The following is a 56,207-nucleotide window of genomic DNA, read 5'->3' on the forward strand; positions in this document are numbered from 1 at the left end:
GGAAATGCGTGCTCCAGGGACGTGTGCGAAGTCGTCGAGAATCGTGCGGGCAATGCGGCCGGTGCCCGCGATTCCCCAACCAATGGTGGCCGTGATGTCCCTAACACAACTGTAAAAGGTCGGTGTCAGTTGCCACGATCTGAACCGGCAAGTAGTCGTTTTGCAGCGCCGCCCCTTGTCAAAAGCCATCTAATCCGCGTACGGTGAGACTCGTGGGGAGCAACGAAGCTGACGATTGGACACTTTTGGCGAATTGCCGCGGAATGGCAGATGCCCTCTTCCCGGACGGGAAAGAGCAGCGCCGCGCCAGGCGTATCTGCGCCGACTGCCGCGTTCGCCCCGAGTGTCTTGCCGAGGCCCTGGACAACCGCCTTGAGTGGGGAGTCTGGGGAGGAATGACCGAGCGCGAAAGGCGACGACTGCTGCGCGAGCGTCCTGATGTGACGAGCTGGCGTGACGTGCTGCTAGCCGACCAGGCCTCGCAATCGAAATCGGCTAGGGTGAAGTCATGACCCGATGGGAGTACTTCACGGCACCGATCTTGGTGCATGCCTCGCAGCAGATACTTAACAACTTCGGAGCCGAGGGTTGGGAACTGGTCCAGATCGTTGCCGGACCCAACCCGGAGTCGCTGGTGGGCTATTTCAAGCGCCCGCTTCCTAACCAGGAGCAGTCTCGATGAGTGCCACAGCCAAATGCGCTGGACTGGGAATTACCCTTCCCCCAGTCGCCGCTCCGGTGGCTGACTATGTGCCGGCTATCCAGAGTGGGTCACAGATTTTGACCTCGGGCCAGTTGCCCTTCGTCGACGGCGAGCTGACCGCCGTCGGCAAGGTGGGGGATACTGTCTCTGCTGAGCAGGCCGCCGAGGCGGCACGGATCGCGGCCCTCAACGCGGTTGCGGCTGCCGCTGACGTTGCGGGCAGCCTCGACGCCATCACGCGTGTTGTCCGGGTCGTTGTCTTCGTCAACTCGGCTCCGGACTTCACCGGCCAGGCTGGGGTTGCCAATGGTGCTTCTCAGCTGCTCGGACAGATTTTCGGGGAACAAGGCCGTCACGCCCGTAGTGCGGTCGGGGTGGCGACCCTGCCGCTCGGGTCGCCAGTCGAGGTTGAGCTGACTGTCGAAGTCTGATCTTTCGCAACAGTTCGGGGCCAGGTCGAGAACCTGGCCCCGAACTGTGCTGGGTACCGATATGTGTTGGTTACCGATCGCTGGAACAACGAGTCGGATTCTTAACCTCAGCGGACTCAGGCGGGTGGATTCAGCTAGCTCGGGCTGCCAGCTTCTCCGGCTCCATGATCGTGACAATCTTGGGACGAGCGGCTATCCATCCGCGTTTCGTGAAGTCAGTGAGAGCCTTGTTGACGGTTTCCCGAGAGGACCCGACGGTCTGGGCAAGTTCGTTCTGAGTGAGGTCATGACGGACGACGATGTGACCGGTCGACCGATTTTTCTTACCAAACCGATGTGCCAGGTCGAGCAGGGTGTAAGCCAGACGGCTGGGAACGTCACCGGAGACGAAGTGAGCAGTCTTGTCGTCGGAGCGGCGCAGGCGTTCAGACAGCCGATCCAGCATGGCCAGCGCAACATCGTGGCGGGTTTCGACGAGTTCGCGGACCTGAATACCCGGTGCCTTGAGCAAACTGCAACGGGTCAGGGTGGTCGCTGTGGTGGAACGTGTCCCACCGTCAACCAGGGACAACTCTCCGAACATATCGTCAGGACCCATGAGCCACAACAAGGACTCCCGCAGGGTGAGGTCTTCGGCAGGGGTAGAACGAGCAAGCTTCACTTTGCCCTCAACAACCAAGTAAAGGTTGTTAGCCGGGTCTCCAGCTTCGAAGATCACCGTGTTTCGCGGGCAGACCATGGTTTCACACACAGCCATGATCTGAGCGGCCGAGGCAGGGCCGAGAGCAGCAAAGAACGGTTGGGTCGCCGCCGCTGCCATCACAGTTGTCATTCGAGTACCCCTCCTTCGTGAGCACCTGCATCGTCGAACCATTGGCGGTCGAGTCTGTGCCCGTGTACTTCTACATTGTGGCAGGCATCACATTTTGTGATGGCATGGGGGGTCACTTTCTCCTTCTATGCTTGAAACCATGGCAGCCGCACCTACCACGTCAATACGTCGAGAGCAGTGCACAAAACGTGCTGACGAGGTGGCCAAGCTGTTGGCCGAGGCCTACCCGGACGCGCATTGCGAATTAAACCATGATGGCCCCTACCAGCTGCTCGTTGCCACGATGCTGTCGGCCCAGACCACCGATCGACGAGTGAATACTGTCACTCCGACTCTGTTTTCCCGCTGGCCCGACCCGCAGGCTCTGGCAAGCGCCGATAGTGGTGAGGTTGAGGCGGTCGTGACTCCGCTGGGATTCGGGCCGACTCGTGCCGTGCGGCTGGTGTCGATGGCTGCACAACTGGTCGATAAGTTCGACGGCGTGGTTCCCAAAGATCTCGATTCCCTGGTGACGCTGCCGGGTGTGGGCCGCAAAACTGCCAACGTCGTGTTGGGAAATGCGTTCGGAGTCCCCGGGATCACCCCGGATACCCACGTCATGAGGGTGTCGCGGCGACTCGGCTGGACTGACGCGACTACCCCGGCCGCAGTAGAACGCGATCTTGCGGACCTTTTCGACCCGGCTGAGTGGGTCATGCTGTGCCACCGTCTCATCTGGCATGGGCGGCGTCGCTGCCATGCCCGACGCCCGGCATGTGGGGCTTGCCCACTGGCGCAGCAGTGCCCCTCCTACGGTGAAGGGCCAACCGACCCCGAAGAGGCAGCTTCCCTCGTCAGGCAGCCGCGCCGATGATACGCCCACGCAGGATTCTCGGCGCGCTGATGGTCGCGGCCCTGCTGGGCGGGTGCGGAGGGGCCGCCGATATGTCCCAGCAGCGCAGAGAGGCCGGCATTCCCGACTGCTCCCAGGTGTCTTCGGAAAGCACGTCGAAAACCTCTGGTACCGCCGCTGAGGGCCAGCCAATTCCGGAGGTGGCTCTGCAATGCCTCGGCGGGGGAGAGACCGTCTCATTGGGCAAAGCGTCGTCGAAAGGAGTCACTGTGGTGACGGTGTGGGCGTCATGGTGCCGACCCTGCCGCAGCGAGGCCCCTCTCCTCGCCGACGCCTACCGTCGCTATCGCGACCGGGTGACCTTCCTTGGGGTCGATTACGCCGAATCCGACCCATCCGAGGCCATCTCTTTTGCCGGCGAGGCCGGGCTGACCTTTCCGCACCTTCAAGATCCGGACAGCACCATCCGAGGCGCATGGCAGGTTAACGGGGTGCCCGTCACCTTCATTATCACGGACGGCACCATTGTCACCCGTCACAGCGGCGGATGGCGCTCCCAGCAGCAGCTTGACTCTGCCATCGACCAGGCTATCCAGGCTATCGAGAGGACGTCATGAGTCATCTAGGCACTCTCATCGCCAGCTTGGGCCGCGACGATCCGGAGTTCTCGGTGGGACGTCGGCCCGGTGGCGGACATTCCGCAGCAGTGCTCGCTCTGGTCAGCGATACAGACAATGACATCGTTTTGACGCGACGTCCGCTGTCTCTGCGTCATCACGCTGGCCAGGTTGCCCTACCGGGTGGACGTGTCGAGCAGGCCGACGGCACCATCGTCGACACCGCGTTACGGGAGGCTCATGAAGAGGTGGGCCTGGACCGGGATCTCGTTACCGTCAGGGGAGTGCTGCCGACGGTTCACGTCGCTGCCAGCCGGTCCGACGTCACCACCGTGGTGGCAACGTGGGCCGGGGAGGGTGCTGTCAGGGTTGTCGATCCCGCCGAAGTTGCCCTGGTGCAGCGGGTCAGGTTGGCAGATTTGGCGAATCCGGCCTGTCGTGCCACGACCCGTCACCCGCGTCGAGGTCCAGCATTCGTGCTGCCAGATCTGTTCATCTGGGGATTTACCGCTCACGTCTTGGACACCCTGCTCGACCGGGGCGGCTGGTCACGCCCATGGGATCGTGAGCGTCTGGTCGAGATTCCGCAGGGATACTGACCTGAGGACGGTGAGGGGACGTTCTGCCGTCGATGGTCAACACCACAACGCTGGCCTTCCCGTAGTCGAGAGGGCCAGCGTTAAGCGTGGGATCAGTGGCGAGTATCGGCGGTACCGCTGACGCGGCGAGGAGAGGCGTCCGAGGACACCTTGTTTGCGTCAATGCTGCTGCGAGCTGTCGCGTTGTACTTGCCACGGGCGATGGCCGACTTGACGGCTTCCAACGTCGACTTGGCCTCGTCAATGACGCCGGTCGGAGCCTTGATACGCGAAATCTGGCCTTTGCCGACCAAGGCGAAAATGCCGGCCAGGATGAACATCGCGACGGCCATGGTCGCGAAACCGACGATCAGGGACAGCAGAATGCTCCAGTCACCGATGTGTTGCCACATGAGGGAAAAGGCGAAGGCGCCGCACAGCCACAGCAGCAGTGCGCCGACAATACCGAAGTAACCAGCACCGCCGAACATACCGGCACCAATTCCGGCGTGTTTGGCGGCAGGCTTGATCTCCGCCGTCACCAAGGCCTTAGAGTCCTGGACGAGCTTTTGGCCGTCCGTCTTGAGGTTGTCGATGGTGTCGCCAACCGGGAGCTTGTCTGCCATGGGATGCCTCCGCGTCATGAATATGGTGATCTCAGCCTAACGGTAATAGGTTCGATCTGCTGTGTTCGGGTTGAGGTGTCATTGTCAGTCGGTGTTATTCGAGGTGCCGGCGGCTACCGGAACTTCGTGAGGATGTTTCTGCTCCCACAAACTGTGCCTCTTGCCGCGATGGTGCAGCATGGCACCGCCGAGAATCGCTGCCAGGAACGAGGCCACCAGCACGGAAGCCTTGGCCTCGTCAGCAAAGGCGTGGTCTTTCGGGAAGGACAGGTCGGTCATGAGCATGGAAACGGTGAAACCAATGCCGGCGAGCGTAGCCACCGCGATGATGTCTCGCCACACCACACCGCGGCCCAACTCGGCTGACGTGAATCGGGCCGTCAGCCAGGAACCCAACGTGATCCCAATGACCTTGCCGCCGATGAGACCGCAGATAATTCCCAGCGAGATGGGGTGGGTCCACAGACCGAGGAAGGTCTCTTTGCTGACCTCCACTCCGGCGCTCATGAGAGCGAAGAAGGGGACGACGGCACCTGCGGACCACGGTTCAACCTTGTGCTGCCAACGGTCCACGGGGTCGTCGAGGGCGTCTTCCTCGGTGCGGGTGAGTAGACCGAAGGCCACACCTGCGATGGTGGCATGGACACCCGAGTGCAACATGCACCACCAACCGACGATGAAGATCGGGACGTACCACCAGCCATTGTCGATGTGAAAGTGCTGCATGACGCCCCACAAGGCGATACAGCCGATGGCTCCCAGAAGCCACCAGATGTCGAGACCACTGGAGAAGAACACCGCGATGACGATGATGGAGCCGAGGTCGTCAGCGATGGCCAAGGTAAGCAGGAACGCTCGTACTGCCTGCGGCAAACCAGACCCCACGATCGCCAGCACCGCCAAGGCAAAGGCGATGTCGGTGGCCATCGGGATGGCCCAGCCGGCTGGATGGCCTTGCGAGGACAGCAGGTTGAACACGGTGTAGATACCGGCCGGGAACGCCATTCCACACACGGCGGCAACGATCGGAACCAAGGCGTCGGCGGGTCGAGACAGCGAGCCTTCAACGAACTCTCGCTTGAGCTCCAGACCTGCGATGAAGAAGAAGATGGTCAACAGGCCATCCGCTGCCCACTCCTCGATAGTGAGGGGACCAACGGCCAACTCGCGGATGAAATGGTACGAATGCTGACTGAGATTGGCCCACAAGAGGGCTGCGACCGTCGCTGCCAACATCAGCAAGCCACCAGTGGTTTCGTTCCTGAGGACGTCAGACAGGTGTAGGGCGTTGGGACCCGTCACCGGTCGCAGGATGCTCATACGGGGTCGGCTGTTCTTGCGGGAATCTGTCATAAATGCCTTTCGCGTATCCCCGCGGCACAGACCCAGCGGGGATAGGGGACAGGGTTACGCCGACCAGACTTCCCGGCACTCCTCGTTGAAAAGCCTACCAAATGGTTGTGATGTCACCAATCGTTGTTCATGTGGTGGACTGACGGCGTTATGAACTCATCAGAGGGTGATGGTGAGCCCGTTGTTGTCAGGGCGAATAGGGGTGGTCAGCTCGTTGTGGTCAACCCAGGCCCGCCAGCACTCCAGCTTGTAAGGCAGACGCAGACCACTCGTACCGGCAGAGTCATTGGCAAGGGCGGCGACCTTGGCCAGCAGCTCAGAGCGAGACTCAGAGTCGAGGTCTTGGACGGCCGGAAGACTGGAAGCCATGGCGATGAGGGAATCTCGGTCCACTGACACCCACAGACGCTTCGAGATGTGTTCATGGTCAGGGAAGTACTTGTTTGAGGCGAGTTCTTGCACCGAGTCAGTGCCGTAATCACCGCTCATGGCGTGGTCGTCAACTGTGCGCAGCAGGGCTGCCAGCCTCTTGACCCACGGCACAGTGTCGTCGCGCACCAGCCAGGAGACACCGAGGACCCTGTCGGGTCGCAGTACCCGAGCGATTTCGGGCAAGACGAGTCCGGGAGCTAGCTCGTGAAATCCTTGATGTATCAACACGGCGTCGAAGGTGCAGGGGTTGAGCGGCAAGGACTCGGGTGACCCGCAGACAGCCACGACTCCGGGAATCCGATTGAGTTTCGCCGCCGTGTCAGGGTCGCGGTGGACGGCGAGTACGTCGGCCCCGTGGCAGGCCACCGTCCGGCAATAACTGACCGTCGGACTCAGCACGATGACGCGATAGCCCGGCTCCAAACATCCAGCAGTCAGCCATTCGAGCGTGTCACTGGGGAAACGCGGGGTGGAGGAGACTGCCATGGGTCCGATTGTAGAGGGAACTGTTGTGGTGAGGGTTGTCCACAGGGACCCATCGGAGGCTCGCCACAGTTTTCCACAGATTTCAAATTGGGTGACGGATTTCGCTTCCTGCGACGACAAATAAAGGTATGAGGATTCTTGCAGAAAGACGGGATACAGCGCCGCGTCGGCCCGCTGAAGACACTGCCTCGGACACCACGGGCGTAGCGCTGGTGAGTCGAGACAGTCGACTGTCTGAAGTCGTCGGGTCAGTGGCAGCCAGCGGCGGGGTGGTCGTGGATGTGGTGGCAGACCGAGACGCGGTGGCGCGGGCATGGTCGCGTCATGGCCCCCTGCTGGTGGGTGCCGACATGGCTGGAACAGCGATGGCGTGGGGACTGCCACCGAGGTCCGGAACCCATGTCGTCGGTTTCGACGCCGAGGAAGCGGCGCGGTGGTCGGCAGGGCTGTCCGCCAGCGTTATCGTCGTGCCGCGTGCCAATCAGGTGCTCACCGAGATCCTTCATGATGAAATAGCCGCGACCTCGAAAGGCACCGTGGTGCAGGTGAATTCGAGTGGCGGTGGCACCGGGGTGAGCACTTTGGCAGCTGGCTTGGCCTGGGCTGCTGCGGCTTCCGGAATGAGGGTCGGACTGGTCGAACTTGATTCCCATGCCGGCGGGATAGATCTGCTGCTGGGCATCGAGAGGAAAGATGGGTGGCGGTGGCCTGAGTTGGCGTCCGCCCGTGGAGTGACGACCGATCTGGGGTCCCGTCTGCCGTCCATAGACGGCGTGGAGGTGGTCAGCGCGGGGCGTCTGGGCGTCCAGGTTCCTCCAGCGGCGCGTCGAGCTGTGGTCGATTCTTTGGCAGGTGACCATGATCTGGTCGTCGTGGACCCGGGAGCGGCGTCGGCCCCGGAGGTATCAGTGGACGTCAGGGTTGGTGTTGTCGCGGCCGATCTGAGGTCTGTCATGACGGCGCGAGGCCAGGATGTGCCCAATGTCCTGGTAGCTAGGCGTGGTTCCGGCAGATCGATGTCTGACGAGGACATCGAATCGGTGTTGGGAGTCCGCCCGGATGTGGTCGTCAGGGATGACCGTCGGCTGATTCGCTGCCACGGTGACGCCGAAGCACCGTGGGTGGTGGCCTCTGGGCGGTGGCGTCGCCGGTGCCAGGAGCTGGCTGAGTTGGTGATGGGATCATGAGCGGCAGTGAACCGGATCGTCAGTTGGTCGAGCAGGTGCGTCGTGGGCTGGCGGGTCTGGGCCGGGAGTGGACGCCGATGGACGTCGCCCATGCGATCCTCGACTGCGGCCAGGTGGCCTCGGACAAGACGGTTCTGGCAGTCGTCGAGGAGTTGCGGCGGACCAGTACCGGGGCGGGGCGCTTGGAGCCACTGCTGGTCATGGACGGAGTGACAGATGTCCTTGTCAACGGACCCGACCAGGTGTTCATCGACCGAGGCAAAGGACTGGAACTGACCGACGTCACCTTCAGCGGTCCCGAAGAAGTGCGGGGGCTGGCTGTGCGGCTGGCAGCTGCGGTGGGACGTCGGCTTGATGACGGCAATCCGTGGGTGGATGCCCGGCTGCCTGACGGTACCCGAGTCCATGCTGTCCTTGACGTCTTGGCTCGGCCGGGGACCTGCCTGAGTTTGCGCGTGCCGTCGCGGCGACGTCTGTCCCTCGACGATTGGGTGGCATGGGGATCAATGACCCCAGGGTGTCGTCAGATCATTGATGACATCTTGACTCGCAAGCTGGCCTTCTTGGTCACCGGCGGCACCGGAACAGGCAAGACGACCCTACTGTCGGCCATGTTGACCAGCCTGCCGCCAGACCAGCGACTCGTCATCGTCGAGGATTCCCGGGAAATCTGGATAGATCACCCACACTGGGTGTCGATGGAGGCGCGCGCCGCCAACTCCGAGGGCAAAGGGTCGGTGACCCTGACAGATTTGGTCCGTCAGTGCTTGCGGATGAGGCCAGATCGGATCGTCCTGGGAGAGGTGCGCGGGGCGGAACTGCGCGATCTGCTCATGGCCCTCAATACCGGTCACGAAGGCGGATGTGGAACGGTACACGCCAATGGGGTGGCCGAGGTGCCGGCCCGTCTGGAAGCTCTGGCTGCTTTGGGCGGGTTGTCGCGGGAGGCGGCGTCGGCTCAGATCACCGCAGCCCTGCACGCCGTCATCCACCTGGAACGAGGGCCTAAAGGCAGACGGGTAGCCGAGATCGGGGTGTTCACCGACGTCGGCGGGCGGGCGGTCGTCCTTCCCGCCGTGCGATGGGACGCCAATGGTGTGACGACCCTCGGCGCGGGAGCGCACAGATTGTCCGAGCTGCTGGGAATGGAGGTGGCCCCATGATGGTCGTAGTAGCAGCGGTGCTCATGGGTGTGGCGGTGTGGATGGTGATTCCGCCGGCACTGAGCAGGCACCAAGAAAGACGTCTGCCGGTGTGGTCGGTGCTGCCGGCGGCAGTTGTCGTCGCCTGGTTGGTATTCGGCGTTGGCGGCCTGGTGTGGGCTGTCATGGCCACCGCAGTGGGCGGGACGGTATTCATCGTCGTACGCAGACAGCGACGGCGAGTCCAGAGCCTCAAGGGTGGACAGGATGTAGCACGGGCGACGAGGGCCTTGGCCGGACGAATATCGGTCGGGGAGATTCCCTCAATGGCCTTGGAACACGTTGCTGATGACGTCGACGTGCTGGGAGGGGCCAGAAGAGCCCAGGCGGTAGGCGCAAGTGTTCCCGACGCCCTCATGGCGACCGCCCGGCAACCGGGAATGGCGGGTTTGGCCCCTCTTGCCCATGCCTGGCAGCTGGCCACGACGACCGGCGCTCCCCTGGCACCGGCGGCCACGTTAGTGGCGGAAGGAACCGCTAGACGAGCTCGTTTGGACGCCACCTTGGACTCCGAACTGGCTGCAGCTAGGGCCTCGGGACGAATCATGGGTCTGCTGCCCTTCGTCGGTCTGCTCATGGGACATCTCGTTGGGGCCCATCCCACAGCCTTCCTGACGACCACCTGGTTGGGGAGGGGTTGTCTTGTGAGTGCGACCTTGCTGGCCTGCCTCGGAGTCCTGTGGAGTGAGTCCTTGGCCGACCGTGTGGCACGGGAGGCCTTGCCGTGACAGAAATCTGTAGAACTCTCATTCCAGCGATGGTGATGGCTGCCGTGGCGGCCTGGCTGGTCGTTCCGCCAGCGGTGAGGGCCAGAACGGAACCTCGAAAACCCTTGCCGGCCTGGCTCGTACCGCGCAGTGAAGCCCCCGCTCCCCATATCCGAGTTCTGGCTGGCGTATTGGCCTGCTGCGGGGTCGCGGTCGCAGTTCCGTGGCCTTTTCCGGTGGCCGTCGCGGTGGCTGTGCTTGTCGGAGCCGTGGTGTGGTGGGGGTCTGGGCGGCTGGAATCGTCTGCACATCGGCGGGAGGAACAGCGCCGGGCAGCTCAACTGCCAGAAATCCTCATGATGCTCTCCAGCGCGATGGAAGCTGGGTTGCCCCTGCGCTCAGCGGTGACGACAGTTGCGGAATCGTCGGAAGGGCCCTGCGCTGAGGATTTGCGCCGATTGACATCATCCCTGGCTGTCGGGGTTTCTGACGCCCAGGCGTGGAATGCCCTCGCGTCGGTGCCGGCGTGGCGAGACCCGGCGCAGGACATCTCACGAGCGGTGGATTCTGGCGAGGGAATCAGCGAGCTGTTGTCAGCCCATGCCGCCCAACTGCAGGTTGCCGCCGCAGAGCAGGCAGAGAAGAAAGCGCGTAAGGCTGGTGTCGACGCCATCGGCCCGCTGGTTTGCTGCCACCTGCCAGCCTTCCTTCTGGTCGGGGTAGTGCCGATCATCGCCGGAATGGTGCTCGGGGTGCTGTGAGAGAGTCGGCGGCCAGGTGCGAGGTCCGCGTCATGTCGGTGGCAAAAATCGCCACTGTATGCGTCAATCGTGGCGCACACTGCTTCCTTCCGCGCGCCCGTGGCAAAAGTGTGGAGCAAGCCATGGTGGCCGTGAGCCAGCAGCGTCCTCCCCCGCGCCCGTGGCAAAAGTTTCGTGGAGCACCGATCAGGAGGAGCTGGACGGCCTCCTCCCGCGCGCCCGTGGCAAAAGTGGTTATCCACAAGGGGTTGAGCAGGTCGTGCAGGAGTTATCCACAGAAATGAAAAAAGTGACGGATTTCGAAGGCTCAGACGACAACTGAAGGTGTGAGGCGTGGGTCTCACGCCGGTCGGGAGTCGCCCGACCGGAAGAACAGACAGGAGACGACAGTGTCTAGGAAGAGTCCAATCAACGAACCCGTCATCTCTGCCAGGTCCCTCGATCTGGTTGGCGCCACCGAAACTGCGGTGGAGTCACCGGCGCGGGGGCGATACCGAGCAGTCCGTAACAGAATCATCGATCGTGGCATGGCCACCGCAGAGTACGCCGTCGGTATGCTTGCCGCCGTCGCCCTCGCGCTTGTGCTGCTGAAGATCATCACTCACCAGGAAGTCTTCTCAAAGCTGCTCAAGTTGGTTGTCAGCATTATCGGCAAGGCGGGAGGAATGCTGCCGTGACTAGGCTGACTCGTCGTGGCGGGCGTCATGTCGCGTCCGCCACGCCGGGTCGCTCCCCGCAGCGATCCGGTCACTGTGAACTGCGGGGAATGGTCACAGTCGAGATGGCTGTCAGTCTCATAACGGCTGCCCTGGTCGTTGTTGCCAGCTGTTGGGTGGTGGGGCTGGTCGTCGTTGAAGACGCCTGTCGCACGACCGCTGCGCAGATCGCCCGGCAAGTGGCCCGTGGGGATGACGCTTCGGCACGTCAGGCCGAGAAACACGCCCCGACAGGGGCTCGGGTGTCAACCACAACCTCGGGCGGCTGGGTCGAGGTGACGGTTCAGGTAGATCGGTTCCTGGGTCGGCTTGGACCTGTCCATCTGCGTGGTCAAGCCCGATCTCCCATGGAGCCGGGGGAGTCATGAGGACGTGGGGTAGGCAGGTTGATTCGCGTCGGGAGCGAGGTTCAGGAACCTTGCTGCTGGCGGCGGTCGGAGTGGGGTTCATCGCCGCAGTGTGGGTGTCCATTCTTCTGGCCGGATGGTGGTCGGCTGGCCACCACGCCGAAGAGGTGGCCGACCTGGCGTCGTTGGCAGCTGGACGAGCTGAGGCTGGTGGTGAGTCGGGATGTCCGGTTGCTCAGCAGACCGTTCGAGCCAACTCTGCCCAGTTGGTGTCATGCGAGGTGGACAGCTCAGCGACGGGGTTTGCCGTGACCGTCCAGGTGGGGGTGACGATCCATCGCGGATGGGAGTTGCCGGGGATACCCTCGACGGTGGTGAAGTCCTCGCGAGCTGGCCCGGTCGAATGAGAGGAGACACAGACCTGACGTGTGACGGCGGTGGTCCGTTCTAGCCTGCCCGTTTTCTCCATGACGCCGTGATTGGCATCCTCTCGCTGAAGGCCGGGGTGGGGTCATGGGGTAGTGACAACGGCAGATGGGTCAGACATCCAACGGGTCCATCGCCCTCGTCAGCGCAGCAGCTGATTCCTTGTCGAGCATTTGGTTGGCGTTGCCGCACTTGGGCGAGACAACGCAGGCAGGGCACCCCTGCTCGCATTCACACTGGGCCAGTCGCAGCGCTGTGGCGTGCCACCATTCCTCGGCCTTCTCGAACCCGGCCTGTGCGAAACCAGCCCCGCCGGCCTGGCCGTCGTGGACGACGATGGTGCAGGCTCCGGTGTCAGGGAGCATGACCGTCGATACCCCGCCGACATCCCAGCGATCGCACGGGGAGAACATCGGCAGTAATCCGATGGCCGTGTGCTCGGCACCATGAGCCGCTCCCGCCAGATGAACGGCGTCCAACCCGAGTTCATCGACGACCTCATCGGGAATCACCCACCAACAGGCCTGAGTAATCATGGTGTGGGTAGGCATATCCAAGGGTGCGGAGTCCCAGACATCATTGGTGATCTCGTCGCGGCGCAGATATCCGACGACCTGCTCTGTCAATTCGACCTGCCCGTATGCCACATATCCCGGCCCAAAATCTCGACGCACCTGCTCCTGGACAATCCGCACCGTTGACGCCGACTGCGGCTGAGTCCAGTAGCCCGGTACATCCTGATGAACCAGGGCGAAGTGCTCAGCCGGGTCGTACTCGTCGACCAACCACTGATCGCCTTGGTGCAAGTACACCGCTCCGGGGTGGACGGTCCGATCTCCGGCGGCCTCGTCAACCACCCCGATCACCCTGCCGGTAACCCCATCGATGATGTCAATTCCCTTGCCAGCTGCTGATCTCAGGTCAATGACATCGACGGCTCTATCTGGGCGAGTCCAGAACAGCCGATCTCCGCGTCGTCGCAGCACCTTCTGATCGGCCAACATCTCGCACATAGCCTCAAAAGCCGGTCCGTAAAACTCCTTGTCGGCGGGCGAAAGGTAGGCCTCCTGGGCAGCCGCCGCCAGATGGGGGCCAAGAACATAAGGGTTGTCCGGGTGCAGCACCGTCGACTCCACCGAGGCAGCGAACAGCAGCTCTGGGTGGCTGAAAAGGTACTGGTCTAAGGGATTCTCCCGGGCCATGAGGACGACGAGAGCGTCACGTCCAGACCGGCCCGCTCGCCCGGCTTGCTGCCACAGGGCCGACAACCTCCCCGGGTAACCCGCGATGACAACGGCGTCCATCCCGGAGATGTCCACCCCCAATTCCAGGGCGTTCGTAGCTACCACAGCTCGCACTGATCCGTTCTGCAGCCCCGACTCGATGGCTCGCCGGTCCTCGGGCAAATAACCGGCCCGATAGGACGCGATCCGCGCACCACTAGTCACCCGGTCCTGCGCATGGGCAGAAATGACCTCTGCCAGCGACCGTGAAGCGACGAAGCAGATCGTCTGCATTCCCGCGTCGGCTAAATCAGCCACCAATCCGGTGGCGTCACTGGAGACCGACTCAGCCGGTTGCCACAGCACGACGTCCCGACCGGGGTGGGGTGAGCAGTCCTCGTCAACGACCTCGACCTTCTCCACCCCAAGCAGCCGCGCCCCGGCCTCAGCCGCATTCGTCGAGGTCGCGCTCGACAATAGAAAGACCGGATCAGCACCGTGCAGACGACATAACCGGCGAAGCCGACGGATGACTTGGGCCACGTGGGCCCCGAAGACCCCGCGGTAACGGTGCGCCTCATCGATGACGACATACCTCAGACTTCCCAGCAGGGAGGCCCACCGGGAATGGCAGGGCAACACGGTGTGGTGAAGCATGTCCGGGTTGGTGAGGACGTATCGGGCCTGCTCGCGGGCGAAGCGACGTTCGGCGTCGTCGGAGTCACCATCGAGGGTGGAGACGAGCCAGTCGCGTGGCCCCACCTCGCGGCACACCCGGGCTTGGTCGTGGGCCAAGGCCTTTGTCGGGGCCAGGTACAGGGCGCTGCTTCGATTGAGGGAATCACGCAGTGAGGCCGGCACATTCGGGGTGGGTTGGTCCGGCAGAACAGGGGTTGCCGACGCCGTCGCAGCCATGATTGGCAGCAGGTATGCCAAGGTTTTCCCCGAGGCCGTCGCCGTGCAGATAGCGGTGTGGTGACCAGCCCTCGCCAGTTCCGCAAACCGCGCCTGATGTTGCCACGGGCGCGAAATGCCAGTCTTTTCCACAGCCTGACGGCAATCTGCAGGCAGCCATGACGGCCACTCGCAGGTGCGCCCAGCCACCGCCTCACGGTGATCGACGTGGACCACCTCGGGGCTAGCCAGCAGCCGTGACACAATCCGGCCCCTGCGCGTCGAGGGGACAGATGGAATGGCCACGCGCCAAGATTGCCACCATGGGCAGACACCTCACCGCTGACGAGATCGAACAGCTGCGCAACACCTTCACCGACATTGGCTACCTCACCGACCCCGTGATGACAGCCATCGGAGAATCCGGACAGCTCGGACTGACAAGAAACAGCACCATACCGGCCACCAGAGCCCTTGCAGGCCGAACTGACCCGTTGGCGGGGGCTATCCGGTTGTGGCTGCTCCAACAGCCAGTTCCCGTCGAGCAGGTGACGGCGCTGCCCCTCCAAACCCTCGCCCAGGCCGGAATCGTGAGTATCGACGCGACGACGGTCCGCGCCCTTATCGACCTGCGCCCCTACGGTTCCCCCGATGACGGTGCCTCCGGGTGGACGGCCTCCGACCTCACCCCAGGCCTGAACAAGGTCATTACTAAAACCCGCCCTGACTACGTATTGGGCGTCTCTCCGGCCTCGGTCTCACTGACCCAAATGGCCATCCCCACCCACGTTGGGAGCGCCTTGGACATGGGCTGCGGATGTGGCGTGCAGTCCCTGCACCTGTCTCGTCACGCCGACCGCGTCGTCGCCACCGACATCAACCCGCGCGCCCTGGAGATGGCCAGGCTCACCTGCCGACTCTCCCAGTCCGACGTGGACATCCGGCAAGGTTCCCTCTACGAACCCACCGCAGATGACACTTTCGACCTCATTCTCACCAATCCGCCATACGTCATGGCCCCGCCCAGCCCCGACGGTCAGCGTCTGGTCTACCGGGAAGCCGGATTCTCTGGGGACGGCCTGGTGGAAGCCGTGGTTCGCGGTGCCCCTGCTCGCCTCAACGATGGCGGTATGCTCCAAGTCCTTGCCAATTGGGCTCATATCGGCGATCAGCCGTGGTCGGAGCGTCTGGCCACCTGGGTCGAGGGGACCGGCTGTGACCTGTGGGTTGTTGAACGCGAACACCTCGACGTGTGTGAATACATCGAGACCTGGCTCACCGACGCTGGCCTTGACGGATCTCCCCAATGGCGTCCCCGCTACGACGAGTGGTTGTCCTACTTCGACGCTCTCGACATCACCGGTGTCTCGCTGGGATGGATAACCCTGACCAAGGCTGGTCGCGACCAGCCGGACCTGTGCTTTGAACAATGGCCGTGGCAGGTCGCCCAGCCCATTGGTGAGACGGTGGCCCGACGCTCCCAGGCGGTCACGTGGGGCCGTCTCAGCGATGAGGAGCTGCTTGCCCGGCGTTGGCAGATCGCCTCTGACGTCGACAACGAAACCACTGGACGGCCGGGGGCGAGCGACCCTGAGCACATTGTGCTGCGCCAGCGCTTCGGATTGTGCCGTGCAGTCGAGATGACAACAGCCTCGGGTGGAGTATTGGGTGCTTGCGACGGACAGCTCACCTTGGCTCAGATCACCGGTGCCGTTGCGGCGATCTTGGAGGTCGATCATGAAGACCTCCTCGCTGAGGTGCTTCCGCTGGTCCGCACATGCGTGCGTGACGGCATACTCGAGGCCGCCTGAGGTCTGGGTTGTTTCTGCCCTAGACCGGCCGGAAATAGGATGTCGAACTGGGGTCGTGGAGGGCAGAGAGTTCCCGTTGTGAGCGAACCCCGAGGTGCCGTACGCGACGGCTGTTGTTACGGTTGACGCGCGACTACCGGCGACGGTGCCGCTACATTGGGGCGCGGACCGTCCGTTTTCGGGCAGCCCGGCAGTCCACAACACGTCAACGGAGAAGGCAGGAATGTCACCGACCAAGAGCCTCGTCATCGTAGAGTCGCCGCACAAGGCCACGATGATCGCCGGGTACCTGGGGCCCAAATACACCGTGCGAGCCAGTCAGGGGCATGTGCGCGACCTGCCCACCAGCGCCTCCGAGGTGCCTCCCAAGTACAAGGGCCAGCCTTGGGCGCGCACCGGCGTCAACGTCGACGACAACTTCACCCCGATCTACGTCGTCTCCCCGGAGAAGCGATCGACGATCCGCGAGCTGAAGAGCCTGCTCAGGGATACCGACGAACTGCTGCTGGCCACCGATGGCGACCGCGAGGGAGAGGCCATCGCCTGGCATTTGCTCGACGAACTCAAGCCCAAGGTTCCGGTGCGTCGAATGGTCTTCAACGAGATCACCGAGAAAGCCATCAACGAGGCGGTCGCCAACACCCGAGACCTCGACACCGACTTGGTGGATGCCCAGGAGACCCGCCGCATTCTGGACCGTCTCTACGGCTACGAGGTCTCCCCGGTGCTGTGGAAGAAAGTGCTGCCACGCCTGTCTGCTGGCCGGGTGCAGTCGGTGGCCACCCGTCTGGTCGTCGATCGGGAACGTGAACGTATCGCCTTCACCAGTGCCAACTACTGGGACATGGAGGCCACCCTGGCCGCCAAATCCGAGCAGTTCCAGGCTCGTCTTGTTGCTCTGGACGGTACCAAGATCGCCGCTGGGCGAGACTTCGACTCCCACGGCAACCTGACATCCAAGGCGCGTCGCCTCGACGAGGCCGCCGCAACGACCATCGCGAAAGCCCTTGAGAAGGCCCCCTTCTCCGTCACCAAGGTTGAGTCCAAGCCGTATACCCGCCGCCCGTACGCTCCGTTCCGCACCACGACCCTGCAGCAGGAGGCTGGCCGTAAGCTCGGGTTCACCTCTGAGCGCACCATGTCAGTGGCCCAAGACCTTTACGAGGGCGGCTACATCACCTATATGCGTACCGACTCGGTGGCCTTGTCCCAGGAAGCCATCCGTGCGGCTCGCCATCAGGCCGCCGAACTCTACGGTTCGGACTACGTTCCGGACAAGCCGCGCATTTACGCTTCTAAGGTCAAGAACGCCCAGGAGGCCCACGAGGCCATTCGCCCTGCCGGTGAGCGCTTTCGCACCCCGGCTGAGACTGGCCTGACGGGCGACAATTTCAAGCTTTACGAACTGGTCTGGATGCGCACGCTGGCTTCCCAGATGGCCGACGCCAAAGGTGAGACCCTCTCGGTGACGATCGACGCGAGTCCGTCTTCCGCCATCAGCACTGCTGACGGCAGCGTCACGACCGCAACCTTTACCTCCTCCGGCCGCACCATCACTTTCCACGGTTTCCTGCGCGCTTACGTGGAGTCCGTCGACGAGGGAGCCTCGGACGACGCCCAAAAGCGGCTGCCCCAGCTGTCCAAGGGCCAGAGTCTCGACCCGCGCACGGTGACGGCCAATGGCCACGACACTCGCCCGCCGGCTCGGTACACCGAACCCAGCCTGGTGGCGAAGCTCGAAGAGCTGGAAATTGGTCGTCCTTCGACCTACGCCTCGATCATCCGCACTATCACCAGCCGTGATTACGTCTTCAAGAAAGGGTCTGCCCTCGTCCCAACCTGGCTGGCCTTCGCTGTCACCAGATTGCTAGAGCAGCACTTCTCCAACCTCGTTGACTACCAGTTCACCGCCGACATGGAAGAGACCCTCGACCAGATCGCTCGCGGCAACGCTGATCGGGTGGCGGTGCTGTCAGCCTTCTATTTTGGCCAGGCTGAACCCGGCGACGGTGACGTCCCGACGCCTGCCGAGGGTCGCAAGGGACTCCACCAGCTCGTTAGCGGGCTTGGTGACATCGACGCCCGTTCCATCTGCACCTTTTCGATTGGTGACTCCGACGTCGTGGTGCGGGTGGGCCGCTATGGCACCTACGTTGAGGATTCCGAGGGTCACCGGGCCAACGTCGATGATTCCCTGCCACCCGACGAACTCACCGTCGAAGCTGCCAAGGAGCTGCTGGCCAGTCCGCAGGATCGCGAACTCGGCTTGGACCCGCACAGTCACCGTCCGATCGTGGCTCGCAATGGCCGGTTCGGCCCCTACGTCACCGAGGTGCTCGATGACGAGGCCACCGAGATCGTCGAGACGACCACCAAGGACGGCAAGAAGCGTCGCACCAAGCGCAAGGTCAAGCCGCGCACTGCCAGTCTGTTCAAGTCGATGAATCTGGAGACGGTCACCCTCGACGACGCTCTCAAGCTGCTGTCCCTGCCACGTGTGGTGGGCACAGCTGCCGACGGCACCCAGATCACCGCACAGAACGGACGTTACGGTCCGTACCTGAAGAAAGGAACGGACTCGCGCTCTTTGAGCAGTGAGGAAGAGATCTTCTCCATCACCTTGGAACAGGCCGAAGGTATTTACGCCCAGCCCAAGCAGCGTGGGCGCGCCGCCGCCAAGCCGCCGCTGCGTGAACTCGGTGAGGACCCGAACTCTGGACGCCCGATCGTCGTCAAGGACGGTCGCTTCGGCCCCTATGTCACTGACGGCCAGACCAATGCGACGCTGCGCAAGGATGATTCGGTCGAGGACATCACCCCTGAGCGTGCTCAGCAGCTGCTGGCTGAGAAGAGGGCTAAGGGACCGATCAAGAAGCGGGCCACACGCAAAACACCTCGCAAGACCGCGAAGAAGGCGACGACCAAGACCGCTGCGAAGTCCACAACGAAGAAGACCGCTGCGAAGTCCTCGTCAGGAAGCTGAGATGACCACGGCGTGGTGTTCGGGAAGTACCGAACCGTTGTATTTCGAGTTGGCGTGGACGGCTGCTCGACCGGTTCCGGTCGACCTGCGCACCACGGTGGTCTCCGTCGGGGCCCGTCGCACCATCGAGTGCGAGATTACCCTGCTCGACTCCCCGGATCATCGACTGTTGAGGTCGGGAATCGTCATCGCCCATCGCGTCGTTGACGGGTTGGGAGAGTGGTACATGGACGCGCCCGAGTGGTCCCCATGGCTGCCAGTGGATCGGTCAGTGGCTCTCGACGCCGCTGGTGAACTGCCTGAAGACTTCGCCTGTTTGGCTCGTCCTTTCCTGCGTGGAGTGCCCTTGTGTCCGGTTGCAGCTCTGTCGTGGGAGCGTCACGAGACGATACTGAAGGCACCCGACTCGACCACGTTGGCCCTGATTCGCGATGACCGGATCGCCGTCGTCCAGTCCGGGGTGACCACATCGAGGGTTCGCGAGTTGACCATCAATCCGCGCCGGGGACTCACTGAGGGCCAGCGAGAGTGGCTCACCAACCGCATACTGGCTTTGGGTGGAGTGCCCGTCACACGTCATCCTTCGGTGCTGCGACGATTGGGCCCGGGGGCGGGAGCTTTGAGCGACTACCCGCGTCCGCATCTGCACGACGGTGCCCAGGTGCAAACCTGGGTGTCAGCACAGTTGGCCGGAGGATTGCGAGACGTCGTCGAGGCGGATTTGGCCGCACGGTCTCAGGGGATGGATCTCGGATCGGGTGAGACGAACCGCACCGAACCGCGCGTCCTTCCCGAGTCCCCGGACCGCACTGAGCTGGTCGGCATGGGCTATGATCCGGTGACGGCGGCAGCTCCCAGTATCCATGACGGATTCCACGGGTCGATTCGGCGTCTTCAGAAGGCCATTCATGCCCTGTCCGAGACTCTTGACGCGATGTCCGGCCTGCTCGATTCAGTATGGGTTGACCGTGCCCAGAAGCTGTGTTCGCGGATGATGGAGCTGGACCCCAGCCACACCAGCGTTCACAGCCTCCCGCGCGATTACTATCAGTTACTTGAGGAAATGACGGTGGCGGCCCGGTCGCCGCGTGTCACTGTTGATCCCGACTTGCCAGCCCGCGCGACGATGAAGAAGGCACTCAAGGACTCGGTCGCTCAGGCGGTGGCAGCCTGTGACGCCGTCGAGAGTTCTCAGGAATGGGCGGGGGTCGAGGCTTCCGCTCGTCATGCGGCAGCCGTCGCCGACATTCTCGGCACCGGTCGAGCCAAGAAGGTGGCCAAGCGGCTGCGTCCGGTCGTCAAAGGGTTGGCCCGGACCACGGGCAGTGTGAACGAAGACGTCGACGTCTCTGAGATGTCTTGCGAAGAGGCCTTTGAGGCTGGACGCCGAGTAGAGCGGGCTTGGGCGGCCCTGACCGTAGCACGGCAGTTGTTCGTGGACGACTGGCCGCATCATCGCCGCAAGATTGTGAAGGCTCTCCATGACTGACCAGCAGACCCGTACCGGACGTGACCTCGGAGGCCTCTTTGTCGTCCTTGAGGGCGGGGATGGGGCTGGCAAGACGACCCAGTCCCGGCTCCTCGACCAGTGGTTGACGCACCAAGGTATCTCCCACCTCATGACTCGTGAACCCGGCGCTTCCTGGCTAGGGCAGAAGATTCGTGAACTGGTGCTGTTCCCAGACGCGGGGCAGATCTGCCCCCGGGCCGAGGCCCTGCTCTATAACGCTGACAAGGCCCAACATGTCGATGAGGTGGTTATACCAGCACTGCGTCAAGGGAAAGTCGTCGTCTGTGACCGCTACATCGACTCGACGATCGCCTACCAAGGTGCTGGGCGTGTCCTTGACCCTGACGAGGTGGCCCGACTCGCGGGATGGGCAACGACTGGCCTCGTCCCCGATCTGACGGTGTTGCTTGACGTCGACCCGTGCGAGGGTGCTGGAAAGATCGCCGCAAAAGACCGTTTGGAGGCTGCCGGGCAGGAATTCCATCAGCGGGTGCGTCAACACTTCATCGACCTGGCGCAGGCCCATCCGCAGCGCTATCTCGTTCTCAACGCCCGGGACAGCCGCGAGGATATCCGCGACGCCATCGTCACGCAGGTGAGCGCGCTCCTTGCCGTTGGCAGCGAGTAAGACAATGTCAGTCACGAGAACGCCGGGGCGCTGATATGTCGGCACGATCTGCAACGATGATTTCGTGAGTGATGTGTTGACCGGCGTGTGGGCCGACCTCGTGGGCCAGGAAAAGGCTGTCGAGGTGTTGCGCCGGGCAGCAGAGTCGCAGCCAGGTCACTCCCATGCCATGAGTCACGCTTGGCTCATCACTGGGCCGCCGGGATCTGGCCGGTCCAATGCGGCCAAGGCTTTTGCGGCTGCGCTGCAGTGCGACGATCATGGCTGTGGACAGTGCAACTCCTGCCGAACCACCTTGTCAGGTGCTCATCCAGACGTGACGTTGGTACGGACCGAGGCACTGTCGATCGGCGTTGACGAAGTGCGTGAATTGGTGCGTCGAGCGGCGATGAATCCGGTCCATGGCCGTCATCAAGTTGTCGTCGTCGAGGATGCTGACCGCATCACTGAACGCGGAGCCGACGCGTTGTTGAAGGCCATCGAGGAGCCGGCCCCCAAGACTGTGTGGCTGCTGTGTGCGCCGACTCCCGACGATGTCATTGTCACGATCAGATCTCGGTGCCGACGGCTCCATCTGGCTACCCCACGCGACGAGGCGGTGGCAGAGTTGCTCATCCGACGCGACGGGATTTCTCCCGAGATGGCCGCCGAGGCTGCTAGAGCTGGTCAGGGTCACATCGGTCGGGCGCGTCATCTTGCTCGCGATGGCGAGGCCCGAGCCCGACGCGACGCGATCGGTGAACTCCCTACTCGGTTGCGGAGTCTGGGAGATTGCCTGCAGGCGGCCGAGGATTTGGTCAATCAGGCCAGCGAGGAGGCAGCAGCCGCTACCGCAGAAGTCGATGCGGCAGAGCGGGCTGAGTTGGAGAAGGCCCTGGGGTTTGGGTCCTCGGGTGCTCGTCCGCGCAATGCCCAGGCCGCTCTTCGGGATCTGGAGAAACAGCAGGCTGCCCGCGCTAAGCGTCTCCAGCGTGACGCCTTGGACCGGGTGTTGACGGAGCTGACGGCTTACCACCGCGATGTGTTGGCTATCCAAACGGGGGCAGTGCGTCCGGATGAGGAGAACGCGCTGCGAGGTGCTCGCCTGGTCAATACCGGATGGTCATCGTCTCTGCACCAGGTGGCGCAGTCCCAGAGTCCCGAACGCACCATTTCTGTCATCGACGCCATCCTTGACGCGAGAAACTCTCTGGAGCGCGGCGTCACCCCGTTACTGGTGATGGAGACTCTCCTGATCGCCATGACCGGGGTAGACCGGGCTCCCTGGTGAATCCCACCTGGCAAGTGATGATGAAGTGAATCACAACGGTGTGTTGCGCAGCTGTTGAAGCCGTTTTCGTGGCAGAGTGTGAATGTGCCGTGCCGTATCCTCGGTGCGGTCCCCAAGTTGTGAGGATTGAGCGTGAGCAAGGCGATCAAGAGGACTGCAGCGGACTCCACCGACGCCGAGACCACCCGGGTCATCCAGACGGGGGCCTTCCGCGTGGATGACGATGCCAACCGCACTGAGGTCATTGTGCCCAGTCGTTCGGCGGACTCAGAACGCACCAACGCCATCGACGACGACGTCTTCCGTCCCGATACTGAGAAGACCCAGGTTGTTGATGACCGCGAGTTTGAGGAGGAGCGTCGCCGCCGTGAGTTGGCTGAGCAGCGTGCCCGTGAGCGCGCTGACCGTCAGGCGATCGAGGCTGAGCGTCAACGTCGCGCAGCCTATGTCGAACCCGAGCCGCAGCCCGTTGTCGCGCCGGCTCCCAAGCGCACCACTGACAAGGCCATGGCTTCTCTGGGTATGTTCTTGTTCCGGATCGTCGTCGGCGGCATCCTCGGAGTCCATGGGTTTCAGCACCTAATTCAGCGCGATCTGACCTTGGGTGCAGTGCAAGCTTTGCCGCTACCCAGCGGATACGACCAGGTCGGCGTGTGGGTGCTTGGTATCTGCGAGTGCGTTGCCGCTGTCTGTATCATCCTTGGACTGCTCACCCGTATCGCGGGAGCCGGTCTCACCGTCATCATGGTGTTGGCGTTGGTCTTCATCTTCTGGGGCAATTTCGCCATCTTCAAGACTATGGGCTTCAAGGGAGAATTGGAGCTTGTGCTGGCCGGTTGTGGAGTCCTGCTGCTCTTCCTGGGTGCTGGTGGCTGGTCCATTGACGCCGCATACCGACGCAGCCGTGCTGCACGGAAGGCTGAGGAGGCTGGCTACTGACCCGAGTAGCAGCGGTCGCCTTCCGCGAATACGGGCAGCTTTATCACCTCGACGTCGGAACCCTCGACGTCGAGGTGGGTTCATGGTTGCTGTATCCCACCCCTGACGGTCCGCTGGTGTGTCGGTGCGTTTGGGGTCCAGAAGAGGTCGTCCTCGACGGAACGTTGCCGGTGTGCGCCGGGATTGCTGACGACGAGGCAGTCGCTGCCGCAGCCCAGGACCGACATCGCCGCGCGGAGATCTTGGACACTGCTCGTCGCACCGTCGAGGAACTCGGCGTCGACATGGAGATCTTGGCGATCGACCTCGTGGAGTCCGACGAGAATCGCTTCATCGCGGTGTACTTCCGTGCTCGCCATCGAGTCGAGTTCGCGACTATCGTCGGGCCGCTGGCACGTCGTTTGCACGCACGCATCGATTTACGCCAACTGCGTGGTCGCGACACTGCTAGAGCCGTCGGCGGGGTAGGAGTGTGTGGCCGTTCGCTGTGTTGCGCAACCTTCCTGCCTGAGCCTTTCTCGATTGCGAGTCGTCTCGTTTCGGAGCAGGGGATGGCGTCTAATCCCTTGGCAGTGACCGGAGTATGCGGCAAACTCATGTGCTGTCTGCGCTATGAATCTCCCTACTACGCTGATTTCGACGCTGCTGTGGGAGAAGCCAGCGGCCCGGAGGGGCCAGGTTGTCCACTGGTGTCGGTCTGCTCTGGGCGACGCCAGCTCTACCAGGAGCACAAGAACGCCTGACCCAGGAGGACCCATGACTCAACGCACTTTGCGACGGCGCATGATTGCAGTGGCCTTGGCCGCCTGCTCATTGGTCCCAGTGACGGCCTGTACAGCCAAGGAACCCACTTCTGAGCCGACTCAATCCGCCTCGGCGCAACAGCCGTCCAGCTCGAACCCGATGACGTCGCCGTCGGTGACAGCCTCCGTCAAGCCGGCTGAGAAAAAGGCTGACCCCAATCCTGCGGTCGCCTCGTTCGACCCGAAGGCCCATGCCCTCATGGAAGGTCCGGACAGCCCAGACCGTCAGATCGGGCCTCCGGCATCGCAGGGCAACAAACAGTTCAGCAAGGCCCCCGCCGGTAAGGGGATGGAGCGATACCTCTCGCGCAAGATTTCCTGGCACGGGTGCGGAGATTTCCAATGTGCCAAGGTCCTGGTGCCGTTGGACTGGGACGACCCGGACGGCCCGGCTATCACCTTGGCTCTGAAGCGTAAACCAGCCGAGTCGTCGTCGAAGGCGACCCTTTTCATCAACCCCGGTGGCCCGGGCGGCTCTGGTCAAGAGATGGTGGACGGCTTCACATCTGCGGCCTTTCCGAACCATGACATCATCGGGTGGGACCCGCGCGGTACCGGTCAGTCGACCCACGTCGAGTGTGGGCCTGCCAAGACTATGGACGCCTTGTTCAACCTCGATGCGTCTCCCGACGATGAGGGCGAGTGGAAGTCACTTGTGGAAGGAACGAGGGATTTCGCACGCAGCTGCCGTGCCCATTCCGGTCAGCTGCTGGACCATATCTCGACGATCGACACCGCCCGTGACCTGGACTATCTGCGGTACCTCGTGGGGGACAACAAACTCGATTACCTCGGCATTTCCTACGGCACCTTCCTCGGTGCCACCTACGCCGAGCTGTACCCCGGGAGGGTCGGACGGATGGTGCTGGACTCGACGGTCAACATCACCAACCACGACACCGTAAACCAAATCGTGGGATTCGACCGGGCCTTCGGTGACTTCGCCACCTGGTGTGCCACACAGAAGGACCGTTGCACGCTGGGGAACAGCGAGGCCGAGATTCGCAAAGCCACCTTGGATTTCCTCAACAATCTCGACTCTCACCCGTTGACCGTCGATAAGCGAGTTCTGACTCAAAGCCTGGCCGCGACTGGCATTGCTTTGTTCCTGTATTCGGGCAAGGATTCCTACCCCTACCTGGGAGCGTCGTTACACAGCGCCATGGAGGACGGTAATGGCAGTTACTTGCTGACGGCTGCCGATCTGTTGAACGGTCGTAGCCAGAACGGTCAGTGGGAGACGATCGCCTCCGCGTTCCCTGCGATCTCCTGCCTGGACGAGGTTGATTTTGGCCTGGCCTACGTTCGGAAGGAATGGCCGAAAGAGGCGGCCAAAGCGCCAACTCTCGGCAAGGCTCTGGGAATGATGCCGACCTGCGAGGTGTGGACGGCCCATCCGACCGACCAGCCGTATTTGACGGCTCCCGGGGCTGCGCCAATCTTGGTTTTGGGTGCGACCGGCGATCCAGCCACACCCTATGAGCAGGCCGAATGGATGGCTGACCAGCTGAAATCTGGTGTGCTGCTGACATGGCGGGGAGCTGGGCATTCTGCCTGGGAGCTGGGTAACCAGTGTGTCAAGAAGGCCGTCGAGGGATACGTCAACAACGGAAAGGTTCCTAAGGACAAGACGGTGTGCTGATGGTCGGTGGGTGCTGGTAGGCGCTTTGCTGGTAGACACTTTGGGGTCGTGGGTGGTGTGCGCGTGTTGGCTCTGATCGCCTTCAGCCCGTCATCGACAGGGTGCTGTGCATGCGAGATCGGCTCGTGTGCAGCTCCACCCTGGCGCATGCGCTTGCGGGTCCGACTGGCCGTTTGGCAGCGGCGGTTAGCCTTGTCGTCGTGAGGAGGGGTAGCTCATGACGTTGGGTCAGCGCCATGTCATCGGAATCGTGTTGCGCGTGATGGGCCTTGCCCTGCTCGCAGCTGCCCTGCTGGCCTTGGAGTGGGCATGGCGGTCCCACGCATGGAGCAATCTGAAATCCGTCGACGGACAGTGTGTCATGGTCGGAGCACAAGTCGACAACGGTCGCGTCCCGAGGGTGGCGTGTGAGGAGGACGGCGCCCGCTACGTTAACGATGTCGTCAAGCCCGGTACGAATTGTCCGCATGGGTTGACGCGGGTGTCGGTGCGCCATGAACTCAGCCACGACACCGGATACGTCGGTGCCCTGTGCGTGCGCAATCCCTGAGGCGATTCCGCCAGCCAATTCATGGCCAGCCAGCTCAGCTGACGGAATCTCTGCGTGCGGTCAGGAGAGCACCGCTCGACGCAGCACGTCCAGTGGCAGCGCCCCCATTCGCAGCACCTTGGTGTGGAATTCCTTCAGGTCGAAGTCCGGGTTCTTGGCCTGTGCCGCGTTCCGCAGCTCCAGCCAGGTGCGCTCACCGAGCTTGTATGACGGTGCCTGGCCGGGCCAACCGAAGTAGCGGTTGACTTCATAGCGGGCCGATCCTTCGTCCATGGAGACGTGGTTGTTGAAGAAGGTCCAGGCCTTGTCCCAATTCCATTCGCCGCCACCGACTTCATCGGGGGCTTCGAACTGGCAGTGCAGACCAATGTCGAGGACGACACGGGCGGCACGCATGGACTGGCCGTCGAGCAGACCCATGAAGTGGCCGGGATCATTCATGTAGCCGAGGTCAGCCATGAGCCACTCGGCGTACAGGGCCCAACCCTCTCCATAGCCGGAGGTCCAGTAGTTGCGTCGCCACGAGTTCAGCTCGTCGCGAGCTGCGATCGCCGAGGAGCTTTGCAGGTGATGTCCGGGGGTGCCCTCATGGTAGACGGTGGTCAGTTCTCGCCATGTTGTGAAGGTGTTGACGCCTTCGGTGACGGACCACCACATTCTGCCGGGACGGGAGAAATCATCGGATGGGGGCGTGTAGTAGACGCCGCCGTCGTGGGTCGGGGCAATCATGCCTTCAATTCGACGGGCCGGTCCAGGAACCTCGAAGTGGGTGCCGTCCAGAGAGGCGATCGCTTCGTCGGCGCGTTCCTGCATCCAGGCCTTGAGGGCGTCGGTGCCACAGATCTGATAGGTGGGGTCGGCGTCGAGAATTGCCATGGCCTCTTTGACGCTGGCTCCTGGACGGATACGCTCGGCGGTCTCGCGCTGCAACTGTTCAATGCGGGCGAGTTCTTGCTTGCCCCACTCGTAGGTTTCGGTGAGGTCGACGGTCGTTCCGACAAATTGACGCGAGGCGAGCCGGTAGCGGTCAATGCCGACGGCGTCGGTTGTGGTGGCTAGCGGCGCAATCTCGGTGGCGAGGGTTTTGGCGATACGGCGGAAGTTGTCCTTGGCAACGTCGATGCCTTCAGCAAGCTTGTACGTCACGGAGTCCGGCAGGTCGTCGGAGGCGGTCCTCGTGAGGTAGTCGTCGAAGAATCCACCCTTTGAAGTCCAGGAGGTGATCTGTTCGACCAGCAGGTTCACCTGACGGATGGCAGGCGGGATACCGGCGTCGATCGAGGCGCGTTGGGTTTCCAACCAGCCGTCCAGGGCCGGAGCGGTGGCATGAAGACGGCGCGCGACCGTCAATACCTGGTCGGGGGTTTCGGTGGGCATGGCGTCGTAGACCTCGCGTATCTCATGGACGCCCGAGGCAATGCCATTGAGGCTCAAAAGGTCGTATCCCTTGTCGTGGCTTTCGGCCTGCAGCCCGAGACAAGACCGCATTGCGGCGACGGTGATCGTGTCAGTGTCGTCAGCCGGCATAGCCTGATCGAGACGATCCAAGGTGTCCATGACGAGGTGGTACTGGGTCTCCAGACCGGCGGGGGACAGGTCGTCGTACTCGTCCTGGTTGAGGTCCAGACCGAGTTCGGTGGCAAGAATCGGGCTGGCCTGTACCGTGGCGTCCCAGTGGCGGTCGGCAACCTCGTCGACCTCTGACCCCACCTGGTGAGTTGTGTGCGCGTTGTCGTTCATCACGGGAGTGACGCTATCGCGAGGTGCGGACAGGTGTGCGGCGTGTGGTGTTCCAGCAAGAAGCGTGTTGGTTTCGCAAAGAGGACATCGTGCCGGTATAGTCATCCGGGCCTGCCATGGCAGGTGTGCCAACTTAGCTCAGTCGGTAGAGCGACGCTCTCGTAAAGCGTAGGTCACGGGTTCGATTCCCGTAGTTGGCTCCACTAAAACTCCTAGGCATAGCCTCATTGGGGGTCGCGCTGATGGATTAGTCCGCAAAAGACTGCATGAAGGCTGAGTACTCGGCTAATTTCGCTAGGTCCTGAGTAAGGTCTCCGCGTAGGCGCGAAAGTGGATGACGGTTTATTGTGGCCAGTGGTACGGGCGGTGACCAAATCTCACTGTTACTCAGGAAACGATTGACGAGGGCGCCCTCGCAGGAGTTAAGCTTTGTGGCGCGACCAGTAATGACGTGAGAAACTCACGTGATGGATGCTTCACCTTTCTTTTTGCACGTGATTTGGAGAAGAAGTGTCTCAAAAAGAAAAGAAATCATGATAATGACACCCTCATCTCTGTCTGCCTTTCTTGCAATTCATTCAGCAAACCAATGGAACGTAGGTGAGTTGTTGAAGCTGAAACAAGGATGAACATAAAATGGGTGCATAATTTCGACCTGCTCAATGCCATCATGCACGAGCGTTCGCAGGTTCCTGTTCGCCTTGTATAAACGCACTTCGTAACAGAATGTGGTGCCAGGCTGTAGTTGGTTTTTTTAGAGAGCCTTTTGCTGCCTATTGATGCTGGGTACCAATAGGCTTACAAGAGGCGATAGCCAACCGCCCCCTGGCACCGCGCGCAACGTGTCCCATGATTAGTAGTCCCGGTGAATCAGTCAGAATGCTTAACTGTGCCTGCGGTACCGGGTTGACCCGCTAACGTGCAAAAGCGCTACTGATGCCCACCTTGGGTTCACCATCGGCTTGCAGGATGCGATGAGGCTTCGGCTCAATGGTGCGCTGGCGTGGGTAGCCGGAAGGCCGTTGTCCAGATGAGGTACTGATAGCTCCTACTTCCGCAAGAGTCTGCCCGTACTTGACCACACCATCGTCAACAATGCCATAAGCAGATCTAGGGTAGAAATAGTCACGTGAATGAAATGCAGGGTCTTGACGGTATGCGTGTGGTGCATTACGCTCCGCTCCAGGGCGTTAGACCTGCATCCCTTCAATGACGAGAGGACACATATCATGAATGTGAAGAAGAGAGTCGCCACTCTTGCTTTAGCGGTAACGCTTGCAGCAGGAGGAGCAGGAGTGGCATACGCTGATACCTATCGGTAATAGCCGGAACGGCGCTTCGTCGGTCGAGGTACTCCAGGTTAAGTATAACGGTGCCGCATGGAACTACTCCGGTTCTGGATATCGAAATGCTTGGTTCACATATTCACGCAACGGAAAGGTATTGATGCATAGAGTTGCCACAAACGGTAAAGTTACGGGGTCTGTTTGGGATAACCTCTTTAACTGGAGTTCAAGTCAAACCACTGTCTTCGAGTGGGGACACAGTCGCTAGTCGGAAGAATATAACTAACATTTGTAGTCTAATGTAGGTCTAGCGTTCCTTTCTAAACGGTAGCGCTAATAAGGTATGAGACATGAAATCTGCGTTAGGTAAGTACCCTATCAGGCTGAGTGGCCTGATTGAGTTGGCATGCCTTTACGCTGGGTGTTTCTTTCTGTCGGGATTCCTTGCTGCGGTGGAGCAGTATGCTTCTGGAAATTACGTGCTCATGAGGTATCTAAGGTTTGTCATGCAGCATCAGACGGCGCTTATATTAGGTGTATCCATCGGTGCTATTGTTTATCACTATCAAGGAATAGTAAAGTCACAAACGGAGATTCGGTGCCGTATCATAGTTGGCGATAGGCTGTTACTGATTCGTTTTCGGTATGCGGTTGCATGCGCCATGATTCTTGCTGGTTGTTTTACGCTAACATTAGTTATCCAAACCATAGCGAACCTGAGCATTTCTAATTCTGTTCGCGCACTTGCGGTATTTGCTTTATATATAGGAGTTAGTGCGCTCCTGCTAGGAAGAAGGAGGGAAAGAATATGAAAGTATTTCGTTTCTTCCTCGGTCGTATATTTCTACGTAAACCAGTACTAGTGGCCGTGCTGCTAGCTCTTATTTTTGGTTGTGACTATATCATCTTTATGACTACGCGTGCCGTAGTTTCCACATATGAGGGAGCCAGTGAAGTAGCAACTCTTAATGCCCCGGGAACGTTCATTGCAAACCTCGATCCTGATTCGACGTTTGATGTCGACAAAATATCTAAGAACGCGATCGGGAATATATATGATCGTATCAATGAGAAATACACGTTCGCATTATTCACTGATGGCTATATTATCGAGCTACCCAACAAGAGAAATGTTGAGGTACCGGTAGCATATATGAATCAGAAGTACAGTGAGCTAAACGGATTTGAACTTGCGTCGGGGGCAGGGATGAACTTTGAATATGACCTGAAGTCATCCGATGCGATACCAGTCTTGGTCGGCAAAGGCCTCGCGGATGATTACCCTTTGAACTCGACGTTGTCTATTGTAGACCCGGCGCTGAACAAGAAGGTGCGCTACGTAGTTACGGGAATTCTGGAACGTGACCAAGCACACTCTAACCTGTACGCGCTAGACTCTAAACAATATTATAACTTTTCTGTCATTGTCCCAGTAAACAATTCTTTTATCGAGCGGGCGGAGATTGCGTTTAAGATAAACGGCTTAATGGATCTTGCCGTTATTGACACTACGCGCTCCGAGGTGCATCAACTTGGAGATTACATTAATAAGACGATTTCCGTGAAGCTTAATTTCTTCAGCCAGGAAGAGAACATCGAATTCTATCATCAGTATTTTAAATCTTCGATGGTAATTCTTTGTGTTATTATGGCAGCGTTGGTGGTGTTCATTTTTCTTCTTGCAGTGTGGAACTCCATTGCTGGTATGCGAGTTATGGTGCGAGAGTTCACAGTTAATTTACTTGTGGGGATGAGTTATGGAAGATTCAGACGTCTTCTTTTTGGGTATTATTTGATGCTTTCACTGGTTGCATTTTTTGCTGTTTTTGGAATGGTGTTATATTCCCGGCAATCTAGTTGGCATAGCGGAGACGCATCGTTTATGACGTATGGCCTCGTGGGCGGTGTGATAGAAATGGACTGTATTGCTCTCATGGTTACCTTCCTCGCGAACTTTATCATGACCCTTAGCTTGGCACGATTTGTCGTTTGGCGGATTAAGAGAGTGCCGATTTCGGTAGGGGTCTTGCAATGAGGAAAGTGGCTATTGAGATCGAAATTAAGAGTAAGTCCTATGGGAAGAGAATCGAGCCATTGCCTGCTCTTAATGGGTTTGCGTTAACCGTCGGCGAGGGGGAAAAGGTCGCTATCGTTGGAGAATCAGGCGTTGGCAAAACCACGTTACTGAATATACTTGGTCTCATAGACAGAAAGTTCGAAGGCGAGTATCGCTTATTAGGTCAGGATGTCGACAAGCTCTCTGAGCAAGAGCTGGCGTCCTGGCGGAATTCGTCAATAGGGTTCGTGCTACAAGAGTCGGCCCTTATTAATACGCTGAGTATTTCAGATAACATCACTCTCCCGATCTTGTATTCGCGACCGAGGATAGATGACTGGAGACAGAGATTCGAAGAAATTGTATCGTTGCTTGGCATAGGTCATATAGTCAATAAAAAGCCGCTTGAGTGCTCAGGTGGCGAAAAGGCTAGGGCGGTGTTCGCGCGTGCCATAATTATGCGACCCAGTGTTATCTTGGCTGATGAACCTACAGGATCCCTGGATGAGGAGAATAGGGAAAGGATGCTTCGTCTTCTGTTTGGCCTTAATGAAGATTATGGAGTGACTATCGTTACAGTCACTCATGATTCCTATGTCGCCGGGAAGCATGACAGAGTTGTGCAACTAAAGAGTAAGGATTAGATCATGGGGTTCTTTGCAATGGTTGGATCGGGGATTCTTGGCATTATCCTCGTGATATTGGGGGGTACGCGAGTAAAAGACAATAGGCAGTGGATAGTTTCAATACTAGCGGGTCTTGTGTGCATAGGGATCGCCATATGGCTCGGATGGCCTAAGTAGATAGCACCTGCCGTCCCTAAGAGTGGCTCCTCACGAGGGAGGATGTCGGTGGAGCCTGAATCCTTAGTCCCCAGATTGAAGTCTCTGGCCAGCCAACGTTATCGCGCGGAACCCATCCTCTTTCAGCCTGTGCCGCACCCGCCCGAGTCGTCGTATCTAGCGGAGTTGCCTTCGCACTCGGCCGACCTCACCGGTTAGTGAGGTCGGCGCAAATTGTCGCCATGAGTTCAGTATCTGCCCGCAAACTCGCAATTGCTGCCAAGGCGACCCGTTTCAAGTCGCGCGAAACATGGCCACGGGAGATCGTCAGCTGGGTTGAAATGAGTGGCAGAGTGCGTTGCCGAACGGTCAGAACTAGCTCGTCGAAAAATGGTGAGTTGGCGACTCCCAGCTCCCCGCCAATAACCAAAAGGTCTGGATCGAGCAGGTTTGCCACATTGGCGAGCGCACTTCCAGCAATTCTTCCTGCCTCCCTCACAAGGCCGGTGACCTCCCCAGGCCAGGTGCGTGGAGATGTCGCGATAAGATCAAGCAGATCTGGTGCTGGCGAACCAGACGGCCATATCCGGCGAATCTCGTCTTGCAGGGCGGGGATCGAGGTGTACTGCATGAGGCACCCGCAGTTTCCACACGAGCACTGTGGACCAGACACGTTGACCACGGTGTGCCCCAGCTCACCGCTGCCACCGTGGGCCCCGGCTGCAATCTCGCCATGGACGATGTGGCTCATCGCGACGCCGTCGCTAAACCGTGCATAACACGTCACTGAGGACGGTTTCGCAGCAGCCGCGTCATGTTCGCACAGTCCTTCCATGCGCGCGGTGTTGTTAATGCGGACGGGGCACCCCAGCGCCGTCGAAACGCTGTCAACGGCGTTGATGCCGGTCCATCGGCGCGACGCAGGTGACGGGTAGACCTCTCCGCTTGCTGCGTCTGCTTGCGTGGGTACCGTAACCAAACACTGTCGGATGTCCGGGGTGGGCTTAGACGGGTAAGAGTCAGCGATGAGGTCCTGCAGCTGGTGGATCCCCGTTGCAATCCAGGTTCGTGGCGAATCGGCGGGATTCAGTTTTGCGGTGGCAGTCGCCTGGCGAGATCCATCAAGGTGGGAGATTGCGACGCCAACCTCGTCGTTTGAGACGATCATTGCGGCAAGCAGGCCCGCTGTCGCACTGGTTGTCAGGGGGTATCGGGAGGCTGAAACCCCAGGGGTGGGCAGATCCTCGATCAGATCACAGTCGTGAAGAGTGCGGGCGAGGTTTGACGCGCTGGTCCGGGACACCCCAATAAGACGCGCAAGGTCTGCGCGCTGAGCAGGGCCATTGATCGCCAGGGCGGTCAGGAATATCGGCTCGTTTGAAGTAGGCATGTCTTGTTTACAGATGATGGAACGCTTGCCGGGGGCTATTCAGCGACGGTGCGGGTCGGAACGGTTCGATTAATAACGTTCATCGTAGAGCACGGATCCCTGGACATCTTGGTGCAGGGGCTGATCGTGGCGTCCAGAAATCGTCAAGAATCTTGACAAAGAGTTCTGGACGGTGTCAAACTGTGTCACGAACATAAGGCACGGTAGCCCCATGTTTTGACCCCCCAACGATGTGGAAAGGCCCACAACATGAAGGACATGAAGCGTTCAACCTTCCTGAAACTGGCGATTGCGTCTGCGGTTGCAGTTCCCACCCTGTCGGCCTGTGGCGGCTCAAAGTCGTCCTCCTCCGGTGGCGCAGCGAAGGCTGAGGATGCAGAGGGCCCGGTGCGGGTCTGGTTCATGCAGGATTCCATCTCGGAAGAGGCGCAGGAATACCTCAAGAAGACCTTCGCTGAGAAGAATTCTGGAAAGGAGCTCACCATCGAGATCCAGCAGTGGGACGGCATTCAGTCCAAGCTGCAGACCGCTCTGGCATCAGATGATGAGTGCCCTGATGTCGTCGAGACCGGTAACACTCAGTCGGCCGCTTACCTGGCGGTGGGTGCCTTTGCTGACTTGTCCGACAAGTACGAATCCTTGGGTGGGGACAAGCTGATCCCCTCCTTCGTCAAGGCTGGCGAATACGAGGGCGGCAAGTATGCGCTGCCGCTCTATGCAGGTGCCCGCGGTGTCTTCTACCGCAAGGATTTGTTCAAGAAGGCGGGTCTCGCAGAACCCAAGACGATCGACGATTTCCATGACACGATCATCAAGCTGACGAAGGCTAACCCGGATAAGGTCAAGGGATTCTCGGGTATCTACCTGGCTGCGGCAGATATCCATGGCGTTGAGTCCTACCTCTTCGCCGCTGGCGGCGACTATGCCACTGAGTCCGACGGCAAGTGGACCGCGCAGGTGTCCTCGGAAGCCAGTCTGGCTGCCCTCAAGCAGATCCAAGACATCTTCAAGAACGGGACGACTTTCGCCAACGATTCGCAGACCGGCCAGAAGAACTTTCAGCAGAACTTCAACAACGGTCAGGTTGGAATTCTCATCGGCACCGGCAATGTTGGTACCAAGATCGACCAGAAGCTGTGGGACGCTGACAAAGTTGGCGTCATGGCTCTGCCGTCGAAGACTGCTGGAAAAGTCGGCGCTACCTTCGCTGGTGGGTCGAACATCTCCGTGGCTGCCAAGGCTCAGCACCCCAATGGGGCTGCTTCGGTCCTCGACATCATCTTCTCGGATGAGTTCCAGAAGCTCATCGCCAAGAACGGCTTCACGCCAGGAAACTTGGACTACGCCGGCGAAGTTTCCGGTGCGTTCGGCAAGATTTCTCAGGACGTCATCGCAGCTTCGAAGCTGACGCCGAATACCGCGAACTGGGCCAACTTCATTTCCGATTCCACGCTCAAGAACTTCTACACGAAGATCGCCAATGGCTCGGATGTGGCGAAGGAAGCCAAGCAATTCGACGATCAGTTGAACAAGACCCTCAACCAGAAGGAGTCCTGACCTCGAAGGTCGGAACCTCAGTTCGTCAACTCGGTGGTGCGCAGTCGTGACGTGCGGGACGCGTCCTGACTCATGGCTGCGCACCCCGCGTATACAGGCAGGACAAATTCATGGCTCACAATTCGTCGACGCAGGTGAGGTGGGTGCGTCGCAAACGGAAGATGGTGCCCTACCTCCTCATGGCCCCGGGGATAATTGCCGTCCTGGTGGCCGTCGGGTACCCCATGGTGAAGCAGTTCATCATGTCCTTTCAGAAGTTTGGCCTGGCTCAGCAGTTTGGTAAGTCGGCCCCTTGGGTGGGACTGGACAACTACAAAACCATTCTGACCGACACATACTTCTGGCAGGTTTTTGGACGGTCATTGGCGTTCTGCATAGTCACCGCCGGCCTGACGATGATCCTGTCGATTCTTTTCGCAGTGGTCCTGTTACACGCTGGTGGCTTTGGCCGGGGTTTCCTCAACAGCACGTTAATCGTGGTGTGGGGAATGCCATTGCTGGCTTCGTTGACGGTGTGGCAATGGCTCATCGACCCGAACTATGGCCCGGTCAACTATGTGCTGACGAAGCTTGGTGCCGATGTTGACGGCTACAACTGGCTGTCGGGGTCACCGTGGACCTTCTTCGCCGTTGCTTCCCTCCTCATCACTTGGGCCTCAATTCCGATGGCGACGATTTCCATTTATGCAGCCATGGCCCAGGTGCCTGGTGAGGTTATCGAGGCTGCGGACATGGACAGCGCCACCAATGCCCAGATCACGCGGTACGTCTTGTTGCCGTCGGCGGGACCGATCATTGCCTTGATGACGGTTCTACAGGTGATTTGGGACCTCAAAGTTTTCACGCAGATCTACGTACTCCAGCAGTCTGGAGGTGTGACGACCGAGACGAACCTGCTCGGTACGTACGTTTTCCAGACGGGTATTGCGCAGGGCAATTACGGTATTGCGTCCGCACTGGCCACCGTAATCCTGGTGCTCACCCTGCTGCTGTCAGCCGGATACATTCGTATGCTTCTTCGCCAGGGTGATGCCGCATGAGCACAGCAACACAGCCCGCAGTCGTCTCTGCGGCGACCAAGCCGCGCAAACGTGCCTCCTATAAAGACAGGGTGAGGCATCGTGCCAGCGCGATCGCGCTCATCATCGCCTTGATATGGCTCATTCCGGTGTACTGGATGGTGAAATCGGCTTTCCAGGACAACTCTTCCTTGTTGTCGAAGCCTCCGAAATTTATCGTCACCAACGGAACGCTGCAGAACTTCCATCGAATCCTGACAGACAGTTCCTTCTGGTCGGCCATGCGAATGTCGCTGACGGTTTCTCTCATCACCGTTGTCTTCGCGACTCTTTTCGCCTTGATGTTTTCGTTCTCGCTGTCACGGTACCGGTTCCGAGGCCGTGCGATGATGGTTGTGCTCGTCCTCGTCGTGCAGATGATTCCGGCTGAGGCTCTCTTCATCTCGCAGTATCGGATGCTCGACTCATTCGGGTTGCTCAACTCCGCGATTGGATTGGGGATTCTCTACGTAGGCAGCTACGTGCCGTTTATGACGTGGATCATGCGCGGATATGTGGATGCGATACCGGTCGATTTGGAGGAGGCTGCTCAGGTTGATGGATGTTCTCGACTGGGAGCTTTCTTCCGGGTGACGTTGCCCCTCTTGCTGCCAGGAATTGTGGCTACCGCTGTCTTCGGGTTCCTCTTCGCATGGAATGAATACACCCTGGCCCTCATTGTGTTGTCCAAGGATTCTGTTCATACCCTGCCGATATGGATTCAGACATTCCAGGCCGGTGATCTCAAAACCACGGACTGGGGCGGTGTCATGGCCGGTGCCACGCTCATGGCTATTCCCGTCGTCGTGCTGTTCAGCTTAGTTCAGACCAAACTTGGCAAGACCATGACGGCTGGAGCTGTCAAGGGCTGACGTCCGGGGCAACGATGCTCGCGAGTGAGGTGATTGATATGACAAGCCTATGCCAAAGGATTGATGGTCTCGGACCATCTTTGGTGACGGGGCCGGAAGCTGCCAAGCGGTTGGGAATTGAGGACCGGGCCGTCTATCCGTGGCGGGGGTATCTGTTGGATTCTTCCCGAACATTCTGGTCGGTAGATACCATCATTGACCTGCTCAGTCTGCTTCATCGCTATCACTTCACGCGGCTGCACTGGCACCTCACGGACAATTCCGGCTGGCGTATCCCGGTCAAGGGATACCCGAGGGTGACGGAGGTCTCGAGTGCTTGCAAGCGCATGGACTTCGCAGAATATACCAATGTCGATCGCAATCGGCTGGCGTCGTATCAGTGCGAATGGGCCGGTACGGACAACTCGGGCTATTACACGGCCCACGACATTCAGAGAGTGTTGGAGGTTGCAGAGGGCTATGGAATTGAGATCATGCCGGAGGTTGACCTGCCTGGTCATGCGGAAGCCATTATCTTGGCTTATCCGGAATTGGGAAATCCTGAAATAACGGCGGGTACCGCGCATATCGGTGACCCAACACCTGGGAAAAACCTCCGAAACGATCTGCTGTGGCCATCTGATGAGGCATTTAGCTTCGTTGAAGCTGCCGTGGATTCAATCTGCGACCTCTTTCCCTCGCACGTCGTTCACATCGGTGGAGACGAGTGTGACATGGTGTTCTGGGAGGGTTCTCGAAGCGCACAGGCTTGGATGAAATCCCATGACGTCGCCGACGGTGCGGGTATCCAGAAGGCATTCACTGACGTTGCTAGGCGACGGCTGGACGCGCACGGACGGACATGCGCAGTGTGGGACGAAGCCGTTGCTACCGGGCTCCGGGAAGATGACCTGGTGTGTGGATGGCAGGACGGTTGTGGCGTGGATACGGCGCGCAAGAGCGGGAACCCTTGGGTGTTCTACGACGCGGAGTACCTGTACCTCAACCGAGAGCCGTCTGAGGGCTTCTCAGGCGCTTTCGGTATGCAGCCCCCATTACCGATTGACCGGATCCTGGACCTTCACTTTCCGACAGACCCACGCATGGTCGGGGTGAACGTCAGCCTGTGGTGTGAGTTCATTCCAACGGTAGAACACGCACTTGATCTCCTCTTCCCCAGAATCTTGGCTGCCGCTGCGCGAGCGTACTGGGGCAACTCGGTGTCTCGGGAACAGTTGGGACCGCTCGTTCGTGAGGAGTGGGGTCGGCTGAGGTCATGCGGCTGAACCATTGTTTGGTCGTCGATCGCGTGTGCCTGGGGTGCCGCAGCTGTCGTCGCCAGTGACGAGGCTCTTCCAGACGGCACGGTTCCGGTCTCGACATCCGAAGGCTTGCTCAGCGTTGTGGCCTCTACAGCGATGATGGCTGTCATCCTGATGACAGCCATGCACTCGGTGGGTTGGATCGGCCTCATACTGACCGTCGTTCTGTTGGGAGGTGCAACATGGTTGACGAGACAACGCGTTCTCGCCCTGCCATCGAGGCCATTGGCCTAACGCTCGGCTATTCCCCAAACCGTCCTTGCACCCCAATTTGAGCATGGTCGACCACCTGACTCTTGCCGCTCGGTTGGCAGATTGTGACAGGGACGAGCCGATTTCGCGCGCCAAGGATTATGGGCTCACTGAATGGTTTGACTACCGCACATCCACATTGTCGACGGGGACCGCGAAACGGCTGTGGTACGTCATGTGTACGACAGGGAAGTTCGACGTCGTCGTCCTCGCTGAGCCGTTCAACGGGGTGGACGAGGAGTCCACTCGCATGATGGTCTCTGACATCAACGAATGGCGCAAGGAGAGCCTGGTCCTGCTAGTTGCCCACGCCATGCCCAACGGTCTCACGGTCGACCAGACCTTGAGTCTGCCCCGAGGCGGCGGATAGCCCGCACCCCTTATAAGAAGGGGCTGAGTAAGAAATCGCTAATTCCGTCGTCACCTGCCGGTCTGAGTGCGAGCGTCGGTTTTACGTCTGCAGATCGTCGGCAGTATTGCCCGGCCCTCTCGTCGTGTCCGCAGCTTCTCTGTTGCTCGAGTACGCGCTATCTTCTGTGCTTGCGGCGACGACAACTGCACGGTTCACTCAGAATGTTGGGGCAGCACTCATCGACGACAAGCTAGTGTTGTGAACCTCAACCCGACGTGACCATCCCTGATAGCCAGCACACAGAATCACACGTCATCGAAGTGCTTGACACGGGCCAACCGGTCCCCAGCACTTGGAGCACGCCGGTGAGGTCAAAGGTGCGAAAGAGTTCAGGCAGCAAGGGGTTGAGCTGGGCAGAGCATTGTGAAAAAGCCACCGCAGGGCCTCGCTCAACGTAGACTGGCGTTCACTAACCAAAAAAGGACGAACCAAGGTATTGAGCACGGTTGGTGCTCAACACATCACCGTCGACCGGTACGATTCAAGGTACCGCGTGTCATAGGTCGCGGCTTGGTTCGGCAGTCCAGCGGAATTGCAGGGGGACGCATGTACGACAGCATCATCATCGGCGCAGGCCTTGCCGGACTGACGGCCGCCCATGAACTCGCATCCGCAGCGCATTCGGTGGTGGTTCTGGAGGCTCGTTCCCGGGTCGGTGGACGCCTTGAGAACGCCGATTTGTCTAATGGGCAGGCCATTGAGATGGGCGGCCAATGGGTCGCCGAGAGCCATGAGGATCTTCGTTCCCTCATCGCATCGCAAGGGCTTGAGCTGGTCGATCCCACCCAAGGTGACGTCGTCGTCAAGGCGCGCGGACGGGTGTCCCATCTTGCGAATTCCTCCACACCATCTGCGCAGACCCTCAGCCCCTTTGAGCTGTCTGATCTGGGTCAGGGCCTGCTGAGGTTCCGCCGCCTGGCCGATCGTGTCGCCAACAACAAGGGCTGGACGACGGCGAACGCCACCTGGCTGAGCCAGTCGTTGAACCAGTGGGCGGCATCGAATGTGCGTACTGACGCTGGCCGCGCCTACATCCTCGATCTGTTCCATCGCGCCTTCGGTATTTCCCCCGACGACACCACACTTCTTGACGGTTTGACAAAGGCCAACGCCGGGGTCGATCTGGAATCCTTCGTCGCTGTCAACGGTGGAGTCAGGCAACAGCGTGTCAAGGGCGGTATCGTCCAGGTGGCTATCAACCTGGCTGAGCGTCTTGGCGATGATCTCAAACTCTCCAGCCCGGTTCGCTCCGTCCGTACAGATGGTGACACCGTTACCGTCACGACGACCAACGGCACCGAATACCAGGGCCACAGCGTCATCGTCACCGTCCCGCCGCGTCTGCTCAAAGACATCGAGTTCGAACCCGCCCTTCCGGCAGAGCGCCTTGAGCTGGCTGAAAAGATTCCTGCGGGCAATGTCATCAAAGCCTTCCTCGTCTACGACAGCCCGTGGTGGCGCGCTTCCGGGGCTTCTGGTCAGATGGGTGCCGACGAGGGTCCGGTTCGCGTTCTCTTCGACACCTCTGACGACGAGACCGGCAGGGGAATCCTGATGGGTATGTTCGAAGGTGCCGAGGCTTCTGGGTACGGCAAACGTTCAGTCAGCCTGCGTCAGCGTGCCTTCGAGGAGGTCGTCGAGTCCGCTTTCGGTAAGGCTCCCAGCGCACCGATCGAGTACCTCGACCGCGACTGGCTCGCTGAACCGTACACCGGAGGCTGCCACGGAGCTCACTTCGCTCCCAGCCTCTGGACGACGACCGGCCCGATACTCGCTCAGCCCTTGGGCCGGGTGCTTTTCGCCGGCGCTGAGTACGCCTCCTCCTTCAATGGATACATGGAGGGTGCGCTACGAGCCGGTGCTCGTGCTGCTCAAGAAGCCGTCGACTTGCTCTGATCGGGCGGGCTCTGATCTCATCGACGGTCTCGCCCCAGGTTCGAGGGTCTCGAGTGCGAAGGTCTTGAGTCGCGAATGGAATTGCGCCCTGACAGACGTCATTGCCCAGTCGGAAAGCCAGTTGACTACTGCCTGGAAAATAGCCACCAGACGGTGTTTGGCGGCGACTCGCTGACCAGGCCCTAGTGGTTTTCAACGCGCGTTCCCATCCAGCCCTGCCACGGTGGGGCCGGCAGGATGGTGTTCTGTCCTTTTTCTGGCCTGTTCCCGGTTGTGGTGATTAGGCGCGGCCGTGGGGTCGGTGCCACGGAGGGTGGCATAGGGGTCAGGTTGGGCCGGGTTTTCCACGGTGTCGATCCTAGGGTGTGGCCGGACTGTAGGTGCTGTGTGGAAGTTGGGGCTGTGTGGAAGTTGGGTTTGTGGTGTGGTGTGTTGCCATCTGGCGTGGCAGTGACCCGGCTGTGAGTCCGGATTGCCATGGAAGGGGCGAGTGAAGCTTACTGGGTTGTCGGGCCGGTTTGCTCGTGTGCGGGCTTGTTCCCGGGGGTGCTGGCCTGTTCCCGGTTGTGGTGATTAGGCGCGGCGGTGGGGTCGGTGCCACGGAGGGTGGCCAGCGTGACTTCTAAGGGAAACCCCAAACCCTTGACGAGGGAGTTTCCACCAGAGACAGAGACATGACGCGAACGCCTTGCGGACATGCCATATCCTTGACGCGCCACTCATGGACGGAGATGAACCTATGTTTTGTGCGCGATGCGGCACCCCAGTGGGCGCGCACGACGATGCCTGTAAACAGTGCGGGCTGGACTTGCGTCTGACCGGCGCTGTGCGCATGACAGATCCCGGCTCTTTCGACAAGACGGTCTCGCGAGGTCCGGTGAGTCCCAATGACGCCCCGACCCGGCAGATCTCTCCGGTTCAGACTCCCTCGGAGCCACGAGGTTGGCAGGACGCAACACCAACTCAGCAGTGGCAGGATTTCGCACCGACGCAACAGTGGAATACCAACCAGGAGTGGTCCAACGGTCAGCCTTGGTTTGGTCAGCAGCGGCCACCCCAAGGCGGAGGTGCCGGAAACTCGCAGCTTCCCAATGACTGGTTCCGCGACCCCGAGGCCGAGCGGACTCGTGCCATGGCGACGGTTCCGGAAAACCCCGTCTTCACCCCGCCTTCGCCGCCGACAACCCCACCTGCGGCCTACCCGCCGCCACCGTCGGGCGATTCTTCCCGCCACCGCAATGTGCTCATTGGCTTGGGCATTGGGCTGCTCGTGCTCGCCATCCTGGGTGCCATCTTGCTGTTTGCGGGTGGTTTTGGCGGGCCTTCGGACGGTGATCCCGCGCCGGTGGCGACCCCGTCGGCCAGTTCTCAGCCGGGGCAGTCAGCCTCCCAGGAGTCGCAAGAAGAGGCCGCGTCCATCGACTCGACCCCAAGCGTCCTGGAATCTTCTCCAGCACCCAGTGCTCCCTCCGCTCCGCAATCCCCGGCCTCGAGTGCGCGCCAGGTTGCCGACAGTCTTCCCAACGGCGACACTGTGTGCTCCTCAACGGTCGGTGCGGGGGGAACGACGTCGTGCCCGTTCGCCCTCGAAGTGGCCAAGGCCATACCAGCGGGCGAACAAGGCGAGTATGAGGTGTTTGCCCATAGCCCGGTGACGGGTAAGGACTACACCATGAAGTGCAAGACGGAGGAGACCTACACCACCTGCACCGGCGGCGTGGCCGCTGTTGTCCATATTCTGCGCTAAATGAGCGTTGGAGCAGGTTACAGCGGTCGCTGAACTCCGACCAGACGCACTTTGTCGAAGTATTCGTCAGTCAGATCAGACCAGCTGCCGTCGACCTCGACTTCGGTCAGGGTGGCCGGCGGATACCAGCAGCCAACCTCCTCCTCGGCCCCGCTCATCGCGGCCAGTTGTGTCGCCAGGCCAGGGATTGTGGGGGCGTGGGCGATGACAAGCAGATTGTCGATCTCGTCACCGATTTCTCCAATGCGCTGACGCATGGTGTCGGTGCCGCAGTAGTACAGCGCCCGCATGAACTCCACCGGACAATCCAGCTGGAGGCAGTCCCAGGTCTGCCGGGTGCGCACGGCGTCAGACACCAGCGCATGCCCAATATTGCGCAGGCCGAGGCGCATTCCGACCTCCCGGGCCTGACGACGCCCCAGGTCGGTAAGGGGACGTTCTCGGTCCCCACCTGCGGCGTGAGATGCGGGCTGTGCGTGTCTCATGAGGAACAAGGTGTGCATGAACCCATCGTTACATCCATAGTCGCTCTGGTCTACGATGTTGATATGCCGCTCACGGATATGAGTATTGACGAGGCGCGTAACTACCGCCCAAACGTTCCCGAACCGGAAGGGTTTGACGCCTTCTGGGCTGAGACCCTCGACGAACACGCCGGCATTCCCGTCGATCTGACGGCAGAGCCTTTCGAAAACCATCAGACTCTGGTCGATACCTGGGATTTGTCTTGGGCGGGATACCAAGGCAGTCGAGTGGACGGTTGGCTCCATGCTCCGGCTGGGGCGAAAGGGCCATTGCCCCTTGTTATCGAGTTCATCGGGTATGGGGCTTCACGAGGTGTGCCGATTGGCTCTGCTTTTGCTGCAGCCGGTTATGCTCATATTGTTGTTGATCCGCGCGGCCAAGGGTCGGGCCATCCAGCATTGACGGAGAATTGCCCGGATATTAATGAGGGTTCCGGTGCTCCCGGGTGCATGACGCAGTCCCTGTCTGACCCCCATGGCCACTACTACCGTCGGTTATTCACTGACGATTTCCGTTGTCTTGAGGCTTCGCGACAGCTGGATCTCGTCGATCCCGACAGAATCGTCGTTCTCGGCCACTCTCAGGGGGGCGGCCAGGCGATTGCAATGTCCGGACTGGCGGCAATGCGTGGCGTCAAGCTGGCCGGCGCATTCGTTGACGCACCGTACCTGTGCCATATGAGGCGCAGTTGCGACGTAGCCATGGCTGGTCCGTATCTGGAGGTTGTTCAGTATTTGGCTGCTCACCCGCCGCTGTACGAGCGTGCTTTTGAAACTCTCGGGTATTTCGACGGTCTGCATTTCGCTCGCCGGGCACGCATCGCTACCTGGTTCTCGGTCGCGATGATGGATCAGGTAGTGCCGCCCTCGTCCGTATGGGCTGCATACAACGCCTGGGGTAACGGAGAGGTTACTGACAAGCACATCGACATCTACCCCTTTGCTGGGCACAAGGCTGGCGAAGATTTCCAGCTCTGGAATCAGCTCGTGGTGATGGAGCAGCTGTTCTCCTGACCTTGCTAGCTCTTGACGGCGACGACAAGGTCGCGGTGGATCGACGAGTCCACGCGATGGCTAAATTGACGCCACAGGTCGTCGTCAAGGACAGTCAGGCCAGCGTCAGACAGGATCGCCACGAGGTCTTCTCGTGACAGACCAAGGGTGTTCCACGATATTCCCAGCGCACCCCCGTGGCGTAACTGTCCGGTCCACACTGGAACGGCTTCGCGCAACAAATCAGCGGGGGAGCGACGTCGTGACGAGCCACTGTGGGATCCATGCACGATTCCATAAGGAGCGTCGGTGACGATGGCGTCGAAGGTTTTGCGTCCCCATAGTGCCGCCGAGTCCGTGGCGTCGCCGGTGAAAACGCCCATCGTTAAAGGTTCGGCTTTCGGCAGCCGCAGCTCGGCGTCAAATCGCTTGCCGATGGAGCGACCGTTACGACGCACCGGATGGGTGCCGCAGCTGTGCTTGAGACGCTTGCGCCGCAGCCACGTGGTGACGTGGGCAGCCATCGCCTCGACCGCCTTGGAATCTTGTTCCACCCCAAATCCGTTGTGACCGGCCATCCATGCGCATTCCAAGGTGGTGCCGCGTCCGGCCAGCGGGTCGAGAATAGCCAGCCTCTGCCCCTCGTCGCGACGGGTGGCGCAGCGGTCGTCGAGGCTTGCAACAGTGAGGTTGAGCAGCAGTCGGGTGAACTGCTCGTTGGTCTTGCCACGGTACTTGGGGATGGTGACGAGATCCTCATCAACGACGTCGACTTGCGGCAGCTCAAGAGGAGCCAGCAGGCTGCCATGACGTTCGAAGCAGGCGAGAGCGGCGGAGGACCGTGCCACGGCAGCCACATCCGTGGGGCCAAATGGTTCATCGCTGCTCACGGCGAGGTACTCGACCCCCGCCACTGAGACCGGTGAGACTGATGTGGCATTCGGGCAGGTAATGGCCAACTCTGCCGCGCACAGCCGCCCCGCCTGCCCGGCATAAACGTGATTGGCAGCAGGGGCAAGCAGGATGAGGGTCTCGGACATGGCTGACATTGTGTCATGGCCGATCTGATATGCCGAACAAACAGCAATCGGCGACTGCTGCCTTGCGGTCGCCGATTGCGGTGTGTTGGTGAGACTCCCGGTATCGGGGCGGGTGTCAGGGAGTCGAGTGTAGGCGTCAGGCCAAGTTGACCTGTAGGTGCTCGTAGGAGGTGCCTTTGGCCCGCTCAATCGAGGCCCTGATCTCGGCCTCAGCCTCTTCACGTCCGGTCCAGGTGGCACCCTCGACCGACTTTCCGGGCTCGAGATCCTTGTAGACGGTGAAGAAGTGCTCGATCTCCATAAGCGTCATGCTGCCAACATCGTCGAGGTCGATGAGGTTGGCGTGACGGGGGTCATCAGCTGGGACACACAGCACTTTGTCATCGCCGCCCATCTCGTCTTGCATCTGGAACATGGCCAGCGCGCGGCATTCAATGAGGCAGCCGGGGAAGGTGGGTTCGGTGAGAAGGACCAAGGCGTCCAACGGATCGCCGTCCTCGCCCAGCGTTCCCTCAATGTAGCCATAGTCGTACGGGTACTGAGTAGAGGTGAACAATGTACGATCAAGACGGATACGACCGGTCTTGTGGTCCATCTCGTACTTGTTCTTGTTGCCGCGCGGAATCTCGATCGTTACATCAAAGTGCAAGCTATCGAGATCTTCTTCCTGGAATGGGTTGGTGAAATCGTCAGTCACGAAGGCCCCTCTTCTTGTGTTTGGACACGGTGATGGTCGACACTGTATCCGGTTGCAAGGGGGATTTTTCGTGTCACAGTCAGATCAACGTAAGCCGAAACACGGTATTCCCGAGTCACCGCGTCGAGCGCGGGCATGGGTCCCTGTGGTTGTCGGCGTCGCCGTGACCGTCATTGTCGTGCTCGCTGTGGTGGTCGCCGCTGTGCGGATGGGGCCGTCGACGAACGAGGCCAAACACAGTCTCCTGCCTCACCAACACAAGAGCAGCGCACCGGCGGTGCAGCCTGGCCGGGGTGTTGTCGCTGCGGCGGTTCCGAAAACTCCATCAGCCAAGCCTGTGGCTGTAACCGTTGCCAACCGGGTCAAAGCTGTCGGTGCGCCCCCGGGCGTGCTCAGCGCTCACATCATGGATGCCGCGACCGGAGAAACCCTCTACCAATCCGGGCAGAACACTCCTTTGATTCCTGCCTCGAACACCAAGGTCATGACTGCGGTCGCGCTGCTGGATTCCACAGACGCCGGGCACCGCTACACGACGAAGGTTGTCGCGGACGGGTCCGCATTGACCTTGGTCGGCGGCGGCGATCCTTACTTGCGGTCCACAGCGTCCGACAAGTACCCCGAATACCCGTCGATGGAACAGCTCGCCAAGAGCACCGCTGCGGCCCTCAAGAAAGCGGGCACGACGTCGGTCACCGTCAGTTACGACGACACCTTGTTCTCTGGCCCTGCCTGGAACAGCACATGGCCTGCCGACAACTACGCCTCGGAGGTCACCCCGATCACTGCGTTGTGGGTTGACGAAGGGATGGTGAAAAACAACCCGTGGGCTCGAAACAAGACCCCGGCCGTGATGGCGACGAATACCTTCATCAGTCAGCTTCGCAGCGCCGGGATCAAGGTCACGGGATCGGCGACTCGACACAAGGCGAGCGAGTCCGACAAGCAGATTGCTGCGGTTCAGTCCATCCCGGTGGAGGACATCATTACTCGCACGTTACAAGAGTCCGACAATTCCGCCGCCGAGGTGTTGAGTCGTCAGATGGCTCTTGCGAGCGGGAAGCCAGGCTCATTCGCGGGTGCCTCGCAGGCCCTCAAGGAGCACCTCACGAACCTGGGAGCCTGGCAGGACGGCGCGGGCTTCCAGGACGGGTCGGGGCTGTCACGCGGCAACCGGATTACGGCCGCCATGCTCTCTCACGTCTGGCAGAAAGTTCTGACGACCCCGAAGCTGCAGCCGGTGACTAATGCAGTTCCCGTCAGTCGGGTTTCAGGCACCCTGGAAAAGCGTTTTTCAGACCCGAGCACAGCAGCGGCGCGTGGCGTGGTTCACGCTAAGACCGGCAGCCTGAACGGAGTTATTTCGATGTCGGGATGGCTGCGTGACGCTGACGGGCGAATCCTCATTGCCTCCTTCATCATCAACCAGACTGACGGTTCCGCTCGAACATGGCTTGATGCCGTGTACGGCACTGTGGCCGGGTGCGGTTGCACTCGCTGATGGCACGACATGAACTCGGGCCAGCAGCCCTGACGGTTGCTCAAGCCGTCGAACGGGAGGTTCGCGGAATCGACCGGTTCGTCGTCGGATGTTCAGGCGGGCAGGATTCCCTCGCCCTGGCGTTGGGGGCGAAGTGGGCCGCGCGTCGCTGCGGAGCCGTAGTGATGGTCGTCGTCGTCGATCATCAGTTGCAAGATGGGTCGCAGGAGGTGGCAGCGCGCACTCGAGACGTGTTGGCCGACCGAGGGATGGACGCCTGCGTGCGTCGCGTCGAGATCGATCCGAATGATCCTGATGGACCAGAGGCGGCGGCTCGGACTGCCCGCCGGGCAGCTCTCATCGACGTTGCCGGGGAAGCGCCGATTCTGCTTGGTCATACCCTCGACGATCAGGCCGAGCAGGTGTTGTTGTCCTTGGCCCGTGGCTCCGGGGCGACGTCGTTGGCGGGTATTCGGCCTCGTGCAGGCCAGTTCTGGCACCCGCTTTTGGGTGTGCGCCGGGTCCAGACTCTGCAGGCCTGCGAAGAATGGCAGGTTGAGCCGTGGCACGACCCCCACAACAGTGACCCGCGCTTCTTGCGGTCCAGAGTGCGCACTGAACTCATGCCGGTGATGAGGGATGTTCTTGGACCTGGGGTGGCGGAGTCCTTGGCCCGCAGCGCGGCTCTATTGGCAGGAGAGGACGCCATCGTTACGGCAGTCGCCGCCGAGTGGGCGCGAGACCACCATGTGACGGCTGAAACCCTGCCTGGGCTGCGAGGTGTGGAATCCGGGCTAGCTCGACGTGTCGTCAAGAATTGGCTGCCTGATGATGCGGCTATGGTTCACGTTGACGCTGTGCTGGGGTTGTTGGAAGGCCCAGGTGGTGCCGGGGTAGACGTTCCCGGAGGCCGTGTCGAGGTCAGACGCGGGACTCTGTACCTCACTCGACGCTTGTGACCAGTCCGGAATCGGTAAGCTGAACCCGTGCGAGCTTCTGACATTCCTGGAGATTTCGATCACGTTTTGTTCACCGAGGAGCAGGTTGCTTCGCGTATTCGCGAGGTTGCTGCCCAGATCGACGCCGACTATGCCGGGCGAGAACTCCTCATGGTTGGCGTGCTCAATGGTGCGGTCATGACGATGGCGGACTTGTGCCGCGCGATGAAGTCCCATATGTCCATGGACTGGATGGCGGTGTCGTCTTATGGCGCTGGCACGAAGTCCAGTGGGGTGGTGCGGATTCTCAAGGACCTCACCAAAGACATCGAGGGCCGCGACATTCTCATCGTCGAGGACATCATCGACACCGGCCTAACCCTGAGCTATTTGGTGCAGAACCTGCGCAGCCGCAACCCCAATTCCATCGAGATCATGGCGATGTTCCGCAAGCCTGACGCCGTGACGTGCCCGCTGGACGTCAAATACATCGGTTTCGACATTCCTAACGAGTTCGTCGTCGGATATGGACTGGATTACGCCGACAAGTACCGCAACCTCACGGACGTGGCGACGTTGGCACCGCACATCTACAACTCCTGACAGCCCTGACAGCCAAACCGTCATCGCGGGTAAGCGATGGCGGTTTTCTCGGTGAGAGGTTGACGGCGCGCGGTGACGGGGTTTCGTGGCCTTTCGATATAAGAGATTCGGCGAATCCCCTCCGCTCGTGCTGGTCATGGGTGATACTGCCGACAGCGCACCGACGCGCCCATGTGACAGCGCGCCCATGTGACAGGAGGAATCATGGTCACCACGTACAGCAACTGGATCGCAGGGGAGTTCCGGGATTCTGCCGACCTTCTTGATGTCGTCAATCCCGCCACTGATGAGGTCATCGCCCGAGTGCCACGCGCCACCGAGGCTGACGTCGACGACGCTATGTCGGCGGCGTGGGAGGCCCGGAAATCCTGGGCACTGACCCCGGCGTCGCAGCGCGCCGCGTTCGTCTCCAGGATGGCGGCGGGGGTGCGAGAGAACCGACAGATGTTCATCGACACGCTGGTGGCGGAGCAGTCGAAGACCCCCGAGCTGGCCGCCGTCGAGGTCGATTTCACCGCCGACTACTTGGATTACACCGCAGGTTGGGCGTTGCGTATTGAGGGCGAGGTGCTGGAGTCCGATCGTCCCCATGAGCGCATTCTCATGCTTCGCAAGCCGCTTGGCGTCGCGGTCGGGATCTTGCCATGGAACTTCCCGTTCTTCCTCATCGCTCGCAAGCTCGCCCCGGCTCTGGTGACAGGCAACACCGCCGTCATCAAACCGGCCTCCGATACTCCGATCAATGCCCTCCAGTTCGCCACAATGATCTCGGATTACGGGCTGCCGAAGGGAGTCGTGTCGATTCTGTCGGCTTCGGGCAAGGTCGCTTCGAAGATGGCGGGGGACCCGCGCGCCGGGATTGTGTCGTTCACCGGATCGGTTCCGGTCGGCAAGCAGATCATGTCCGCAGCCTCGAACAATGTCACCAAGGTGTCCTTGGAGCTGGGTGGCAAGGCTCCTGCGATCGTCCTGGATGACGCCGACCTGGACCTTGCTGTCAAGGCCATTCACGGTTCGCGCGTCATCAATGCCGGTCAGGTTTGCAACAACGCCGAACGGGTCTACGTCACTCGTGGCGTCGCCGACGAGTTTATCTCCCGGATGACCGACGCCATGGCTGCCACGAAGGTTGGTGTGCCAGGGGTGGATGAGGGACTCGACATGGGTGCCCAGATCAATGCTGGTGCGGTCGACCGTATCGAGGCCATGGTGCAGCGTGCGGTTGAGGCCGGAGCCATCGTGACGACTGGGGGAGGGCGTGACGATCGTGGCAAGGGAGCGTTCTTCCGCCCGACGGTTCTCACCGATGTCAAGCAGGACTCCGAGATCATCCAGGAGGAGATCTTCGGGCCGGTCCTGCCGATCGTCGTCGTCGACGATTTCGATGAGGCGATTGCGAAGGCCAACGATTCTGATTTCGGGCTGACGTCGTCGCTGTACACCCGCGATTTGGCTGCGGCCATGAAGGGTATGCGAGAGATTGACTTCGGGGAGACCTACATCAACCGCGAGAACTTCGAGGCCATGCAGGGATTCCACGCTGGCACCCGTCGATCTGGTATTGGCGGTGCCGACGGCAAGCACGGTCTGTACGAATACACCCGCACTCAGGTGGTCTACATCGAGGCGTGAGTGGATGTGTCCCGGGTCGCTTATGGCTTCAGTCCTTCGTGGCCCGGGACACGTCCTCAGGGGCATTGGCTCAGGTGGGGCGTTGGTGCCCATCTCGGCGCGATGGAGGGAAGGCCCGATCATCGCAACGACAGTGGGGTGGAATGTTTGTGCGTGGCGGCTGGTTGAAATGACCGCTATGCGGTACGGCGTGCTTGAAAGATGCGATGTTGTCATGCGCTGGTATCGTGGCGCTCTGAGTCCCCACCCACCCGTGCTCCTAGGTAGTTCATGAAAAACGCTTCCCGCATCTTCAAAGGTCCTCTGATCTGGATCCTGTTGTGCATTGGCTTGATTATCGTCTTCATGCAGTTCGCCTCGTCTGGCAAGGGGTATCAGGACATCCCAACCTCAGAGGCCGTCAGCATCATCAACAGCGATAAGAAGCTGAAGAATGTCACGCTGACCGACGGTGACCAGGTCATCGAGATCACCGAGACCCAGGACAAGAAGTACCGCTCGAATTGGGTCGGCAATCAGTCCGATCAGCTCGTGAATAAGTTGGACGAGCGCGTCAAGGACAAGACACTTGAGTCGTGGCAGGGCGAGAACCCCGGGCAGAGTGTCTGGAAGGCCCTGCTCATCAACTTCCTGCCCTTCATCATCATCCTGGTGTTCTTCCTGTGGGCGATGAATGCGGCTCAAGGCATGGGTGGCCGCGGCGGCGTCATGGGATTTGGCAAGTCCAGGGCCAAGGTGGGGTCCAAGGACACTCCCAAGACCACGTTCTCCGATGTTGCCGGTTGTCAGGAGGCGATCGACGAGTTGCAGGAGATCCGTGAGTTCCTCTCCGAACCGGGGAAGTTCCAGCGGGTGGGCGCAAAGATCCCCAAGGGCGTCCTGTTGTACGGCCCTCCTGGCACTGGTAAGACTCTGCTGGCCCGAGCGGTCGCCGGTGAGGCCGGAGTGCCGTTCTACTCCATCTCCGGCTCGGATTTCGTCGAGATGTTTGTTGGTGTCGGCGCGTCGCGTGTGCGTGACCTCTTCGAGCAAGCGAAGGAAGCTGCCCCTGCGATCATCTTTATCGATGAGATCGACGCTGTTGGTCGACACCGTGGTGCTGGCATGGGTGGTGGCCACGATGAGCGCGAGCAGACCTTGAACCAGTTGCTCGTCGAGATGGACGGTTTTGACGCCCACGCTGGCGTCGTCCTCATCGCAGCGACGAACCGTCCCGACGTCCTTGACCCGGCGCTGCTGCGTCCTGGTCGTTTCGACCGTCAGATTGCGGTGGAGGCGCCGGATCTCGATGGCCGTCTCAAGATCCTCAAGGTACATGCCCAGGGCAAACCGATGGCCGACAATGTGGACCTGACCTCGATCGCCCGCCGTACCCCTGGCATGACGGGTGCCGACCTCGCCAACGTTCTCAATGAGGCTGCCCTGTTGACGGCTCGTTCCAACCTGCCGGTGATCGGCAATGCGGAGCTCGATGAAGCGATTGACCGAGTGATTGCTGGCCCGCAGAAGAAGACTCGTCTCATGAACGAGCATGAACGGCTCGTGACGGCCTACCACGAGGGCGGTCATGCCTTGGTAGCCGCAGCCATGCCCGGTACCGACCCGGTGCAGAAGATCACGATCCTGCCGCGTGGCCGGGCACTTGGCTACACGATGGTCATGCCTGATGCTGACAAGTACTCCCAGACGCGAAGCGAGTTGCTCGACTCGATGGCCTACATGCTCGGTGGTCGTGCCGCAGAGGAACTCATCTTCCACGACCCGTCGACGGGCGCTTCGAACGACATCGAGAAGGCCACCAAGGTGGCTCGAGCAATCGTCACCCAGTACGGCCTGTCGGCTCGTATCGGCACTGTTCAGCTGGGGTCGGGGGACACTGAACCGTTCCTCGGTATGACTGCCGGCCAGCAGCGTGACTACTCTGACGAGACTGCCAAGATCATTGACGACGAGGTGCGCGACCTACTTGAAAACGCTCATCAGGAAGCTTTCGAGTGCTTGGACGCCAACCGTGAGGTCCTTGACGAACTCGTCCGCCAGCTGTTTGCCAAGGAGACGCTAAGCAAGGCCGAGGTTGCTGAGATATTCAAGCCGTTGAAGCGGTGGCCCGAGCGCGGCGCTTTCACAGGATCAGACAAGCGCGTGCCTTCCTCCATCCCGCCGGTCAAGCCGCCGCAGGTTGCCGGTGTGGAGGAGGATGCTCCGGAGGTTGGCGGTCCGCGCCGTGGTGTCATTGCCCCACCGGCTCCTGAACCAGGCGGTGACTTGCCCGGGGACAACCCTGGCGAGTGGGAGCCGCCATCCGATTGGCAGCCGCCGAGCGTTGGGGGAGGAAAGCCGCCTCAGCCCCCGACTCCGGGACCCACTCAGCCGGGTGAGGGCCCTCAGCCTCCATCAGGTGGAACCCCGTGGGGACCACCCAGGTCTTGAGGAATAAGGACTAACCCCGAGGAGACTGCAGTGCAGCGGGCGAAACGGACGGCGTACTGCGTTATCTCTTTTACAACCTGTTCACACTGATTGGTGTGGTGCTGTTGGGCTGGCAGCCGGGCAATGTCATATTTCTTGGCCGGTGTGAGTACGTCCTTTTCCTCACTGAAGGTGTCATTGCGCGCGTCGGTCTGATGCTCTGCGCCCGCCGCGCCGGTCGGTCTTTGCCCTCAGACAAGGGCAAAGACTGGGGTCTTGTGGCATGTCCAATAGCATTTTCTGTGTCCTATGGCGACGCTCAGCTTGGAGCGCAAGTCGGGACCGTGATTGCCGCACTTTTTGTGGTGGCGAAAACCATCGTCGAGCTGCGCACCGTGTGACGCGGTGCAGGCCTTGTTGATCGCGGGGTCGCAACGGTAGACGTTCGGGACCCCTAGGATGAGTTAGGTGAGCCAGTCAACCCCCATTCGTTCCGTCGACGTCACCCGGGCACAAGCCGCAGTGCGTGAGTTCCTTGTGGCTATTGGTGAGGACCCAGACAGGGAGGGGTTACGCGATACCCCGGGCCGAGTCGCCAAGGCTGCTGAGGAGCTCTTTGGCGGATTGCACCAAGACCCCGGTGAACTCTTGGCGACGACCTTCGACATCTCTCACGATGAGATGGTCTTGGTGCGTGATATTGAAATGCAGTCGATGTGTGAACACCACTTGCTGCCCTTTGTGGGAGTAGCACACGTGGGGTACATCCCGGCCAAGGATGGTCGAGTGACCGGGTTGAGCAAAATCGCCAGGTTGGTGGAGGTCTACGCTCGTCGCCCGCAAGTGCAGGAGAGATTGACGACTCAGGTGGCAGACGCGTTGGTGGAGTACTTGGATGCGCGTGGGGTGATCGTGGTCGTTGAAGCTGAGCATATGTGCATGACGACGCGAGGAGTTCGCAAGCCAGGGGCCAGGACGGTGACCTCTGCAGTGCGAGGGATCTTGCGAAACCCTGCGACGCGGGCAGAGGCGATGGGGTTGATTACCGGGCGGTGACAGCTGCGGACGATGTTGCTGATGTCTGCAGGGAGTAACACGGTGAGCGAACTGTCCGATTAGACGCTTTGAGATCCATGATCGGTCTCGTGCGGCAGGCATGTGAGATCTCGTGAGAGATGTGGACGTGGTGGCATGTCAGCTTGATCGAGATCAGTTGGACCGACCAGTTGCGCTGCGTCCGTACGCGGACAGTCGTTTCGGTAACGCTATGAACCGTTTAGCGACACAGCATCCACTATTTGTAGTACTTAAGTACCCAATCCATGAGGCGCGTGCGCAGTTGCGTCTCATCGTTGGGAAATATGGTACGGTGTTAACACGCTAGCCTGCGTCTCGCGAGTATCAAAAATGGCGTATCGTGCCGATGATCGTCATACGATCCGCTTGGTGCAGGGTGGTTGAAAAAGAGACCAACGTATCAGGAGTGCAGCCATCGAAAAACTGGGCCAATGTAAGCAATGTTTACTGTTAGAAAACAGCATCTACTTTTGAGATGGGAAAATCAATGAGATCTATTCGCGGTCATTTATGGCGGATAGTTACAGCGATACTCGCTGTCGCTCTGGCTGTCGTTGGTTTGCAGCCTGTGAGTGCCGAGGCGGCCGACTTTGAGGGTGGAGGGCTTGTAGGCCTTCCCGGTGACGATTATAAGTTCTATGATCGGGAAGCGGTCTTGAAGGCTCAGCCAGATTTTACAAACCGTGACATCTACGGTTGGCAATTCTCTGGAGGGAACCCGGTCGATCCTTTTGGACCCAATCAGTTCCTTTCGACTCCTGCCATTACCAGGGATGGGCAGGAGCATTACGGCTGGTGTATAGACCCTGACGCGAAATATCCTTTCAATACTCAGTACACCGACCCAGGAAAGCTGGATCGCGTCACATCGATCGACATCGAAGATGTTAAGAAGTCGGGTTCTCTATTCAACGAGATTCCATTTGATGGTCATCAAAAAGACGCGGTAGTCAACGTCGCTAAAAAGCTTGGAGAAGCTTGGAAGGCGCAAGATCATCAGGAAATGAAGGATCTCTCCACGGCGCTCGCAATCCTCCTGAACTCGTGGCGTGGAGAGTCTGCTCCGGCTAACTTCTACACCAATGGTAGTCGGCCCGCGCGAGGAGCGGCAGGTGCATCCGACACTGGTTTCACGAGGCAGGTTTCTAACTTCTGGGAGCAGGGTAAAGCGGCATTTCCGGAATATGAGGTAGTGATAAAGCCGAACAATCCCTCAAACCGTGGCCTGACGACTACCCTGACCAAGGAAAAGTTCCGGAATCTGACGGGATATGAGTACGTTCCGCAGTGGAAAGTAAAATCAACTCTGCTGTTAAAGGGTAACACCGAGCCGCACGATAACGCGTTGCTTTTCGAGTGGAAGGGTGGAATCCCCCAGGCTGCGCCTGAGGAGTACATCACGGTCATGGCTCCGCTGGATTACTCCGTTAAGCCGGGCAATTCCGGGCAGAACTTCCAGCGTGTCTTGGCCGCTCACCAGCCCGGTATACCGGATTACCCGGCTCCAGAACCAGAGCCACAGCCGGTGAAGGTGACGACGGTTGCTGATAAGTCGGCTCAGGTGGGTGCTGAGTTTGGTGATGTTGCCCGGGTGACGGGGACGGTTCCTGAGGGTGCTCAGGTGACGTTCCAGGTGTTCCGTAAGGGTGATGTGGCCAATGTGTGTACTGCTCCGGTGGCCACGACGAAGCCGGTTGCGGTTCCTGCGGGGACGCATACGGATGCTGTTGAGGTTGCTTCTCCGAAGGTGACTGTGGAGCAGGCTGGCACGTATTACTGGGTGGAGACGCTCACGGATGCTGATGGCACGGTGTTGGCGAAGGGTGCGTGTGGTGCTGCTGATGAGGTCACCACGGTGACTCCGAAGCCGGTGCCGGTGAAGGTGACGACGGTTGCTGATAAGTCGGCTCAGGTGGGTGCTGAGTTTGGTGATGTTGCCCGGGTGACGGGGACGGTTCCTGAGGGTGCTCAGGTGA

At 60.3% G+C, this 56,207-nt stretch carries 51 protein-coding genes, 1 tRNA gene and 2 pseudogenes (1 of these 54 cut by a window edge); 41 read left to right on the forward strand and 13 right to left on the reverse strand.

Annotated elements, in window-relative coordinates; genetic code table 11:
• A pseudogene (locus Q4B98_RS06660) lies at window positions 1-129 on the reverse strand (hypothetical protein); it reaches 433 nt to the left of the window's first position.
• 83 nt (window positions 130-212) lie between these two features.
• Between Q4B98_RS06660 and Q4B98_RS06665 the strand changes: the two are divergent.
• From Q4B98_RS06665 to Q4B98_RS06675, 3 genes are read left to right on the forward strand one after another with little or no spacing between them, the layout of a single operon-like run.
• Window positions 213-512, forward strand: coding sequence for a WhiB family transcriptional regulator (locus Q4B98_RS06665; protein ID WP_303196329.1), 300 nt, complete (start codon window positions 213-215; stop codon window positions 510-512).
• Window positions 509-682: a DUF4177 domain-containing protein gene (locus Q4B98_RS06670; protein WP_303196330.1), complete on the forward strand. Its 174-nt coding sequence runs from the start codon at window positions 509-511 to the stop codon at window positions 680-682. Before Q4B98_RS06665 ends, Q4B98_RS06670 begins: the two co-directional genes overlap by 4 nt.
• The gene (locus Q4B98_RS06675; RefSeq protein ID WP_303196331.1) at window positions 679-1,134 is read left to right on the forward strand and encodes a RidA family protein; all 456 of its coding nucleotides are present in this window, start codon (window positions 679-681) and stop codon (window positions 1,132-1,134) included. Before Q4B98_RS06670 ends, Q4B98_RS06675 begins: the two co-directional genes overlap by 4 nt.
• A gap of 130 nt (window positions 1,135-1,264) precedes the next feature.
• Here the strand turns inward: Q4B98_RS06675 and Q4B98_RS06680 are convergent, their stop codons facing one another.
• A complete protein-coding gene (locus Q4B98_RS06680; RefSeq protein ID WP_303196332.1) occupies window positions 1,265-1,966 on the reverse strand; it encodes a Crp/Fnr family transcriptional regulator in 702 nt (233 codons plus the stop codon).
• A 127-nt stretch (window positions 1,967-2,093) separates the two neighbouring features.
• On the opposite strand from Q4B98_RS06680, the gene nth reads away from it, so the two are divergent.
• The 3 genes from nth (at window position 2,094) to Q4B98_RS06695 (ending at window position 4,014) form a co-directional block, all read left to right on the forward strand.
• Window positions 2,094-2,819, forward strand: coding sequence for an endonuclease III (gene nth, locus Q4B98_RS06685; RefSeq protein ID WP_303196333.1), 726 nt, complete (start codon window positions 2,094-2,096; stop codon window positions 2,817-2,819).
• Window positions 2,819-3,415: a TlpA disulfide reductase family protein gene (locus Q4B98_RS06690; protein WP_303196396.1), complete on the forward strand. Its 597-nt coding sequence runs from the start codon at window positions 2,819-2,821 to the stop codon at window positions 3,413-3,415. Before nth ends, Q4B98_RS06690 begins: the two co-directional genes overlap by 1 nt.
• Before the next feature lie 89 nt (window positions 3,416-3,504).
• Window positions 3,505-4,014: a CoA pyrophosphatase gene (locus Q4B98_RS06695; protein WP_303196397.1), complete on the forward strand. Its 510-nt coding sequence runs from the start codon at window positions 3,505-3,507 to the stop codon at window positions 4,012-4,014.
• 92 nt (window positions 4,015-4,106) lie between these two features.
• Here the strand turns inward: Q4B98_RS06695 and Q4B98_RS06700 are convergent, their stop codons facing one another.
• The 3 genes from Q4B98_RS06700 to Q4B98_RS06710 all read right to left on the reverse strand — a co-directional run bounded on the left by Q4B98_RS06700 (window position 4,107) and on the right by Q4B98_RS06710 (window position 7,010).
• Window positions 4,107-4,619, reverse strand: a complete 513-nt coding sequence (locus tag Q4B98_RS06700) for a phage holin family protein (protein ID WP_303196334.1) — start codon at window positions 4,617-4,619, stop codon at window positions 4,107-4,109.
• Between the two features lie 84 nt (window positions 4,620-4,703).
• The gene (gene nhaA, locus Q4B98_RS06705; protein WP_303196335.1) at window positions 4,704-5,972 is read right to left on the reverse strand and encodes a Na+/H+ antiporter NhaA; all 1,269 of its coding nucleotides are present in this window, start codon (window positions 5,970-5,972) and stop codon (window positions 4,704-4,706) included.
• Between the two features lie 159 nt (window positions 5,973-6,131).
• A complete protein-coding gene (locus Q4B98_RS06710; RefSeq protein WP_303196336.1) occupies window positions 6,132-7,010 on the reverse strand; it encodes a class I SAM-dependent methyltransferase in 879 nt (292 codons plus the stop codon).
• An 8-nt stretch (window positions 7,011-7,018) separates the two neighbouring features.
• Here Q4B98_RS06710 and ssd point away from each other — a divergent pair, with 8 nt between their 5' ends.
• The 7 genes from ssd (at window position 7,019) to Q4B98_RS06745 (ending at window position 12,217) form a co-directional block, all read left to right on the forward strand.
• Complete coding sequence (gene ssd / locus Q4B98_RS06715) at window positions 7,019-8,077, forward strand: septum site-determining protein Ssd (RefSeq protein WP_303196337.1); 1,059 nt, start codon at window positions 7,019-7,021, stop codon at window positions 8,075-8,077.
• Window positions 8,074-9,240: a TadA family conjugal transfer-associated ATPase gene (locus Q4B98_RS06720; RefSeq protein ID WP_303196338.1), complete on the forward strand. Its 1,167-nt coding sequence runs from the start codon at window positions 8,074-8,076 to the stop codon at window positions 9,238-9,240. The genes ssd and Q4B98_RS06720 overlap by 4 nt, the downstream gene beginning before the upstream one ends.
• Window positions 9,237-10,007, forward strand: a complete 771-nt coding sequence (locus Q4B98_RS06725) for a type II secretion system F family protein (RefSeq protein ID WP_303196339.1) — start codon at window positions 9,237-9,239, stop codon at window positions 10,005-10,007. Before Q4B98_RS06720 ends, Q4B98_RS06725 begins: the two co-directional genes overlap by 4 nt.
• A 29-nt stretch (window positions 10,008-10,036) precedes the next feature.
• The gene (locus Q4B98_RS10580; RefSeq protein ID WP_368492323.1) at window positions 10,037-10,747 is read left to right on the forward strand and encodes a type II secretion system F family protein; all 711 of its coding nucleotides are present in this window, start codon (window positions 10,037-10,039) and stop codon (window positions 10,745-10,747) included.
• Window positions 10,748-11,136: 389 nt separating this feature from the next.
• Complete coding sequence (locus Q4B98_RS06735) at window positions 11,137-11,424, forward strand: DUF4244 domain-containing protein (protein WP_303196340.1); 288 nt, start codon at window positions 11,137-11,139, stop codon at window positions 11,422-11,424.
• Window positions 11,425-11,513: 89 nt separating this feature from the next.
• Window positions 11,514-11,831, forward strand: coding sequence for a TadE family type IV pilus minor pilin (locus Q4B98_RS06740; RefSeq protein ID WP_303196399.1), 318 nt, complete (start codon window positions 11,514-11,516; stop codon window positions 11,829-11,831).
• Window positions 11,828-12,217, forward strand: a complete 390-nt coding sequence (locus Q4B98_RS06745) for an Rv3654c family TadE-like protein (protein ID WP_303196341.1) — start codon at window positions 11,828-11,830, stop codon at window positions 12,215-12,217. The genes Q4B98_RS06740 and Q4B98_RS06745 overlap by 4 nt, the downstream gene beginning before the upstream one ends.
• 132 nt (window positions 12,218-12,349) lie before the next feature.
• On the opposite strand, the gene Q4B98_RS06750 is transcribed toward Q4B98_RS06745, so the two are convergent.
• Window positions 12,350-14,659 (reverse strand): DEAD/DEAH box helicase, encoded by a 2,310-nt coding sequence (locus Q4B98_RS06750; RefSeq protein WP_303196342.1) that lies wholly within the window; start codon window positions 14,657-14,659, stop codon window positions 12,350-12,352.
• Here Q4B98_RS06750 and Q4B98_RS06755 point away from each other — a divergent pair.
• The 4 genes from Q4B98_RS06755 to tmk all read left to right on the forward strand — a co-directional run bounded on the left by Q4B98_RS06755 (window position 14,647) and on the right by tmk (window position 21,285).
• Window positions 14,647-16,164: a methyltransferase gene (locus Q4B98_RS06755; protein WP_303196343.1), complete on the forward strand. Its 1,518-nt coding sequence runs from the start codon at window positions 14,647-14,649 to the stop codon at window positions 16,162-16,164. The two genes, Q4B98_RS06750 and Q4B98_RS06755, sit on opposite strands and share 13 nt — an antisense overlap.
• A gap of 223 nt (window positions 16,165-16,387) precedes the next feature.
• Window positions 16,388-19,147, forward strand: coding sequence for a type I DNA topoisomerase (topA, locus tag Q4B98_RS06760; RefSeq protein WP_303196344.1), 2,760 nt, complete (start codon window positions 16,388-16,390; stop codon window positions 19,145-19,147).
• 1 nt (window position 19,148) lies between these two features.
• The gene (locus Q4B98_RS06765) at window positions 19,149-20,636 is read left to right on the forward strand and encodes a hypothetical protein (protein ID WP_303196345.1); all 1,488 of its coding nucleotides are present in this window, start codon (window positions 19,149-19,151) and stop codon (window positions 20,634-20,636) included.
• The gene (gene tmk / locus Q4B98_RS06770) at window positions 20,629-21,285 is read left to right on the forward strand and encodes a dTMP kinase (RefSeq protein ID WP_303196346.1); all 657 of its coding nucleotides are present in this window, start codon (window positions 20,629-20,631) and stop codon (window positions 21,283-21,285) included. The genes Q4B98_RS06765 and tmk overlap by 8 nt, the downstream gene beginning before the upstream one ends.
• A 7-nt stretch (window positions 21,286-21,292) precedes the next feature.
• Here tmk and Q4B98_RS06775 read toward each other — a convergent pair whose 3' ends face one another.
• Complete coding sequence (locus Q4B98_RS06775) at window positions 21,293-21,451, reverse strand: dihydroneopterin aldolase (RefSeq protein ID WP_303196347.1); 159 nt, start codon at window positions 21,449-21,451, stop codon at window positions 21,293-21,295.
• Between Q4B98_RS06775 and Q4B98_RS06780 the strand changes: the two genes are divergently transcribed.
• From Q4B98_RS06780 to Q4B98_RS06800, 5 genes are all read left to right on the forward strand, one after another.
• A complete protein-coding gene (locus Q4B98_RS06780) occupies window positions 21,386-22,555 on the forward strand; it encodes a DNA polymerase III subunit delta' (RefSeq protein WP_303196348.1) in 1,170 nt (389 codons plus the stop codon). The two genes, Q4B98_RS06775 and Q4B98_RS06780, sit on opposite strands and share 66 nt — an antisense overlap.
• Before the next feature lie 132 nt (window positions 22,556-22,687).
• Window positions 22,688-23,494, forward strand: a complete 807-nt coding sequence (locus Q4B98_RS06785; protein ID WP_303196349.1) for a DoxX family protein — start codon at window positions 22,688-22,690, stop codon at window positions 23,492-23,494.
• Window positions 23,495-23,568: 74 nt separating this feature from the next.
• Window positions 23,569-24,237, forward strand: coding sequence for a regulatory iron-sulfur-containing complex subunit RicT (ricT, locus tag Q4B98_RS06790; protein ID WP_303196350.1), 669 nt, complete (start codon window positions 23,569-23,571; stop codon window positions 24,235-24,237).
• Between the two features lie 259 nt (window positions 24,238-24,496).
• Window positions 24,497-25,939, forward strand: coding sequence for an alpha/beta hydrolase (locus Q4B98_RS06795; protein ID WP_303196400.1), 1,443 nt, complete (start codon window positions 24,497-24,499; stop codon window positions 25,937-25,939).
• A gap of 217 nt (window positions 25,940-26,156) precedes the next feature.
• Entirely contained in the window at window positions 26,157-26,489 is a 333-nt protein-coding gene (locus Q4B98_RS06800; RefSeq protein WP_303196351.1) for a hypothetical protein, read from the forward strand.
• Window positions 26,490-26,549: 60 nt separating this feature from the next.
• On the opposite strand, the gene Q4B98_RS06805 is transcribed toward Q4B98_RS06800, so the two are convergent.
• Entirely contained in the window at window positions 26,550-28,199 is a 1,650-nt protein-coding gene (locus tag Q4B98_RS06805; RefSeq protein ID WP_303196401.1) for a DUF885 domain-containing protein, read from the reverse strand.
• A gap of 157 nt (window positions 28,200-28,356) precedes the next feature.
• Here Q4B98_RS06805 and Q4B98_RS06810 point away from each other — a divergent pair.
• From Q4B98_RS06810 to Q4B98_RS06820, 3 genes are all read left to right on the forward strand, one after another.
• Window positions 28,357-28,432: transfer RNA gene (locus Q4B98_RS06810), tRNA-Thr, on the forward strand.
• Between the two features lie 1,891 nt (window positions 28,433-30,323).
• Entirely contained in the window at window positions 30,324-31,550 is a 1,227-nt protein-coding gene (locus tag Q4B98_RS06815; RefSeq protein ID WP_303196352.1) for a hypothetical protein, read from the forward strand.
• A 5-nt stretch (window positions 31,551-31,555) separates the two neighbouring features.
• Window positions 31,556-32,215: an ABC transporter ATP-binding protein gene (locus Q4B98_RS06820; RefSeq protein ID WP_303196353.1), complete on the forward strand. Its 660-nt coding sequence runs from the start codon at window positions 31,556-31,558 to the stop codon at window positions 32,213-32,215.
• A gap of 346 nt (window positions 32,216-32,561) precedes the next feature.
• On the opposite strand, the gene Q4B98_RS06825 is transcribed toward Q4B98_RS06820, so the two are convergent.
• Window positions 32,562-33,743: an ROK family transcriptional regulator gene (locus tag Q4B98_RS06825; RefSeq protein ID WP_303196354.1), complete on the reverse strand. Its 1,182-nt coding sequence runs from the start codon at window positions 33,741-33,743 to the stop codon at window positions 32,562-32,564.
• A gap of 258 nt (window positions 33,744-34,001) precedes the next feature.
• Here Q4B98_RS06825 and Q4B98_RS06830 point away from each other — a divergent pair, with 258 nt between their 5' ends.
• From Q4B98_RS06830 to Q4B98_RS06855, 6 genes are all read left to right on the forward strand, one after another.
• Window positions 34,002-35,300 (forward strand): extracellular solute-binding protein, encoded by a 1,299-nt coding sequence (locus tag Q4B98_RS06830; RefSeq protein ID WP_303196355.1) that lies wholly within the window; start codon window positions 34,002-34,004, stop codon window positions 35,298-35,300.
• 110 nt (window positions 35,301-35,410) lie between these two features.
• Entirely contained in the window at window positions 35,411-36,340 is a 930-nt protein-coding gene (locus Q4B98_RS06835; RefSeq protein ID WP_303196356.1) for a carbohydrate ABC transporter permease, read from the forward strand.
• The gene (locus Q4B98_RS06840) at window positions 36,337-37,230 is read left to right on the forward strand and encodes a carbohydrate ABC transporter permease (RefSeq protein WP_303196357.1); all 894 of its coding nucleotides are present in this window, start codon (window positions 36,337-36,339) and stop codon (window positions 37,228-37,230) included. Before Q4B98_RS06835 ends, Q4B98_RS06840 begins: the two co-directional genes overlap by 4 nt.
• A gap of 38 nt (window positions 37,231-37,268) precedes the next feature.
• The gene (locus Q4B98_RS06845; RefSeq protein WP_303196358.1) at window positions 37,269-38,495 is read left to right on the forward strand and encodes a family 20 glycosylhydrolase; all 1,227 of its coding nucleotides are present in this window, start codon (window positions 37,269-37,271) and stop codon (window positions 38,493-38,495) included.
• 313 nt (window positions 38,496-38,808) lie between these two features.
• Complete coding sequence (locus Q4B98_RS06850) at window positions 38,809-39,153, forward strand: hypothetical protein (RefSeq protein WP_303196359.1); 345 nt, start codon at window positions 38,809-38,811, stop codon at window positions 39,151-39,153.
• A gap of 588 nt (window positions 39,154-39,741) precedes the next feature.
• Entirely contained in the window at window positions 39,742-41,091 is a 1,350-nt protein-coding gene (locus Q4B98_RS06855; RefSeq protein WP_303196360.1) for an FAD-dependent oxidoreductase, read from the forward strand.
• 497 nt (window positions 41,092-41,588) lie between these two features.
• Here Q4B98_RS06855 and Q4B98_RS06860 read toward each other — a convergent pair whose 3' ends face one another.
• Complete coding sequence (locus Q4B98_RS06860; protein ID WP_303196361.1) at window positions 41,589-41,789, reverse strand: hypothetical protein; 201 nt, start codon at window positions 41,787-41,789, stop codon at window positions 41,589-41,591.
• Window positions 41,790-41,923: 134 nt separating this feature from the next.
• Here Q4B98_RS06860 and Q4B98_RS06865 point away from each other — a divergent pair, with 134 nt between their 5' ends.
• Entirely contained in the window at window positions 41,924-42,838 is a 915-nt protein-coding gene (locus Q4B98_RS06865; RefSeq protein WP_303196362.1) for a hypothetical protein, read from the forward strand.
• Window positions 42,839-42,855: 17 nt separating this feature from the next.
• Here the strand turns inward: Q4B98_RS06865 and Q4B98_RS06870 are convergent, their stop codons facing one another.
• Entirely contained in the window at window positions 42,856-43,341 is a 486-nt protein-coding gene (locus tag Q4B98_RS06870; protein ID WP_303196363.1) for a histidine phosphatase family protein, read from the reverse strand.
• Between the two features lie 45 nt (window positions 43,342-43,386).
• Between Q4B98_RS06870 and Q4B98_RS06875 the strand changes: the two genes are divergently transcribed.
• Window positions 43,387-44,376, forward strand: coding sequence for an alpha/beta fold hydrolase (locus Q4B98_RS06875; protein WP_303196402.1), 990 nt, complete (start codon window positions 43,387-43,389; stop codon window positions 44,374-44,376).
• A gap of 5 nt (window positions 44,377-44,381) precedes the next feature.
• Here Q4B98_RS06875 and Q4B98_RS06880 read toward each other — a convergent pair whose 3' ends face one another.
• Together Q4B98_RS06880 and Q4B98_RS06885 are read right to left on the reverse strand one after the other, a co-directional pair.
• Window positions 44,382-45,395 carry a TRM11 family methyltransferase gene (locus Q4B98_RS06880; protein ID WP_303196364.1) on the reverse strand — a complete coding sequence of 338 codons (1,014 nt, stop codon included), beginning with the start codon at window positions 45,393-45,395 and terminating at the stop codon, window positions 44,382-44,384.
• Window positions 45,396-45,531: 136 nt separating this feature from the next.
• Complete coding sequence (locus Q4B98_RS06885; RefSeq protein ID WP_303196365.1) at window positions 45,532-46,092, reverse strand: inorganic diphosphatase; 561 nt, start codon at window positions 46,090-46,092, stop codon at window positions 45,532-45,534.
• Between the two features lie 106 nt (window positions 46,093-46,198).
• On the opposite strand from Q4B98_RS06885, the gene dacB reads away from it, so the two are divergent.
• The 8 genes and pseudogenes from dacB to Q4B98_RS06925 all read left to right on the forward strand — a co-directional run.
• Entirely contained in the window at window positions 46,199-47,593 is a 1,395-nt protein-coding gene (gene dacB, locus Q4B98_RS06890; RefSeq protein WP_303196403.1) for a D-alanyl-D-alanine carboxypeptidase/D-alanyl-D-alanine-endopeptidase, read from the forward strand.
• On the forward strand, window positions 47,593-48,531 hold the full coding sequence (tilS, locus tag Q4B98_RS06895) for a tRNA lysidine(34) synthetase TilS (RefSeq protein ID WP_303196366.1): 939 nt from the start codon (window positions 47,593-47,595) through the stop codon (window positions 48,529-48,531). Before dacB ends, tilS begins: the two co-directional genes overlap by 1 nt.
• A 27-nt stretch (window positions 48,532-48,558) precedes the next feature.
• Window positions 48,559-49,113, forward strand: coding sequence for a hypoxanthine phosphoribosyltransferase (hpt, locus tag Q4B98_RS06900; protein ID WP_303196367.1), 555 nt, complete (start codon window positions 48,559-48,561; stop codon window positions 49,111-49,113).
• A 204-nt stretch (window positions 49,114-49,317) separates the two neighbouring features.
• On the forward strand, window positions 49,318-50,745 hold the full coding sequence (aldA, locus tag Q4B98_RS06905; protein WP_303196368.1) for an aldehyde dehydrogenase: 1,428 nt from the start codon (window positions 49,318-49,320) through the stop codon (window positions 50,743-50,745).
• A gap of 270 nt (window positions 50,746-51,015) precedes the next feature.
• Complete coding sequence (gene ftsH / locus Q4B98_RS06910; RefSeq protein ID WP_303196369.1) at window positions 51,016-53,175, forward strand: ATP-dependent zinc metalloprotease FtsH; 2,160 nt, start codon at window positions 51,016-51,018, stop codon at window positions 53,173-53,175.
• A 95-nt stretch (window positions 53,176-53,270) separates the two neighbouring features.
• On the forward strand, window positions 53,271-53,555 hold the full coding sequence (locus Q4B98_RS06915; RefSeq protein ID WP_303196370.1) for a hypothetical protein: 285 nt from the start codon (window positions 53,271-53,273) through the stop codon (window positions 53,553-53,555).
• 67 nt (window positions 53,556-53,622) lie between these two features.
• Complete coding sequence (gene folE / locus Q4B98_RS06920) at window positions 53,623-54,210, forward strand: GTP cyclohydrolase I FolE (protein WP_368492320.1); 588 nt, start codon at window positions 53,623-53,625, stop codon at window positions 54,208-54,210.
• Between the two features lie 508 nt (window positions 54,211-54,718).
• Window positions 54,719-56,207 (forward strand): annotated as a pseudogene (locus Q4B98_RS06925) (hypothetical protein); the annotation flags it as partial.

Source organism: Cutibacterium sp. (assembly GCF_030525615.1).
Lineage (GTDB): Bacteria > Actinomycetota > Actinomycetes > Propionibacteriales > Propionibacteriaceae > Cutibacterium.

What these genes read in the sequence shown, in the direction of transcription:
- ssd (WP_303196337.1), top strand. Translation starts at nt 7,019, where the DNA reads ATGAGGATTCTTGCAGAAAGACGGGATACAGCGCCGCGTCGGCCCGCT.
- Q4B98_RS06740 (WP_303196399.1), top strand. Translation starts at nt 11,514, where the DNA reads ATGGTCACAGTCGAGATGGCTGTCAGTCTCATAACGGCTGCCCTGGTC.
- Q4B98_RS06850 (WP_303196359.1), top strand. Translation starts at nt 38,809, where the DNA reads ATGGTCGACCACCTGACTCTTGCCGCTCGGTTGGCAGATTGTGACAGG.
- nth (WP_303196333.1), top strand. Translation starts at nt 2,094, where the DNA reads ATGCTTGAAACCATGGCAGCCGCACCTACCACGTCAATACGTCGAGAG.
- Q4B98_RS06795 (WP_303196400.1), top strand. Translation starts at nt 24,497, where the DNA reads ATGGAAGGTCCGGACAGCCCAGACCGTCAGATCGGGCCTCCGGCATCG.
- Q4B98_RS06825 (WP_303196354.1), bottom strand. Translation starts at nt 33,743, where the DNA reads ATGCCTACTTCAAACGAGCCGATATTCCTGACCGCCCTGGCGATCAAT.
- Q4B98_RS06700 (WP_303196334.1), bottom strand. Translation starts at nt 4,619, where the DNA reads ATGGCAGACAAGCTCCCGGTTGGCGACACCATCGACAACCTCAAGACG.
- Q4B98_RS06865 (WP_303196362.1), top strand. Translation starts at nt 41,924, where the DNA reads ATGACAGATCCCGGCTCTTTCGACAAGACGGTCTCGCGAGGTCCGGTG.
- Q4B98_RS06855 (WP_303196360.1), top strand. Translation starts at nt 39,742, where the DNA reads ATGTACGACAGCATCATCATCGGCGCAGGCCTTGCCGGACTGACGGCC.
- Q4B98_RS06775 (WP_303196347.1), bottom strand. Translation starts at nt 21,451, where the DNA reads ATGGGAGTGACCTGGCTGCGACTCTGCTGCCCGGCGCAACACCTCGAC.
- Q4B98_RS06835 (WP_303196356.1), top strand. Translation starts at nt 35,411, where the DNA reads ATGGCTCACAATTCGTCGACGCAGGTGAGGTGGGTGCGTCGCAAACGG.
- Q4B98_RS06765 (WP_303196345.1), top strand. Translation starts at nt 19,149, where the DNA reads ATGACCACGGCGTGGTGTTCGGGAAGTACCGAACCGTTGTATTTCGAG.
- Q4B98_RS06745 (WP_303196341.1), top strand. Translation starts at nt 11,828, where the DNA reads ATGAGGACGTGGGGTAGGCAGGTTGATTCGCGTCGGGAGCGAGGTTCA.
- Q4B98_RS06880 (WP_303196364.1), bottom strand. Translation starts at nt 45,395, where the DNA reads ATGTCCGAGACCCTCATCCTGCTTGCCCCTGCTGCCAATCACGTTTAT.
- Q4B98_RS06720 (WP_303196338.1), top strand. Translation starts at nt 8,074, where the DNA reads ATGAGCGGCAGTGAACCGGATCGTCAGTTGGTCGAGCAGGTGCGTCGT.
- Q4B98_RS06860 (WP_303196361.1), bottom strand. Translation starts at nt 41,789, where the DNA reads ATGTCCGCAAGGCGTTCGCGTCATGTCTCTGTCTCTGGTGGAAACTCC.
- tmk (WP_303196346.1), top strand. Translation starts at nt 20,629, where the DNA reads ATGACTGACCAGCAGACCCGTACCGGACGTGACCTCGGAGGCCTCTTT.
- Q4B98_RS06830 (WP_303196355.1), top strand. Translation starts at nt 34,002, where the DNA reads ATGAAGCGTTCAACCTTCCTGAAACTGGCGATTGCGTCTGCGGTTGCA.
- Q4B98_RS06845 (WP_303196358.1), top strand. Translation starts at nt 37,269, where the DNA reads ATGACAAGCCTATGCCAAAGGATTGATGGTCTCGGACCATCTTTGGTG.
- Q4B98_RS06755 (WP_303196343.1), top strand. Translation starts at nt 14,647, where the DNA reads ATGGAATGGCCACGCGCCAAGATTGCCACCATGGGCAGACACCTCACC.
- Q4B98_RS06675 (WP_303196331.1), top strand. Translation starts at nt 679, where the DNA reads ATGAGTGCCACAGCCAAATGCGCTGGACTGGGAATTACCCTTCCCCCA.
- Q4B98_RS06725 (WP_303196339.1), top strand. Translation starts at nt 9,237, where the DNA reads ATGATGGTCGTAGTAGCAGCGGTGCTCATGGGTGTGGCGGTGTGGATG.
- Q4B98_RS06680 (WP_303196332.1), bottom strand. Translation starts at nt 1,966, where the DNA reads ATGACAACTGTGATGGCAGCGGCGGCGACCCAACCGTTCTTTGCTGCT.
- Q4B98_RS10580 (WP_368492323.1), top strand. Translation starts at nt 10,037, where the DNA reads ATGGTGATGGCTGCCGTGGCGGCCTGGCTGGTCGTTCCGCCAGCGGTG.
- Q4B98_RS06800 (WP_303196351.1), top strand. Translation starts at nt 26,157, where the DNA reads ATGACGTTGGGTCAGCGCCATGTCATCGGAATCGTGTTGCGCGTGATG.
- tilS (WP_303196366.1), top strand. Translation starts at nt 47,593, where the DNA reads ATGGCACGACATGAACTCGGGCCAGCAGCCCTGACGGTTGCTCAAGCC.
- Q4B98_RS06840 (WP_303196357.1), top strand. Translation starts at nt 36,337, where the DNA reads ATGAGCACAGCAACACAGCCCGCAGTCGTCTCTGCGGCGACCAAGCCG.
- topA (WP_303196344.1), top strand. Translation starts at nt 16,388, where the DNA reads ATGTCACCGACCAAGAGCCTCGTCATCGTAGAGTCGCCGCACAAGGCC.
- nhaA (WP_303196335.1), bottom strand. Translation starts at nt 5,972, where the DNA reads ATGACAGATTCCCGCAAGAACAGCCGACCCCGTATGAGCATCCTGCGA.
- Q4B98_RS06815 (WP_303196352.1), top strand. Translation starts at nt 30,324, where the DNA reads ATGAAAGTATTTCGTTTCTTCCTCGGTCGTATATTTCTACGTAAACCA.
- ftsH (WP_303196369.1), top strand. Translation starts at nt 51,016, where the DNA reads ATGAAAAACGCTTCCCGCATCTTCAAAGGTCCTCTGATCTGGATCCTG.
- Q4B98_RS06870 (WP_303196363.1), bottom strand. Translation starts at nt 43,341, where the DNA reads ATGCACACCTTGTTCCTCATGAGACACGCACAGCCCGCATCTCACGCC.
- aldA (WP_303196368.1), top strand. Translation starts at nt 49,318, where the DNA reads ATGGTCACCACGTACAGCAACTGGATCGCAGGGGAGTTCCGGGATTCT.
- Q4B98_RS06670 (WP_303196330.1), top strand. Translation starts at nt 509, where the DNA reads ATGACCCGATGGGAGTACTTCACGGCACCGATCTTGGTGCATGCCTCG.
- Q4B98_RS06875 (WP_303196402.1), top strand. Translation starts at nt 43,387, where the DNA reads ATGCCGCTCACGGATATGAGTATTGACGAGGCGCGTAACTACCGCCCA.